Here is a 57,671-nt window from a genome sequence, read left to right as displayed (position 1 = left end):
TTGCATAGGTGAGTCGCGATGGATTTCTACACATCTCAATGAGGAAACCTAAGCTCCGTTTTCCACGTATTCCTCCGCTACAGAACGCTTTTCTGCGGTGTGTCCCCTGACATTCGCTTTTCAGGGCGAGCTATGGGGGCCACTCAAGACGGCTATCTTTTGCCTGGCACCAATGAAAAGGCCCTCAATATTGAGGGCCTTAAATTCAATGCGGATCCGTCACGCGGGCATTTTTTGCAGCTGTCGAACTCGATCATGGACCACAAATTTAATGATTCCTTTGACATCGTTGGTGCAGTTTTCAAAGGCAAGGCGCGATACCACCTGGCGACCCTCCTTCAGAATCAGCGCCCCGATCAACTCGTCGACGAAGGACTGAGTGACATCGTTCCCAGCGAAATCTATGACAACGCTCTCACCACTGCTGAGCGAGCGTTCGATTTCGGTACGGTAGGGGATCGCTGAAGCTCGCATTCCGTACGTTCGGATAGAACTATCCCTACTTAATCGAATTTGAGTTTGCATGTCGTAACCCCTTGTATTGCATAATCCTTTTTTGCAGCCCGAGAGTTTCAGTTGACGCTGAATCTCCCATTTACCGCTCCTTGCATGATCGACTCTAGCCCTCGAGCTATCAAAAAGCCAGAGCTAGCGGAAATTCAGATCTAGGTCGAGATCGTCGTCAACCTGTCCTGCATCGTCCTTCGGCAGCAAGTCACTGATCGAAATGGTGGGCAGCAGCTCACGGGTACAGCTAAACGCGATCGATACACCATTCCACAGCGCATCATGCAGCTCCTGAGACTGCCGACGCTTTGTGTCATGTATGCCATTGCCGCTCACGATGATCAAACCACCGCCCGCCGCGTCTGCAATTTTTGCGGTAGTTGTTAACCCGATACCTTGGTTCTCGCTACCCAGGATCTGGGCCATCGCACCCCGGTTGCAGCTCACTCGCGGTTTGAGTGCCGCCTCGATCGCGTGCAAATGCGTGCGGTCATGAAGCTCAGGGTGATTCCTCAGTGTCGCGAGAAACCCACACCCATTATCGACGATGGCCATGCGTACAAGGTTCAATTTTGGATAAAACTGACAGGTCAGCCAAACGGCGGCGTCACCACGTCCCTCTCTGCGGGCGTGAGTAAGCGAGTTTTCCAATAGCTCCTTGAGCGAATACTCCAGAGGGCCCCGGTAGGAGTCAAACTCATTCCGTCCCGTGTGCTCGTCGACTGGGGCATCCGGGTCCGATTGAGTCAACCTTCCCGTAATAGCTCTAGCGAGGCGAGAGGCTGCAGCCTCTGCTTGATGGTGTTCGCTGATTTTGGTGATTTCCACCAACGAGGTGCTTCGGTCGTTTCGACGTCCTACCCCCGATAGATCTACACCCTCTACATCAATGTCCTTGAAAAAATCCATCCTGGCCAGGTAGGAGGTCAGGTCTCTGCTCAAAAACTGCATCGAAACTCGCTTCTGGACCAACTGGTTTTCAAACAACGCTCGCAGCGTGGCCATCCCTAACGGATCGATATACGAGAGGTTGCTAGCGTCTAAAACGATGTCACCAGGGCAGTTAATGATTTCTGCGCACACAGAAAACAGGTCATGGGGCGATCTTGAGCCAAGCCCCCAAGGAAGAACGATCGCGTTTTCAATATCGATGGCCTGCATGCAATTCCCTGGCAACGGAGCTAACCCTTTCGGATAGATATAGGGCTCGATAGTAGCCCATTGCCTGCCGGGTAAGCACTCACCTATTTTTTGACGAGTAGTGCCGGCATAGAATTGGCGCGCGGCAGTAGCGGCCTGTGGATGGTGGATCGCGCTCGCCTTGGGCTCAACACGCACGAAGAAAACACGGCCAACGCCCTGCCACGGGTCAGCCATTCAAGCAAAGATGGCCAGATCAAAGCCTTGTGCGAGAGCACTGGAGCAGGTTTGTGAGTCCGCCGAGCAGTTTCATCTCCGACGTCTGCTGTGGGCAAAGGCAAAGCTGGAAGGGGAACAGCGAAGAGTGACCCGATCAGCGCTGTACCGCACCGCATGTATCAGGTCTGGGGCTTGAGCTGTTAGATCGCATAAGGCTACCTTGGCCGGCAACTGGAGAACGAACTGCTCCTCGTCTTCCAATGCGTTGGCGTGGAAGTAACTGAGGAAGTACTCGCTTTGACGGAACTGGTCAGAAGCGATCTCCTCCAGGCGTTACAGCCCACTGGGCAGGCCTTCCTGACAGGCCTGGTAGAAGGGGTCGAGCAAGTATAGGCCGTCCAGGCAGGAAAGCATGGACGGCGTTCCCCACCGGGAGCCGGCGTCGTACTCCTCCAGCGGCTTGGGCACTCCCTCGCCGGGGTACAAGGCAGCCAGCGCATTGTCGAAGGGCAACCACTGGTGCAGCAGCAGGATCAGCAACCTCCAGAAATGATCTATGCCATGACGCTACACCACAACAATAATCGACACGCTTACAGGAGCATTGATTGGCGTCACAGCTGTTCAAGGAGATGTTGTCTAGGCTGGACAATACGGCAGCGGCCGATATTTCCCACCCAGCTTGGGAGTTGATCATGATGGAGCCCATCGCCGTGGTACAGATCTGGCAATACCTTTTTGGCGGACTAAAGGCGGTATTGCACTGATCATGCTGGCCATATTTGGCCTGTTTTATGTGGCTCGTGCACTATGGCCACCTGTCACAGGCACTACAGTTATTTAATTTTGTTGCTCTGTCCGCTGACGCAACTCTTCGGGCACAACCATGGCGGGTATTCTCACCAGAAGGGTGAAAACTCGTCCAAACCGGACAACAAAGGGAACTACTTCATGCACACCGAATCGTGCCAGCATGACCATGACCATGACCACTCGCACCCGTATGAGCAACCGGATGGTAGTCAGCGCGATTTGGTATGCGGTATGACGGTGCCACCGGATAGTCGCTACTTCGAGCTATACGAGGGAAGGACATACCGCTTCTGCAGTGAAAAGTGCCTGACGAAATTCCGCGCAGCGCCTGTGCATTATCTTAGCCCTCCCCAGGACCAAGAACACGCGGGCCATCTCCACTCGGCTGCCCCGCAGCCAAGCAACGCGGCGGACGCCGAATACACTTGCCCGATGCATCCCCAAATCCGCCAGCGTGGGCCGGGCAGTTGCCCAATCTGTGGCATGGCCCTAGAGCCGGTAATACCGGAGCTTGAGGAAGACGAGAACCCGGAACTCAAGGACTTCTCCCGCCGCTTCTGGTGGACCTTGCCCCTGACGGTCATCGTGACCGTGTTGGCCATGACTGCCCACCAACTCCAATTGCTGCATGGTGCCACACAGAATTGGGTGGAGTTGATTCTGGCCACTCCCGTGACACTATGGGCTGGCTGGCCGTTTTTCGTGCGTGGGGTCGCATCGATTCGTAATCGCAGCCCGAATATGTGGACCCTGATAGGTTTGGGAACGGCTGCGGCGTACCTATACAGCGTTGCGGCCACAGTGTTCCCGCAGGTTTTCCCGACGACTTTCATGCAGGATGGCCGCATCGGTGTCTACTTCGAAGCGGCTGCAGTCATCATCTCATTAACGTTGCTCGGCCAAATGCTCGAGCTCAAGGCGCGCTCACAAACCTCCGCCGCCATCAAGTCGCTCCTGGGTCTTGCCCCCAAGACGGCCCGTCGCATCGGGGCCGATGGTCAGGAGGAAGATATTCCGCTCACCCACGTGCATACGGGCGACCACCTGCGCGTTCGCCCTGGCGAGAAGGTGCCGGTCGACGGGGTGGTCCTGGAAGGCGAAAGTGCTATCGATGAATCCATGCTGACAGGCGAGCCCGTGCCAGTGATGAAGAAAGCTGGGGATGCACTCATCGGTGCCACGCTGAATACCCACGGCAGCCTTGTGATGGCGGCGCAGAAGGTCGGCGCCGAGACAGTGCTCTCGCAAATCGTGCAGATGGTCGCGCGGGCTCAGCGCTCGAAAGCCCCGATGCAGCGGATGGCGGACACCGTGGCCGGCTATTTCGTCATGGGGGTGATTCTGGTCGCGCTGGTCACGCTCTTCGGCTGGGGGCTTTTCGGACCGGAGCCTGGCTGGGTCTTCGGCCTGATCAATGCGGTCGCGGTCCTGATCATTGCCTGCCCCTGCGCGCTCGGCCTAGCCACTCCCATGTCGATCATGGTCGCTACCGGGAAGGCTGCCAGCAGTGGCGTGCTCTTCCGAGACGCCAGTGCTATCGAGAACCTCTGCAAGATCGACACGCTGATCGTCGACAAGACCGGGACCCTCACCGAGGGCCGGCCAGTGTTTCATAGCGTGGTCGGTACCGGGCAGTTCATGCCACCCGAAGTCTTGCGCCTTGCCGCCAGCCTGGACCAAGGCAGCGAGCATCCGCTGGCACATGCGATTGTCGATCATGCGCGAGCGCATGGACACAGCTTGTCCAAGCCAGAGGCGTTTGAGTCGGGCTCTGGGATCGGTGTACGTGGCCAGGTGAACGGCAAACGGCTGCAGCTTGGCAACACGACCTTGATGGAAGAGGCTGGCCTCGACACCAGTCCGTTGCGAGACCGCGCCGAGCAGCTGCGTCTGGAAGGCATGAGTATCATGTACTTGGCCGTCGATGGCGTGCTCGCTGGCCTGCTAGCGGTGTCCGATCCGGTCAAACCCACCTCCAAGGAGGCGGTAACCCGGCTACAGGCAGAAGATGTGAAGGTCATCATGGCCACCGGCGACGGCCTGACTACGGCACGTGCGGTCGCGAAACAACTCGGCATCGAGGAAGTCCACGGAGAAGTGAAACCCGAGGACAAGGAGCAACTGGTGGCGCTCCTGCAGGGCGATAAGCGCCGGGTTGCCATGGCAGGAGATGGGATCAACGATGCCCCTGCGCTGGCCCGGGCTGATGTCGGGATCGCCATGGGAACTGGCACCGATGTTGCCATGAACAGCTCCCAGTTGACGCTGGTCAAGGGCGACCTGATGGGCATCCTGCGGGCCAGAACACTATCCGTGGCCACGGTGAAGAACATGCGTCAAAACTTGGGCTTCGCATTCTTCTACAACGCTATGGGCATACCGCTGGCGGCAGGTTTGTTCTACCCGCTTACCGGCCATCTATTGTCACCGATGATTGCGGCATTGGCCATGAGCGTAAGTTCGGCTTCCGTGGTATTCAACGCACTGCGGCTGAAGCGCGTAGTCACAGACTGAAATGGGCACACCGCAACCTATGAGAGGAAGTTCCGCCATCAGCGTTTCAACGCCTGATCCATATGACTGACTGTCTAGGGCTTTGGCCTTAGCGGGTATGTCCGCGAGTTCGGCGCCAATCTGGTCCTGATGGAGGACATCGGGCAACTGCGACGTCCGCCATCTTCTGCCAAGATCGTAAGGGACAATTGTGATGCAGCAGGGGCCGCCGCCAGAGGAGTTGGACAAGATTTCAGGGCGAAGATAAATCCTTTGACCGGGCCTTGACCTTGTCATCGTGTCAAGGTTGAAGCTGTAAATGCGGCGAGAAAAGCCGTACCAGCATGAGAGGCCCGCTATGTTCGTTTTGGAAGTTTCCGGTATGGGATGTGGCAGTTGTGTCAACAAGATCACCAAGGCCATCCAGGCTGCCGATGGCGACGCGAAGGTGATCGTTGATCGTGCTGCCGGTACAGTGAGTGTCCAAAGCAACATCGAGGCGGAACGCGTCGGTGCACTGGTCCAGGCGCTTGGTTACCCAACCAAAGTCAGTCGCTAAGTCTCGTTACCGCTCAGATGGCAAGCCGCCGTGCCATGTTTCATGGCGCGGTTTCTTCATATACAGCCTGATGTCGACTGACTCCGGGTCGGGATAGCCAGCAATACTCCCCAAGAAATGGACGGCCTTCGATCACCCAGTGCCGAGTCAAGCTGTGGACGTTGACGCTGATCAAGAAAATGCTTCGCGATTGGTGTTTATCTTGAGTAAATGTATAGGCCAGCCTGGCTCACATACCCCGGCCCCTCGTTGGAGCTCATTCACAATGATGACTGCCAAGCGGTTTAGTTCTATGGCCTTGGGGATATCCCTGCTCATCCCTCTGGGGCTGGTCATGGCAAACCCTACGGGTAACGTCTACACGGCCAATGAACGGTCCGCTTCCATTAGCCAGGTAAATCTTGCGACAGGTGATGTGAGCACGGTCGCCTTGCCGATCGCACCCCACAACCTACAGGTTTCGCCCGACGGCAGCTTGCTTCTGGTTGTTGGAGTGGCTGGACATGCGGGGCATTCGAGCGGTGAAAAGCCCGGTGGGCAGTTGCTGGTGTTCAGTACCAGCGCGCTGGACAGGCCACCGTTCAGCTTCCCGGCAGGCGATCACCCGGCTCATGTGGTCACCGACGTCACCGGGCTGCGAGCTTTTGTGACCGATTCCGCTGCCAACCAGGTGCGAGTATTTGACCTTGAGCAGCGAATCGAGTTGCCCGGTATTCCAACTGGGCGTTATCCCCATGGGCTGCGCTTGAGCCCTGATGGCCGGACACTCTATATCGCGAACATGAAGAGCGACAGCGTATCGCTTATCGATGTCGTCACTCTCAAAGAAACCGCGCAGATTCCCGTGGGCAAAGGCCCTGTCCAGGTCGGCTTTGCCCCTGACGGTCGCCTGGCATTCGTCTCGCTCAGTGCGACAAATCAGCTTGGCATCATCGACACGGCCAGACGCAAGGTGATCAGCAAGGTTGATGTCGGCCGCACGCCAATCCAGATGATGGCCACCGTTGACGGTCGCCAGGTCTATGTCGCGAATCAGGGCAGTGGCCAGAATCCGGACGACCGAGTCTCCATCGTAGATCTCCAGACGCGTAGCAGCCTGGGCACCGTGACCACCGGCAAGGGTGCCCATGGTGTGGCCATCAGCAGCGACGGCGCTTATGTGTTTGTCAGCAATATTGAAGCGGGCACCGTATCTGTCATCGATACGAGCAGCCGAAAGGTCGTTGCTACCCATAAGGTTGGCGCCGGGCCAAACGGGATCAGCTTCGAGCCGCCGAGTGCCCAATAATAGCCCGTCGGTGTACAACCCGAGCACGACGCGAAAAATGAGCATTCACGCCGGCGCAGTAATTTGCTTGTCGTGCCAGGTGAGGCCTAGCGCCCAGACCAAGGCATCCGGCTTTAAAACAGTGCTAAGGAGATGATGATGAACAACGTTCGAAATTTACTGATCGGACTTTGTTTGGCCGCAGCGTCCGTGGGCGCCATGGCGCAAAACACCGATGAACACTCGACACATCACCCGGCCGATGCGCCAAGCGCGGCGGCTACCGAGAAGACGCCTTCTCAGCCAATGGACAAAGGGCAAATGGCGGCGATGGACCAGCAAATGAAGGCCATGCAAGCCATGCACGAAAAGATGGCTGCAGCCAAAACGCCGGAAGCCCGTCAGGCGTTGATGGCCGAGCATATGGCGCTGATGAAAAATGGCATGGCCATGATGAAGTCCATGGAGGGTGGCATGCCTGAAATGGGGGGCATGCATGGCGGCATGGGCGGGGATATGGCCGCCCGCCACCAGATGATGGAAAAGCGCATGGACATGATGGAGTCGATGATGCAGATGATGATGGACCGCATGCCATCTGCTGCATCGAAGTAACCCATCTCCTTTCCCAGGAGTCGCTATGAACCCTCACTTCGATGAAAACGGCTCACCACACAGTTTCTGGCGTTCACGCTATGCAATCGGCCTGGTGGTAATCGGTGGGATCGCCGTCTACTTCCTGCTCACCGAGCACCTTGCCCATGTCGTTGGAGCCCTGCCTTATCTGTTGTTGCTCGCCTGTCCGCTGATGCATGTCTTCATGCATCGAGGACATGGGGGACACCATCACCAGGGCCAGAGCAAACCGGCCCCCTCCGATAAGGCTGATATCCATAAGCCGGGAGATCCATCATGAATCATGGTGAAAGCGCGTATGGCCTCTGGTCGCTGGTTTTCATCAACTCCGCGATCTTCATCATGTTTGCCTTCAGTTTCTTCAAGCCGGCAACGGCGAGAGACTGGAGGAGCTTCGGTGCATTCTCGGCCTTCATCGTTGCCCTGTTTGTGGAAATGTATGGCTTCCCCCTGACGATCTATCTGTTGTCAGGCTGGTTGCAGGCCAGGTTCCCCAACCTCGATCTGCTTTCCCACGAATCCGGCCATCTGTGGTCGACGTTGCTCGGTGACCAGGGCAACCCACACTTCAGTGTTTTGCACATTGCCAGTTACCTATTCCTGGGTTTCGGCTTCTATTTGCTTTCTGCCGCCTGGAACGTGCTATATCACGCGCAACGCCGCCGTTCACTTGCAACGGTCGGGCCCTATGGCTGGATCAGACATCCGCAGTACGTGGCATTTGTGCTGATTCTTCTGGGCTTTCTCCTTCAGTGGCCGACGCTGCTGACGCTGGCAATGTTCCCGGTGTTGCTGGTGATGTACGGGCGTTTGGCGGTTTCCGAAGAGCGGGAAATGCACAAGCAGTTTGGCGCTGCCTACGAAGCTTATACCCGCGTTACGCCTAGGTTCGTTCCGCACCTGCGCGAAAGGTTGGGTGGGGGTCATAGAGGCTGAAGCGTAGGACGAAGGAGCTACATGCCAGGAGGGTTTCAGCGGCAGTGTTTCTAGCGGGAATAGGGTATCCAAAGTCTGTTTGCTCGGATAACACTCTGAGTTGTCGCGGGTTTTCTTGTCGACAAGCTCGGTGGAATCCTTGTTGGCGTTCGGATAACTCAGGCAGTTGGATGACTTTGCGATGCCCTGTCCGCTTTCGACCCATATAGATCGTGATGCACGAAGATCTCTGCTCAAACGTCAGCTACTACTCTGATCTGAATGCATCCCGGCTACAGAGCGCAAAGACCAACTAGCGTCCCGAGGCACAGAGCTGAAGGCGGCGCGGTCAGGAATTGCGGCAGCACTTTTTCCAAAGTTTGGCTAAATGACCCTGCCTATCAGCTCTAATAGGCAGGGTTAGAAGTCAATCCGTCACTGCTTGCGAATGCCTACGATCGTCGCTGTGCCCCCATTCATTCGGAAATCGAAGCTGACCTTGTCGCCTACCTTGAGTCCCTTGAGTTGCTGCTCGGTAGCGCTGAAGCCCATGGTCATTGCCGGCCATTTCAGGGCTGATACTGGTCCATGCGCCAAGGTAACTTTACCTGGTTCCAAAGCTTTGATGGTTCCCTCAGCCGATGCAGTCGGAGCCGCCTGGCTGCCTTGGGTCTCGTTGCCTTCCATGGGCATATTCTTCATATCCGTGCCATACATGTCTTGGGCCTGCACCGCCGCCGCAACGGCGAACACCAGGCCAGCGCTGATCAGTAGCTTCTTCATCGGGTTACTCCTGTTTGGGGGTTATCGTGTACAGCGAGTCCGCGGCGCCTGACGAGCCAGTAAGCCGCAGGGATTACAAATAGTGAGAGCAAAGGCGCGGTGAGCATGCCGCCGACCATGGGTACAGCGATCCGGCTCATGACTTCGCTGCCGGTACCGCTACTCCAGAGGATTGGCATCAAGCCTGCGACGATCACTGCTACGGTCATGGCTTTGGGGCGGATGCGCTGCACGGCCCCTTCGCGGATAGCATCCAGAAGCGCAGGTTGCCCCTGCGTACCGTTGCCGTTTCGTTCAGTCCAGGCATTGTTGAGGTAGATCAGCATGATGACTCCAAACTCTGCTGCGACCCCAGCCAAGGCGATAAAACCGACACCCGTGGCCACCGACAGGTTGTAGCCCATCATGTACAGCAGCCATACGCCGCCGGTTAGCGCAAATGGCAAGGTAGCCATGATCAGCAGCGCTTCACCGAGGCGGCCAAACGTGAGGTAGAGAAGGACGAAAATAATGGCCAGCGTCGCCGGTACTACCCATGCTAAGCGCGCATTGGCGCGCTCCAGGTATTCGAACTGCCCGGAATAGCTCAAGCTTATGCCAGGATCGAGCTTCACCTGCTGATCGACTAGCCGGCGCAGGTCGGCAACGACGGAGGACAGGTCCCGTCTCCGCACGTCGATATACACCCAGCCCGAGGGGCGCGCGTTTTCACTCTTGAGCATGGGTGGACCGTCCGCAATACGCACCCGTGCCACGGTTCCCAGTGTGATTCGCCCCCCTTGGCTGGTGTAAATCGGTAGCTGCCGCAGGGCATCAACAGAGTCACGCCACTCCCGTGGGTACCGAACACTGATGGGATATCGCGCCAGGCCTTCTACGGTTTCGCCGATGTTTTCGCCCCCAACGGCGCCGGCAACAATCGCTTGGACATCAGCAATGTTCAGGCCGTAACGCGCTGCGAATTGGCGGTCGATATCCAGATCGATGTAGCGTCCACCGGTTAATCGCTCGGCGAGGGCGGAAGTCACCCCTGGAACCGTTTTGGCCACCTTCTCGATAGCCAGAGTCACCCGGTCGATCTCATTCAAATTGCTGCCGGCAACCTTTACGCCGATCGGGCTTTTGATACCGGTTGCGAGCATGTCGATACGGTTTCGAATCGGTGGGATCCAGATATTGGTTAGCCCAGGTACCTGCACGGTACGGTCCAGCTCTTCGATCAGCTTCTCAGTGGTCATCCCTGCTCGCCACTGATCCTTCGGTTTAAGTCGGACAGTCGTCTCGAACATCTCCAGCGGGGCCGGGTCGGTCGCTGATTCAGCCCGGCCCGCTTTACCGAAGACACTGGCGACCTCCGGTACCGTTCGGATCAGCCGGTCCGTACGTTGCAAAAGCTCAGAGGCTTTCTGCGCCGAAAGACCTGGCAGGGCAGTCGGCATGTACAGCAAATCGCCTTCATCCAGTGGCGGCAAGAATTCGCCGCCGAGCTGGCTCAGGGGCCAGACACTGCTGAGCAAAATCAACAGTGCACCCGCCAACGTGAGCTTTGGCCGGCGTAGAACGATCTCCAATGCTGGGCGATAGAGCCGTATCAGGGTTCGATTGAGTGGGTTGCGCTCTTCTGCCGGTAAACGACCCCGAATCCAGTACCCCATCAGCACGGGTACCAGGGTAACCGAAAGGCCCGCTGCTGCTGCCATTGCATAAGTCTTGGTGAATGCGAGGGGCGCAAACAGCCTTCCCTCCTGAGCCTGCAAGGTGAATACCGGTATGAAGGACAGCGTAATGATCATGAGGCTGAAGAACAGCGCAGGCCCGACCTCGACTGCTGCCTCAGTCATCACTTTCCAATGATCTTCGCCACGCAACGACTTTCCAGGGTGCCACGTATGCCAAGCCTCAACCCGTTTGTGCGCGTTCTCAATCATCACCACAGCGGCGTCCACCATCGCACCGATTGCAATGGCTATGCCCCCAAGCGACATGATGTTGGCGTTGATGCCCTGGTGGCGCATGACGATCAGGGCAATGAGGACACCAACCGGAAGCGAGACGATGGCGACCAACGATGAGCGCAGATGCCAAAGAAATGCAGCGCACACCAGTGCGACCACGATGAACTCTTCAATCAGCTTCTGGCTCAGATTTTCCACAGCACGATCGATCAACTGGCTACGGTCGTAGGTAGTGACCAGCTCGACCCCGGCAGGCAGGCTTTTTTCCAGCGATTCAAGCTTGGATTTGACGTGAGCGATGGCATCTTTCGCATTCTTGCCACTGCGCAGAATTACTACGCCGCCCACCGCTTCGCCCTGTCCATCAAGCTCGCCGATGCCGCGACGTGCCTCAGGGCCCAGCTGTACAGTGGCTACATCGCCCAGTGTTACGGGTATACCCTTCGCAGCCAGGCGCAGGGGAATGGCTCGGAAATCATCGAGTGACTTCAGATAGCCGGAAGCCCTTACCATGAACTCAGCTTCGCCTTGTTCGAGCACGCCGCCACCGGTTTCCTGATTGGCCTTGGCGATGGCGTCCGAAACCTCAACTTGAGTGATTCCCAAGCTGGCCATGCGCAGCGGATCGAGCACTACCTGGTACTGCTTGACCATCCCGCCTATCGTCGCCACTTCGGCAACGTCCGGAAGAGTTTTCAACTCGAAGCGCAGGAACCAGTCCTGAAGGCTGCGCAGCTGTGCCAGGTCATGGGTACCACTGCGGTCCACCAGCGCATACTGGTAGATCCAGCCTACACCAGTGGCATCGGGTCCGAGCACTGGCTTAGCGGACGCCGGTAATCGAGACTGAACCTGGCTTAGGTATTCGAGCACCCTGGACCGCGCCCAATAGAGATCTGTGCCGTCCTCAAACAACACATATACGAAGCTGTCTCCAAATGCTGAAAAGCCCCGCACTGTCTTGGCTCCGGGTACGGAAAGCATTGTGGTGGTCAGGGGATATGTCACCTGATTTTCCACGATCTGCGGTGCCTGCCCTGGGTAGGAGGTGCGGATAATCACCTGCACATCTGACAGGTCAGGCAACGCGTCGATCGGCAAACTGCGCAGAGAGAAAACGCCCCAAGCTACGGCAAACAGTGTTGCCAGCAGGACCAGGACGCGGTTGCCAACCGACCAACGAATCAGGTTCGCGATCATGGCTGGTTCTCCTGCTGGGTTATTTGCTCGATGACCATGCCTTCATCGCGCTCGCGCACTCCAAACCGGATGCGTTCGCCAACCTTGAGTCCGGCAATCAAGCGGGGATCTGCCACAGGGAAAGTCATCGTCATACCAGGCATGCCCAGCGTCACGAACGGTCCATGAGCGATGGTCAGCTGATTACCTTCTATTTGAACGATGCGCCCATTGGCCTGATGTAGAGCCGGCTGTACAGGTTGCGCAAGTGGAGCATCGCCAGCAGTAACGGCCTCGATACCTTTCAAGCTCGCTTCGGAGTCCAGCAGAAACTGCCCGGACGCCACAACGCGCTGGCCCGCCTGAAGGCCTCGCAGCACGACCACCTGGCCAGCACTTTCCTGGCCGAGCACTACTTCCACCGGCCGGAATCGACCTCCGTCTTCTGACACCATTACGAGATCGCGTTTCCCCGTCCGAATGATCGCCTCGGCTGGCACCAGTAGGCTGTCATCCTGTTGCCCGGACGGATGGAGGGAAACCTGCGCGGTCATGCCTGGGCGCAACCGGCCGCCGGGGTTGGGCAGTTCTATACGAAGCCGCAAGGTGCGGCTTTGCAGATCCGCATCAGCCAGCAATGCGGTCAGCTTGCCGGGAACAGGTTCGCCTGGGAACGCTGCCAGATTCGCCTGCACTGCCTGTCCTTCCTGTAGGCCTTGGGCTTGCGCTTCAGGTACTGCGGCCTCAAGCCAGACGTTCGCGATACCATTGATCTTCGCCAACGTTGCACCCGGTGTCATTGTCATGCCTGGCCGCAATTCCAGAGCCTGAAGGACGCCTGCTGTTGGGGCCAAGAGCGTTACCGAATTCTGGACCCTTCCCGTACGGTCAATCCGGTTGATAAGATCGGCAGGCATACCCGCCAGCAGTAGTCGTTGCCGAGCTGCAGCGCGCAATTCATTGTCCCCAGATCGCTGAAGCGCCAGGTACTCTTCCTGCAAGCCCGCCCATTCAGGCGTCAACACATCTGCCAATGGGGCGCCCTTGGCAACCACGTCGCCTGTAGCGCGGCCATAGGTGCGTTCGACGTAGCCACCGGTACGAGCCTGCAGAACGCTAAAATCCCGCTCATCGAAGGTAAGCACGCCGCTCACCTGGAGGGTTCGAGCAAGCTGCCCTTTCGCTACGGTAGCCAGACGGACCCCCAGGTTTTGTTGGAGCCCCTGTGAAACTTGAACTGCGGGGCTCACCTCAGCAGCGGTGCTTTCCTGGTACTTCGGCACCAGTGGCATGTCCATGAAGGGCGACTTGCCCGGTGCTGGAAAGTGCTGCTGGGGGTACATCGGGTCATACCAATACAGCACCTTCTGTAGCGTTTCAGGGGAGGCAGTGGACACCTGCCCACGCTTTGCTAGCTGATAGCCAACGCCACCGCCGATAGCCAACGCGGCCAATACCACAAGGCTGATAGTTGAATTTCTCATGCGCGCACCTCTCCATACGCGAAGTGCAGCCGTGCAGCTGTCGCGGCCAACTGTCCTTGCAGATCGATGTCTTGCAGTCGTGTTTCAACCCGCTGACGTCGAGCGGTGAGAACCTCACTTAAGGGTGATTTACCGGCTCGATAGTCAGCAAGGGCGAGGCGGACTAGATCCTCCGCTAGCGGTAACAATGTTTCACGGCTGCGCTGCACTGCTCGCTGCAATCGCTGGTAATCCGCAAGATCTGTCTCCAGCTGCGCTTTATGCTCACGCAATGCCGCTTCCTGTTCGTCCTCCAGTTGCCGGACTTGTGCGCGACGTGCCGCGATCATCGGGTCCTGCCGTGAGCCAGCGAACAAGGGCAGTTGGAAACTTACCTGCAGGCTCACCATATTGCTGAATTCAGGCCCGCGCCGCTGGTAATCCACCTGCCACCCCCAGTCCGACTTCTTTTCTGCCAAGGCTTGGTGCACTTGAGCTTGTGCTTCCCGCGTAAGGGCGTTGTAGGTCGCCAATTCTGGATGTGCATGTATAGCGTGTAGATAGTCCGGCGCGCTCACTGGCCAGCGCGGAAATGCTTGAGCTTGCGGATCAGCATCCTCTCCAATCCATCGCTTGAGTGCAGCCCGTGCCTGAGCGGCCTGTGTGAGCAGAACATCTTTTTGCTCATCGAGTTGCGCAGCTTCCTGGTCAGGAGCAAGTGCGTCGGCCGTCGCGCCGGTACCGCCGGCCAGGCGTGCGCGGATTGCTGCGGCCAACAGACGGTTTTCTTTGTAGAAGTCCTCAAACTGCTGCAGTTTCCGTTGAACGGTGTACGCCGCGACCCAAGCTTGGGCTGTGGCAGCACGCACTTTTAAGCGCTCGAACACCGCCTCTGCATCGGCTCGCTCAACGCTCGCTCGTGCCGTCTCAACTCGTGCCTCCCGCTTGTCCCGGTTTGGTACTTCCTGGGAGAGGCCGACAACCTGCATCGTCATGAAATCGCGGTTCATGCTCCAACGATCACTGCCGTCAACAGGAAGGTTCTGCACTCCTAGGTTGAGACGTGGATCAGGCAGCTCGCCTGCTGGGATCACAGCGTGTCGAGCGGCCGTCATTTGCTCTTGCCTGGCCTGGAGGATGGGGGCATTGCGTTCGGCAAGTTGAAGCGCTTCCTCCAGAGACAACGGTGTAGCCTGAGCCGGTAACGTCGACAACAGGCTGATCAGAGCGGCCAGACATGCCATCCCTAATCGGTAACGTGGGGGAGTCATGGAAATGATTCCTCAAAAAATCAGCGCGCAAGCGCATGCCATCATCCGGCTGCAAAACAGGACGATGGGGTGAATTTAAGAGGTAATCAGGCGCGGGGTGGCCGCCAAGGGTCAGGAGGCGCCCTGTTTACGAGGCTCACCGCATAGGTATCTACTGGCCTAGGCGCAGAATAGGTGAGCGTGGGGTTAATTATTTCGACCTGAACTGTGCTCGCGGTTCTACACTCCTGGCCCACTTTGCAGGCTTTGGAGTGGTCGGCAGCTGATCCTGGATCAGTATCCTGGCAACAATCGTGATCCATCCCCGCCATCATCTCCATCCCCATGGTTTGCATGGGGCATGGTTCAATGGCTGAGTCGACTCCCGCCATGCCGTTGAGAGGAAGCGATGCGATTAGAAGCAGGATGGTGAACAGTCGTAGGAGCCGGTTCATGATGGCCGAGTATAGGTTACACGCATGAAATGAGCATTAAGCCGTTTGAGGCTTGGAAGTGGATTGTTTGGCGTGCGGCAGAGCGATGTGAAAACTCGTCACGCCGTCAGCGGAGGTACACCAAATTCGCCCACCATGAGCCTCGATGATCGAACGCGTTATGGCCAGACCCAAGCCGGCGTTGCTTGGGCTTCCTTCCCGCCTTGCAGGGTCAGCGCGATAGAACCGGTCGAAGATTTTGTTGATATGTTCCGGATCAATCGTGGCCCCATTGTTCTGGACGGACAGGTTCACTTGATCAGCCGCCTCGACAATCCGGACGGCGATATCGTGGCCTTCGGGGGTATAGCGCAAAGCGTTGGATAGAATGTTGGAAACCGCCCGGTCAATCATTAGCCGGTCACCACGGATCGTACCTTCGCCTTGAAGGGCAAGCCGAATGCTTCGGTCTTCGGCTGCAAGCTGGTAGTACTCAATCAGTCTGGACACTAGCCCGACCAGATCGATATCAACCTGCTCGGGGATGATCAAGCCGTTATCAGCTTTTGCCAGGAACAGCATGTCATCGATCATGCGCGACATGCGCTTGAGGTCTTCAAGATTGGAGTAGAGGTTGTCTTCGTAGGCATCGAGGTCGCGTTTTTTGGTCAGAACGACTTCGGTATGCGTCAGAAGATTACTTACCGGAGTCCGCAGCTCATGTGCGATGTCGGCTGAGAAGTTTGATAGCCGGACGAACGCGTCTTCCAGGCGTGCAAGCATTCCGTTGAAGGAGAGGATCAGCTCCTGCAATTCAAGCGGCACGGGCTCCAATGGAATTCGCTCGCGAAGGGACCGGGCAGACATGGATGTCGCCACCTTGGTGATCTGCCCAACCGGCCGAAGACCGCTCTTGGCCACGATCCACCCCAATCCTGCACTAACCAGAGCGCTGATGACCAAGCCAATGCCGAACCACCATTGCAGCGTCTTGAAAAAGTGGGCATGGCTGGTGACATCCAGCATCAACATGACTGTTACCGGCGCCTGCGCCTGCGCTATAGCCAGTTGAGAGGTAATCCCCCGGAAGTTCCGCGAGTCGATTTGCCAGTCCCAAACGGCGCCAGAAGAGGCCTGCTTAAAGCGCTCAGGGATGCGGGATGCCTTGGAGTCCGAGAACAGGACAGTACCGTCAGCATCAAGAATCTCCGCAGAAAGGTCCTGATGAGCCCCCAACAAAGCACGCAGTTGAGGCTCCTGATCCTCAAGTTCATCACGTGCTGCTGAAAGTGAAAGGATGTGCCGGGTGGATTCGAGTTTCTCGGCCAGGGCTTGCTCATCCAGCATCTGGAAATGGTGCTGACTGAGCATGTAGAAGCTCACGCCGGCAACGACCAATACGGCGATGACCGCGAACATGAACATGAGGGTAAGGCGTTTAACGAGCGACGATTGGGCGCGCATTACTCGGGAACATCCATCAGATAGCCCATGCCACGAACTGTATGTATGAGCTTGGGGGCGAAATCGTCATCAATCTTGGCCCGCAACCTACGAACAGCAACCTCGATCACGTTAGTGTCGCTGTCGAAGTTCATATCCCACACCTGCGATGCGATCAGGGACTTCGGCAGTACCTCGCCGCGTCGGCGCATGAGTAGTTCCAGTAAGGAGAACTCCTTGGCTGTGAGGTCGATCCGCTTGCCATTTCGGGTGGCCCGGCGCTTAAGCAGGTCTACCTCCAGGTCAGCCATCTTCATAGTGGTCTGAGCATAGCCACTGCTGCCTCTTCGCAGCAAAGTGCGCACACGCGCTAGCAGTTCCGAGAATGCAAAGGGTTTGACCAGGTAATCGTCAGCCCCGAGTTCTAACCCTTTCACGCGATCGTCCACGCCATCACGGGCCGTCAAAAACAAGACTGGGACCTCTTTCCCTGCCGCACGTACCATCCGCAGCACCTCCCAGCCGTCTAGCCCCGGCATCATTACATCAAGAATCAGCAGGTCATACGCCTCGCTCAAAGCGTATTGCAGCGCGTCGGTCCCTGTGACCACACGATCGACGGTAAAGCCTGCCTCCGTCAGCCCTTGCTGCAGGTAGGCCCCGATTTTTGGCTCATCTTCGGCTACGAGTAATTTCATCTGCTGCGCCCCCTTGGATGCCCTTCAGTGTGCAGCAAAAAAGGCACCCAACCAGAAGCTGACGGAAAAGTAATGTCGGGCTCAGCTTGCTGACAGTGCCGGGTAGCTAGCTTGAGCACTGTGAACGGCGCCAATCAGGCGAAACTGACCCTTAGAGGAAACGCAAATGAACATGATCAAAGCGATTGTGATGGTAGTCACCTTCGGCATGGCGAGCCTCGCCCTGGCTGAAGGCGGCGCGGATCGCACCTTCGCCAGGATGGAAGCTGCACGTGCATCTTCCATGCAGGCTTACCAGGTTGCTCAGGAGAAAAAAGCAGAGGCTCCTGTTACCGCCCAAAGCCAAAAGCACCCCGGCCACGAGAGCTGCTGAGCTTAGCTTACAGAAATGTAATCACCCCGGAATCTGAACTATGTCAGCTTTCGGGGTATTGCCTCCCGCAATCCTTGTGCTTTGGCGAAAGTCTACGAGGCTTGGGGGAGCTCAATTGAAACCAGATGGCTGCGGATCCCGCAGTCTGGATATCAGCGATCTACCTGATTGGACGCAACGGCATGCAAAGCAAAACCACGAGACGTTCATTCGTCAAAGGCCTGGCTGCTACCGGACTACTGGGTGGGCTGGGCATGTGGCGCGCGCCGGTCTGGGCCGTAACCAGCCCTGGCCAGCCTAACGTACTGACCGGCACCGATTTTGACCTGTACATCGGGGAGCTCCCGGTGAACATTACCGGGGCAGCTCGAACGGCGATGGCCATCAACGGTTCGCTGCCAGGACCAATACTCCGTTGGCGCGAAGGCGACACGGTCACGCTACGGGTTCGCAACCGCTTGAAGCAGGACACGTCCATCCACTGGCACGGCATCATCCTGCCGGCGAATATGGACGGCGTGCCGGGTCTAAGCTTCCATGGCATCGCTCCCGACGGCATGTACGAGTACAAGTTCAAGGTCCACCAGAACGGCACCTACTGGTACCACAGCCATTCGGGCTTCCAGGAGCAGGTCGGTGTTTACGGTGCGCTGGTGATTGATGCCAAGGATCCAGAGCCTTTCACCTACGATCGTGACTATGTCGTCATGCTGAGTGATTGGACCGACGAAGACCCGGCGCGGGTTATGTCCAAGCTCAAAAAACAGTCGGACTATTACAACTTCCACAAGCGCACCGTTGGCGACTTCGTCGACGACGTGAGCGAGAAAGGTTGGTCTGCTGCTGTGGCCGATCGAAAGATGTGGGCCGAGATGAAGATGAGCCCAACCGATCTCGCTGACGTGAGCGGGCACACCTACACCTACCTCATGAACGGCCAGGCGCCAAATGGGAACTGGACGGGAATCTTCAAGCCAGGGGAGAAAATCCGGCTTCGCTTTATCAATGGCTCGGCGATGACCTATTTCGACGTGCGGATCCCCGGCTTGAAAATGACGGTTGTCGCAGCCGACGGTCAGTACGTTAAGCCAGTGTCGATCGATGAATTCCGGATTGCCGTTGCTGAAACCTACGATGTCATTGTCGAGCCTGAAAACGAGCAGGCTTACACCATCTTTGCTCAATCCATGGATCGCACCGGCTATTCAAGGGGTACCTTGGCTGTCCGTGAGGGCCTGCAGGCACCGGTGCCGGCTGTAGATCCAAGGCCTCTCATCTCCATGAGTGATATGGGGATGGACCACGGCAGCATGGGTGGCATGGATCACGGCAGCATGGCCGGTATGGACCACAGCAAGATGGCTGGCATGGACCACGGCAGCATGGCCGGTATGGACCATAGCAAGATGGCTGGCATGGACCACGGCAGCATGGCCGGTATGGACCATAGCAAGATGGCTGGCATGGACCACGGCAGCATGGCCGGTATGGACCATAGCAAGATGGCTGGCATGGACCACGGCAACATGACCGGTATGGACCAAAGCAATATGGCCGCCAGCGGTGCCATGCAGAACCATCCCGCCTCCGAAACAAACAACCCTCTGGTCGATATGCAGACCATGACCCCTACGCCAAAGCTGAGCGATCCGGGGATCGGGCTTCGCGATAACGGGCGTCGGGTTCTCACGTATTCGGATTTGCGTAGCACCTTCATCGACCCTGACGGCCGGGAACCTGGCCGGACAATCGAACTGCACCTTACCGGGCATATGGAAAAGTTCGCTTGGTCCTTCGATGGGATCAAGTTTTCTGACGCAGAGCCGCTGCGGCTCAAGTACGGCGAGCGCCTGCGTATTACCTTGGTCAACGACACCATGATGACTCACCCCATCCATCTGCACGGCATGTGGAGTGACCTGGAGGATGAGGACGGCAATTTCATGGTGCGAAAACACACGATCGATATGCCGCCTGGCTCGAAACGAAGCTATCGCGTAACCGCAGATGCACTCGGGCGCTGGGCCTATCACTGTCACCTCATGTACCACATGGAGATGGGCATGTTCCGAGAAGTCCGCGTGGACGAATGAACTGGAGATACGAGATGAGCAAACCAATGAAACGAAGCGCCTTTTTCCTCTCTGCCGCGATGGTTGGCCTGCTCGCGGTGTACGCCCCGTCTTCCTGGTCCAGTGACAACCATGATCAGCACTCTCAAAAGTCGTCCAACGCGGCGCAATCGAACGGCTCGAAGAGCAAGCAAGCCCAGGGCATGAACCATGAAGGCATGGATCACGGCTCCATGAAAGGCATGGATCATGGCTCTATGGAGGGCATGGATCATGGTTCCATGGAAGGAATGGATCACAGCAAAATGATGGAATCGCATGGCAGCGACAAAGCTAAGGCAGGGAAAAATGGCCAATAGCGTTGCACGACCATCGCTGCTGGCATTCGCCGTTTCTTTAGGTGTGCTGGGCGTTTCGCCCAGCTTCGCCGCTGAAATGGATCATTCCGGAATGGACCACTCGGCAATGGGCCACGGTGCCATGCAGATGGACCACGCCTCATCACAGGCTGCGATGCCGGGCATGGACCACAGCCAGATGGGCGCGAGCAAGCAACCCACGCAACCTGCACCCGTTGATCACAGCAAAATGGGCCATGGCCAGCCCAAAGCGAAACCCGCCTCGATGGACCACAGCAAGATGGACCATGGAAGCATGAAAGGCATGGATCACGGGTCCATGGAAGGCATGGATCATGGCGCGATGGGTCATTCCACGATGGGAAACGGGAACGCTGATTCGCCGACCCCGACCAGCCGTACGCCAATCCCGGTGCTGACTGATGCCGACCGGCAGGCTGCCTTCCCCCCGCTTGACGGGCACAAAATGGATGACAGCGGGTTCAACAGCTTTTTCTTGCTAGACCAACTGGAATACCAAGATGCCGATGAAGGTAGCACGCTTGCTTGGGATGCATCCGGCTGGGTGGGCGGCGATATCAATAGGCTCTGGATTCGCTCGGAAGGTGAACGAACCAATGGTGTGACTGAAGATGCTGAGCTGCAGCTCCTCTATGGCCGCTCGGTAAGCCCGTGGTGGGATGTTGTCGCCGGCGTCCGGCAGGATTTCAAACCGGAGGATCCGCAGACCTGGGCTGCGTTCGGTATTCAGGGCCTGGCCCTGTATGACTTCGAAGCTGAAGCCACCGCCTTTATCGGCGAGAACGGTCAAACCGCTGCCCGTCTGGAGGGCGAGTACGACATCTTGCTAACCAATCGTTTAATTCTTCAGCCAACCGCTGAGGCCAACTTTTATGGCAAGAACGACCCGGAACGCGGCGTCGGCTCTGGCCTGGCAAACACCGAAGTCGGGCTGCGGTTACGGTACGAGATTGTTCGCCAGTTCGCGCCATACATAGGTGTCACCTGGAGCCGTTCCTACGGCAAAACCGCCGATTTCATTCGGGATGAAGGCGGGGACGTGGACGAAGCTCGTTTTGTGGCCGGTATTCGGATGTGGTTTTGAGAACTCAACATGAAAAAAACAATTACAACGCTGGTGGCGGCAGGTGCTGTTACTAGCGCAGCAGTGCTAGGTGCTGCTTACTTCGGTCTCGTGAACGTTGGTGCGGACGACCCACACTTCCCCGCTGTGCATGCGTTTTTGGCCATGGCGCGGGATCGCTCGATTGAAGTCCGAGCAAGCGACATTGAGGTGCCAAACCTTAAAGATCCTGCTCTCATCCAAGCAGGGGCAGGCAACTACAACGCCATGTGTATCGGTTGCCACCTCGCGCCAGGGGTGGAGAAAACTGAACTCAGCCAAGCCCTATACCCATCCCCACCAAACCTCACCGAGATAGGTGTAAGCGGTGACCCTGCTGCTGCGTTTTGGACCATCAAGCACGGTATCAAAGCGACAGGCATGCCAGCCTGGGGTAAGAGCATGGACGACCAGTACATCTGGGGAATCGTCGCGTTCCTGGACCAGCTACCGCAACTCAATGCTGAGCAGTACCAGATGATGGTCGCTTCCAGTGGTGGTCACCAACATGGCGGTGGCGAAAGCGATATGCATAACCATGAAGGCCAACACGGTGGTGCGAAATCAGGTCATGGAAATCATGATGATTCCGCAGCAAACGGCGTGGCTGAGGAAAGTCATGATCATGGCAGTTCGCATTCGGAGTCTTCATCAGTAGCGGAGCACCACGGTGAACACGAGTCCGGCGAGGCGCACTCGGACCACCACACAGGTTCTACTCCCAAAACCCATGTGCACAAAGACGGGAAGGAGCACACTCATGACAAGTAAGCGCCGCTTCCTCGGTTTAAGTACCGCAGCGTCACTTCTAATCGCCTCAGCCGCCTTTGCTGCGGAGCCCCTGACTATCGATGTGCACCGGGACGCTAATTGCGGTTGCTGTAAGAAATGGATAGCGCACTTGGAGGCAAACGGCTTCAAGGTCGTCGACCACGTTGAAACGGACATGAGGGCGGTGAAGCAAGAGCTAGGAGTAGCTCCGAGGCTGGCTTCGTGTCACACCGCGGTTATCGATGGCAAGTTTGTGGAAGGTCACGTCCCCGCAGCCCAGGTGCAGGAGCTCATAAAGCGCAACGACCTGGCAGGCGTCGCGGTACCTGGCATGCCCGCTGGCTCACCAGGTATGGAGGTTGATGGCATGAAACACGCCTATCAAGTCATCGGCCTCACCAAGAGTGGGGACGATCAAGTAGTTGCCAGTTATCCTGACACGTAATGCAAGATGCCCCGGGGGAAGGGCTTCTGCCGGCCAGCCGACCAGCTGCAGCGCTGGTCGTGGTCAGCTTACTCCAAGACTTACCCTGTCCCTTCGGTCAGTTTTGACCTCTACAGTTAATTCCAGCAGAGCGATATTCGAGGATTTTCAACTCACCTGTTGAGTCCTCGTAATTCATCTGTGTCGGCATCACGTCGCAGCTACCTTTGAGCGAAGTCATACTGATAACTCTCGCCACATCCAGTTTCATTCCGTAGCGATAATGGATCACTTCAGGTGGTTTTTTTCCATTGGCAGCGGCGTAGGCACGCATTGCTTGCTCATTTGCCTGAATCATCTTTCCGTGTAAGCGATCAGATCCTCCTTCAGCTAAAGCGGATGAGGAGGCGATTACGAGCATGAGGGCGGCAATGCTTTTAGCGGTGTTCATTTCTGTTACTCCATGAAGACATGAGTGAAGCTTACCGACTGGGAGCTGTCATCCACGTGATCCAGGAATTACATGTTTGTAAGCAGGCTATCGATAATGATGGCTCTGAATACACGTGAAAGCCGCGTCGTTTCAGGCTGCGACAGTTTTAATTCTCTAGCGAATCAGTCTGAACCGGCGTTTTGGGTGATTGCGACAGTTTTGCGTTTCCTCTCCAAATGGCTGCAGGCCGCGAAAGACGGGACCCTCTAGCGACAGTTTTAATTCTCTAAATCCACCACCCGCAGAAAATTTCGTCACGCCCCAGAATGGGAATTTGCATTCGGGGCGCACCACGATTCATCTCGTGCCAGAAGCCGCCTGCAGTGCAATCAATTGGCGAGCCAAGACTCGACTACCTCAGCGCCATACTCGTTTTTCCAGGCCTTAAGCGTACGCTGATTACCACCCTTGGTCTCAACAACCTCTCCGCTGTGTGGATTCTTGTAGACCTTCACTTCGCGTGGTTTCCGAGAGGTTTTTGGGGCCATATCAGTGGAAGCCACCGCTTGCGGATCGAGGATCAGCACCACTTGGCGCAGGCCGTAGCCATACTCGTTGAGCAAACTGCGCAGCTTCGTTTCAAATTCCATTTCCTGCTTCAGGGCAGAGTCATTTTTCAGCGCTTCCAGCTCCGCCAGTTGGGCTGCGAGCTGTTGTTCGAGCAGGCGGAATTCAGCGAGACGGGACATAAGATTCTCCAAAATGGGTTCGATGATTTTAGCAATCAAGAAAGAAAGCGTGCTAACTATCTTGATCCCACATGCCTGAATCGGCAATCACGAGGCTGAGCGATCGGTGTGGATAAAAACGTGATGGCTTCAGGATCGTCGATCTGGGCGGCTTCACTTGCGAGGTAATCGATCAGCTTTTTGCTTCTTACCCAAACGTACTGCCGGCAAGCCGCGTTTGGAATGGATGGCCCCGCAACGGGGCGAAACCTGGCCTCCCAAAGGTGCTTGAACGCCTCCCTGGTCGACTTCCCCAAATACACCGCAATCTCCGGTCCCAAGATATAGCCACGTCTGAATCTGTCGATGGCTTGAGGCTTAACCATCAATTGCGTACGCCGGCCTCGTTCGACAGCAGTGCTCCATAGCAGACCCAGTCGAACGAACGCGTATGCGCATTGTTCTTTGACGCCTAACAGCGCAGCAGCCTTGACTACCGACAGGCCGGGAAAGACCGGACTCTTGTTCTCAGCTCGGGCTTGTTGCCACGCTGCAAAATCTTGCGGCTTGAGTAACCACGCCCCTACCGCAACCGAGCCATTCTCAGCTGGGCCGTAAGCGCGAAGTTCACCTGCACGTATTGCCTGAACCAACTCGACCAACCCACCCCCCTTGGGCAGAGAATGCTTGGCCAAGTAGTTGATCGACACCAGGCTCTGGTCAGAGCTGGTAGGCAGCTTCTCATCAATCAATTCGTTGATCGAGCGGCAGTCAATCAGCCACCTTTCGCCTGGGCGCGGTTCTCCACCAAAGAACTGGAGGGTACCACCAGCTAGCAGCTGCCTAACCCGATTGCGACAGAGGCTTAGCAAAGTCGAGGTTTCTTTCATATCAGCCACGCCCTGGAGATGCTGCGAGATTGCCTTCAAATGATCCAGGTCCACGACCGTAAAGACTCGATCTTCATGGACCTTCTCCCGATAGGCGATTTGTCCCTCCTGATGAAGGCGTTTTATGACTGATACCCCGAGACCACAAGCTTCAGCAGCAGAATCGAACGACACCCAACGATGTCTCTCAATCGTCTCCTCACTCAAATTGCGATTTCGCTTCGCTAACGGTGCTTCCCACGCATGCTGCAGAAATGATTCGAACTCTCGACGAAGAAAGTCAAAACAAGAGTCATCCAGATCACGGTGGATGTCGTGGTATATCGGGCCGAACGATCTGCTGAGCGTCCAATGTTCGTTATCGGAATGGACTGCCTTGAGGCCACTCAGCAGTTCTCTGAATGCGAGAGGCCAGTTCATGAGAACCACGCCCGCCGCGTTTGCCATAAGCCGCGATATCTCTAGCGAACCCGAATCAGCAACCTTCAGCGGCTGGGTTCTTTCCGTAGGCAAACTTCTGACAGCGAGACGCGATGACAACTCGTGAAACTGTTCGTAGGTGAGGGCCGCCAATCCCGCGTCAGCTGGCAACGAGTCGGCGTAAAACCTATCTTCAAAGCCAGAGGTGAGCCAGGCGGCCGTATCACTCGCCGGCGCGATCTCAAAATTGGTCCCACTCAATGAGGTGCCACACGCTTGGCAACTATTCGCACTCATTGCGCTTGGATCGGTTTCCTTCAGACAGTTGGGGCACCGCCCGTGGAGTTCAGTGCCGTGGACAGAACACGTCGTAACCAGGGTCAAGCCCCAGCTTTCTCTCCAATAACCGGCTTCGCCCAAACAGATCGGACAGTAACGAGCGTGATGAGTCGTCCATAACTTGACCCCCTTGGGCCTTGGATCACGAAACTCAGCAGATACCGCAGGCCAGCTCAGTGGTCCTTCCATCATCTGCAGCCAGTCCGCAACATCGGTCTCGTCGGCTCGTGCAAAGGCGGTGAGCAGTTCCTTTCTGGGTAATCCGTTGGCTTTCGCCAGGCGCTGCAGGTACCCCAAAAGACTTTCGTCTTGGTGTGGTCGTGGGTTGATTAAAAGACCAAACATTCCTACACATCCATGAAATCGAAGACATAAAAATCAGGGGAGTAGAGCCGGGCCGATAAGCCCGGCCCTTGGCCGTCAGGTACTGCTCTCTTCGAACGTCTCAAACGGCTCCCGCTTCCCGAACAGAGGCTGGAAATTGAAGCTCGCACTGAAGGGGTTTCGATCCTCGGTGGCGTAGCTCCAAACCTCGTCTTCAAAAGCCTGGGCCAGCACAGGAAGTTCAATCCCGACAAGGTCCTGGACTTGAACCAGCCAAACAGCCCTGTCCACAATCTTGATGAGGTAGTCGATCAATCCATAGGAAGCCAGGTAGAAGCGTTTAATCATCGCTGGCTCTACAAAACTGATGGTTTGAACAGGCAGTTCGCCCTCGATTGCCTGCAACAACATCACGAAATGAAGAGACGTATTAGCGGAGAAGGTGAAGCGATCGTATGCCACCGTGGCCGAAAACCTGCGTCGCAGTTGCTCGTTTGCTAGCAGGAGATTTTCGGTGCGCTTCAGCCCAATCAGAACAAACGCGATACTGGTTTCATTCATCAGACTCTTGATCCAGTCTGCTGCCTCATACGCACCATTACGACGATAATCGACCAGGTGCTGCGCCTCATCGAGGACCAACATCTCCACGCCAAGGTTCTTCAGCAGCAGGACTACTCGCGCAAATTTAACCTCTGCCGAATGTCCTCGTGCCTCTGCGAAGGGATCCTTCAGCTCTGCCAAAATGGCTGCTGCCAGGTTCTTTTTGGTTGGAGACGAAGGCATCTCGACGAACAGAACTGTCCGCTTCTGTGGGTCATGGCTCTCCAATTCCTCCAATGACCGAATGTACTCCTTGACCAATGTGCTCTTGCCCACTCCGCTTGGACCTTGGATCAGCAACCCTTTACTTGCTCTGGTACGCCGACTATCGCCGTGGATATCGCCTAGTCGCGTCAACGCTCGCTCGACTTGAGGGCTGTGAATAAAACGATCGCGGAGCGTAAAGCTGTATTCACCATGCTCGTAGCATTCGTACAGATTGATGGCGTTCATGGCTTAGAACTCCCAGCAGGGCGACGAACCGAGACCTTGAAGGCTGCTGGCGGAATGTTAGGAATAGAGTCACCGGTCCATTCCACTTCAGCGAGTACCTTGGGTGGAGGCGTGCTTTCGGTCACTCGACCCTCCTTGTCGATTTTCGCTATGGCAGCTGCGCGTCGTTTTCTGAGCGTCTGCGAACGGCGGGCCTCGTCTGCATCTTCCATAATTTCCTGGTAGCACCTGTGCGTAGCCTCGAAGCTAGGCTGCTCATTATATTTTTCTCGCAGCGCTTTCTCGGCAGCCTTCCACACCTCCCTGCTCTTACCGGCCATTCGCTCATCTTTGGCGGGCACTTTGAAGAACAAGTTTCTGAAGCGGTCGTGAACCCAAACGTGCCCGGCTTCGTCTCGATAGCGGACGTTTACCTTTTCTCCGTCTGCCAAACGCATACGGAGCTCAGCAAGTTCCGTAGAGTGGTAGCCCACTTTGGCAACCTCGATGCCGTAATGGTGAACCTTCACCGAGGCCCGCTTGGCCAGAATGCACTCCAACGAGTCCAGGTCGACGGGAAGGCTGATGACATGGTTCGCCTCGCTAGTCCCCCAGACTTGAGCCGGTGTTCTGTTGTCCAGCCCCCGATGAGGAGTCTGGTGGTAACCATCGACGATCCATTTCACTACCACCGCCTCCAATTGAGGGAGCGTGAAACATGCATTCTTCTCCGAGTCGTAATCGCCACGCTGCTGGATATTCGAGAAGGTGGTACCCGGGAGGTTGTGGATAAGCCCCAGGTTCTGTGTGCTGAAAAAGCGTTCGACGGCACCTTTCCTTTGAGGGGCCCTTGAAGCGGGATACATGATCTCGATACCCAACTCGTTGAATCCCATGATGAGATCGCCCGCGTGAAATTCCGCTGCGTTGTCTGGGACTATTCGAGCCGGCAGCCCACGTGCCCACCATTCATTTCTCACTTTCGGAAAGCGCTTCAGCAATTCGGCTTTTGGACGGATTGAGCGTTCGATCACACGAAGCACGGTTTCCGTATTTGGCGCCGACAGGTGGAGCAAATATCCCATCACCATTCGAGAGAAGCGGTCGAGGACGATCGTCAGATAGGGGCGCCCAATGCACAGCCCCGAGGTTTCATCCACAAGCTGGACGTCCAACAAGGTGTGATCAATTTCCCAACGTTCCAAAATCTCATGGACACGTAGGACACCCGCCGCAACACGGTGCTTCTTGTCTGCTGCGTGTTTTCCGAGCCTCTCCTTATCCACAAGGTACGGATCCAGCTTGGCGATGTACCTTCGGACAGTCATTCCGCTTGGGATCTTGAGCTGATCCGAAGGCAAACGACTTTTGTTCCTCTCTTTTATCTGATCCTCGAATTCTGAAACGACCACGCTGACCGCTGGAATCGTATCCTGCAGGTAGGTTTTATTAATCACCCCTTCAAGAATAACTTCGAGCTCTCCCTGTATCGCGGCAGCCCGACCCTTTTTGGCATGCTGAGGGATAAGCTTTACTACGTTCTGGCCAATGTATTTGGCTGCCCAACGTCGAATAGTGGAAACCGAGGGTGCGCACGCATCCCCAATCTTTTTGGCGATATCTCTAAGCTTCTTGATCATGTCTTCGTCACCCGGTAGCTTGTATTTACCGCGCTTAGTTAGGTCGTCCAGATACTTGCGTCGACGCAATGCCTCATCTCCATGTTTTTTGGGGAAGCATGAAATATCTGGAGGGACGTTCCGCACATACGGAACCCTCCCAAGGTATGGCTGATCAGCGGAGATCTCGATCTCGCGCTTCTCGTAGGCCTCATAGAACTCCTTCTCGGATAGCTTCGTGGGCTCACCAAGCTCATCGAAAAAGAGCAGCTTCCGGTCAATAAGCCTCTTCTCAAGCACCATCAGTACGCCACGAACGATGACGACCAATTTCACCCTAAGGGAAAAGGTTTGCATGACGGTGCCCCCCTTGCAGGAAGACCGGGGAGTCAGTGTCAATTGACCTATCAAGGTCAATGCCCACCACCCCAAGGCCTAACAAGCGCCAGGCTTTCCCCTCACCAACCACGTAGAGCAGATCTGCAACGGTCATAGGCGGCCATTCGTTGAAGGTCGCCATTACCTCCTCCAACGCCTGATGCGAAAGCTCTGGACCGCGCCGGTGATACATCAGCCTTCTAAGATTGGTAGCCAGGGGTTCAGCTTCAATTAACTTTTCAGTGATCACCGAAAAGTTACGGGCAGTGGCGTTGAAGTAGCGCTCAGCGGCATCCAGTCGCTGCCTGACGCTGGCAATCTTCAGTCGGTCGTGAGGCTTCACTTCAAACCACCACTCGCGCCCATCCGCGAGGAAAACCTGTACGTCTGGGTAATATTTGAAGTAGCCCTGGAGCGATGGAACACGTTCCTCACTGGGCTGCGGGACGTAGCCGATGACCGCAGGAGACAGCTCAAGAAGCCGAAAAAGAGCGCCTTCGAGCTGGGACTCCCAGGGCACAGGCTTTTTATTTTTGAGCGATGGGAAGTAGCCGCGGTAATGGTTGGACCGCCGCGTGACCACCTTTCGTACTGTCATGAAACACCTCCGAAAATCTCGAAACGAGCGCCGACGCTGCGCCAAAAAATCAAGGCGCAGGGCGGGCGAAGTGAGGCCTTTCGACAGGCAACACTGTGCCGTCGAGTAACCTCGCTAAGGTCGAAAAAATGGGAGAGGATTGACAGTCGCTTCGAAAAAGCAGACATTGCGGGTTCTGAGGACGCAAGTCTGCTTCGCTAAGCGCGGTCAGTCCTCTCGGGATTGATCGCGTTTTTCTACATTTTCAGGTCTCCTTTTCTCTCATTGGTCATGACTCTCATGACTGATCAGAATCTAAAGCAATCGGCTTGCTCTCTTTATTTCTAAACGGCCACTTCGTGATCGCTGGAGCAATTTGGATCAGGTCTGAAGCTCTCGCTTCAAACAGCTGATTTGGCTGAAAATCTTCAGTGCAAAGCGGAAAAGTTGGTCATAGATCTTATTCCAACATCCCTTCGAAATCTACAAAAAATCCAAAATGGCAACTTCCACCAAATTCCATTTCCATACTAAATTGTTCAAATTAATACTTAACACGTACGCTTAATTAACTATTAAGGTGTTCAAATATTAGTTTTAAAGTCCTCTCAATCTCTCTGCTGCTCAGATCCGCCCGCCGACCCTCTCAGCACTTCCAGCGCCCCATCAAATCACTTCCTCAAATCCCCCCATCTGCATCATTTTCCAATGAGCGGAGTAGGGCGCCCCGGCAGGAATTCCAGGCAAAAAAAAGCCCGCGAAGGCGGGCTTGATGGTGACCGACAGGGGCCATGGTTGAAGCCCGGCCGGTCATCTATTTGTGAAAGCGTGCAGCTTTTCTGTGAACCTACACTCGATCAGAAGTCCAGGTTCGAAACCGACAAGGCATTGCTCTCGATGAAGTCACGACGTGGCTCGACCGCATCACCCATCAGGGTGTTGAAGATCTGGTCAGCGGCGATGGCGTCTTCGATGGTGACCTTGAGCATGCGGCGCACAGTCGGGTCCATGGTGGTTTCCCACAACTGATCCGGGTTCATTTCACCCAGACCTTTGTATCGCTGGATGGTGTGGCGCTTGGTGGTCTCGTTCATCAACCAATCCAGGCCTTCCTTGAACTCGACGATCGCCTTACGACGCTCACCACGCTGCACGTACGCGCCTTCGCCCAGCAAGCTGGCGAGTTTGGCGCCGACGTTGACCACGGTGCGATAGTCGTTGCTGCCGAAGAAGTCGCGGTTGAAAGTCACGTAGCTCGCCAGTCCATGGGAGATGATCTCCACTTCAGGCAGCCAGATATTACGTTCTTTATCCTCACGCAGGCTGGTCTTGTAAGCCAAGCCCGACTTCTGGTTGTTGCTCAGACGCTCCTGGAACTTGGCCAACCACGCCTGCATGACGTCGTGATCACCCAGCTGCTCCAAAGTGACTTCCGGCAGATAGATGAAATGCTCGGTCAACTCTTCCGGATACAGACGCGACAGACGCTTGAGGGTCTTCATCACGCTACGGAACTCATTCACCAGGGCTTCCAACTGCACGCCGGAAACAGCAGGGGCCGATTCGTCCAGGTGCAGGCTAGCATCTTCGAGGGCCGACTGAGTCATGTATTCTTCCATGGCCTCGTCGTCCTTGATGTACTGCTCCTGTTTACCTCTCTTCACCTTGTACAGTGGCGGCTGAGCAATATAGATGTAGCCACGCTCGACCAGCTCTGGCAACTGACGGAAGAAGAAGGTCAGCAGCAGGGTACGAATGTGCGAACCGTCGACGTCAGCATCGGTCATGATGATGATGTTGTGATAGCGCAACTTGTCGATGTTGTACTCTTCGCGGCCAATACCACAGCCCAACGCAGTGATCAGCGTGCCCACTTCCTGAGACGAGATCATCTTGTCGAAACGGGCTTTCTCGACGTTCAGGATCTTGCCCTTGAGCGGCAGGATCGCCTGGGTACGACGGTTACGACCTTGCTTGGCCGAGCCACCTGCGGAGTCACCCTCCACCAGGTACAGTTCGGAAAGAGCAGGGTCCTTCTCCTGACAATCCGCCAGTTTGCCTGGCAGGCCGGCGATATCCAGTGCGCCTTTACGGCGGGTCATCTCGCGGGCTTTACGGGCCGCTTCACGGGCGCGGGCAGCGTCAATCATCTTACCGACGACGGCCTTGGCTTCGTTGGGATTCTCCAGCAGGAAGTCTGCGAAGTACTTGTTCATCTCCTGTTCCACGGCAGTTTTCACTTCCGAGGAGACCAACTTGTCCTTGGTCTGGGAGCTGAACTTCGGATCCGGCACCTTCACGGAAATGATCGCGGTCAGGCCTTCACGTGCGTCGTCACCAGTGGTGGCGACCTTGTTCTTCTTGGCCAGACCCTCCTGCTCGATGTAGCTGTTGAGGCTACGTGTCAGTGAGGAACGGAAGCCCACCAGGTGGGTGCCGCCATCACGCTGCGGAATGTTGTTAGTGAAGCACAACAGGTTCTCGTTGAAGCTATCGTTCCACTGCAGGGCGATTTCGACACCGACGCCATCATCACGCTGAACGCTGAAATGAAACACCTGAGAGTTGATCGGCGTTTTATTGGTATTCAGGTATTCGACGAAAGCACGCAGGCCACCTTCGTACTTGAAGAACTCTTCCTTGCCGGAGCGCTCATCTTTCAGCAGGATGCCGACGCCCGAGTTGAGGAACGACAACTCGCGAATACGCTTGGCCAGAATGTCCCAGCTGAAGTGAATGTTCTTGAACGTTTCAGCCGAAGGCTTGAAATGAATATGGGTACCGGTGGTTTCGCTATCACCTACCACGGCCATCGGCGCCTGTGGCACGCCATGAACGTAGGTCTGCTCCCAGATCTTGCCACTGCGGCGAACGGTGAGGACCAGCTTCTCCGAGAGAGCATTGACGACCGAGACACCTACACCGTGCAATCCGCCGGAAACCTTATAGGAGTTGTCATCGAACTTACCGCCGGCGTGCAGTACGGTCATGATGACCTCGGCGGCGGAAACGCCTTCCTCTTTATGCACATCGACAGGGATGCCGCGACCGTTGTCGCGCACACTAATGGATTCGTCCGGGTGGATGATCACCGTGATGTCATCGCAGTGCCCGGCAAGGGCTTCGTCGATCGAGTTGTCGACCACTTCGAAGACCATGTGGTGCAGGCCGCTACCGTCATCGGTGTCGCCAATGTACATGCCGGGACGCTTGCGCACGGCATCCAAACCTTTCAGCACCTTGATGCTGGAGGAATCGTACGTTTGATTTTCGCTCATGCCTTCACTCCCGATGGTCGTGGGTCTGGGTGATACGGCCCTGTTCCACGTGGAACAAAGCAACTGGCGTTTCCGTCTGCCAGCCTTCCCTCAGTAATTCGTGATCCACACAGGTGATGAACACCTGGCAGCGTAATTCTTCTAGCAAGCGACACAGCGCACGGCGATGCTGGTCATCCAATTCGGACGGCAAGTCATCCACCAGATAAATACAGTGACCGCGACGAGCCTGGCTGACGAGGTGGCCTTGGGCAATGCGCAGTGCGCACACCACCAACTTCTGCTGACCACGAGACAAAATGTCAGCTGCGTTATTGGCAGCCAAACGCAGGCGTAGATCAGCACGTTGCGGGCCGGCTTGGGTATGGCCCATCTGCTGATCACGCAGGAGAAAGGAGGCGAGTACTTCGTTGAGTTCCCGGTCCTTGTCCCAGCCTCGGTAGTAGCTAAGGGTCAACCCATCCAGCTCGACCAGTTCGCTCAGGGTTTGCTCGAAGACAGGCTTCAAGGCCTTGATATAGTTGCGACGGTATTCATCTATTTCCGCGCTGGCCAGGCATAATTCCCGGTCCCAGGCGGCTTGCGAAGCTGGGTCAAGTGTACCATGCCGCAACCATGAGTTCCGCTGCCGCAGCGCCTTCTGCAAACGCTGCCATGCGGGCATGAACCGGGGTTCCACGTGGAACACTCCCCAGTCGAGGAACTGCCGGCGAATTTTTGGGGCTCCCTCCAGCAGACGGAAGCTGTCGGGGTTGATCAGCTGAAGCGGCAACAATTCTGCCAACTGCGCCGCACTGCGGGCATTCTGCCCGTCGATACGGATGGTGAACTCCCCCTGACGTTCCCGGGAGACGCCCAAGTTACTGGTTCCACCCTCGATCAGCTGCACTTCGCCGAACACCGTGCAAGCCGGCTGTTCGTACTGGATTACCGGATTCAGACGTGTGCTGCGAAATGAACGGGCTAACCCGAGCAAATGCACAGCTTCTAGCACGCTGGTTTTGCCGCTGCCGTTAGCGCCGTAAAGAATGTTGATGCGGGGGGAGGGAGAGAGAGTCACCGGGTGCAAGTTGCGCACCGCGGTGACCATGATACGTCGAAGAGACATTGTGCCTATTACGGGTTACAGACGCATCGGCATGACAACGTAGGACGAGTCGTCATTGCCAGCCTCCTGCAACAGGGCGCTGCTGTTGGAATCCGACAGAATCAGGCGCACCTGCTCGGTCGTCATCACACCCAGCACGTCCAACAGGTAGCTGACGTTGAAACCGATCTCCAACGAGCTGCCATCGTAATCGACGCTGATTTCTTCTTCTGCCTCTTCCTGCTCGGGGTTGTTGGCCTGAATCTTCAGCTGACCGGCCGCCAGTTGCAGCCGAATACCGCGGTACTTCTCGTTGGACAGAATCGCGGTACGGCTGAATGCCTCACGCAGCGCCTGGCGATCACCCAGCACCAGCTTGTCACCGCCCTTGGGCAGCACGCGCTCGTAGTCGGGGAACTTGCCATCCACCAACTTGGAAGTGAAGGTGAACTCGCCGGTGGTGGCACGAATGTGGTGCTGGCCGAGGACGATGCTGACCATACCTTCGGGGTCGGTGAGCAGGCGAGCCAGTTCCAGGATGCCCTTGCGTGGAACGATGACCTGGTGGCGATCGGATGGGCCGATCTGCGCCTGCATCGAGCACAGTGCTAGACGGTGACCATCGGTAGCCACGGCGCGGAGGGTGTCGGTCGACACTTCCAGCAACATGCCGTTGAGGTAGTAACGGACGTCCTGCTGCGCCATGGCGAAGCTGGTGCGCTCGATCAGGCGACGCAACTTGCTCTGCTCGAGGTTGCAGGTCAGCGAGCCAGGGCCTTCCTCAACGGTGGGGAAGTCGTTGGCCGGCAGGGTCGACAGGGTGAAGCGGCTGCGGCCAGCTTTGACCAGCAGCTTCTGCTCATCGACCTTGATGTCGATCAGCGCATCGCTGGGCAGGCTCTTGCAGATGTCCATCAGCTTACGCGCCGGGACAGTGATCTCGCCCGGCTCGGCCGGCTCTTCCAGTTGTACCCGACCAACCAGCTCGACTTCCAAGTCGGTACCGGTCAACGACAGCTGCTGGCCTTGCACGACCAGCAGTACGTTGGACAGCACCGGCAAGGTCTGACGGCGCTCGACGACACCGGCGACCAGTTGCAGAGGTTTCAACAGGGCTTCGCGTTGAATGGTGAAATGCATGGTCTAGTCCCTTGCCTTCAATAAGCTGCGCCGACGCCCATCAGGTCGTCAGCGTGCGCAGCAGGTTCTTGTAGTCCTCGCGGATGTCCGCGTCGGATTCCTTCAATTCGTTGATCTTGCGGCAGGCGTGCAACACCGTGGTGTGGTCCCGACCACCGAACATGTCGCCGATCTCCGGCAGACTGTGGTTGGTCAGCTCCTTCGACAGTGCCATGGCTACCTGGCGCGGGCGCGCAACAGAGCGTGAACGGCGCTTGGACAATAGATCGGCGATCTTGATCTTGTAGTACTCGGCTACCGTGCGCTGAATGTTATCCACACTCACCAGCTTGTCCTGCAGGGCGAGCAGGTCTTTCAGCGATTCGCGAATCAGCTCGATGGTGATGTCGCGGCCCATGAAGTGGGAGTGTGCAATGACGCGCTTGAGCGCGCCTTCAAGTTCACGCACGTTGGAACGGATACGCTGGGCGATGAAGAACGCGGCATCGTGAGGCAACTCGACCTTGGCCTGGTCGGCTTTCTTCATCAGGATCGCTACGCGGGTTTCCAACTCGGGCGGCTCTACCGCCACGGTAAGGCCCCAGCCGAAACGAGACTTCAGGCGCTCTTCAAGGCCTTCGATCTCCTTCGGATAACGGTCGCTGGTGAGAATCACCTGTTGACCGCCTTCGAGCAGGGCGTTGAAGGTGTGGAAAAACTCCTCCTGCGAACGCTCCTTGCGTGCGAAGAACTGAATGTCATCGATCAGCAATGCGTCCACCGAACGGTAAAAACGCTTGAATTCATTGATGGCATTGAGCTGCAGCGCCTTCACCATATCGGCAACGAACCGCTCGGAATGCAGGTAAACCACCTTGGCATTCGGATTTTTCTTCAAAAGATGGTTGCCGACCGCGTGCATCAAGTGGGTCTTGCCCAGGCCAACGCCGCCATAGAGGAACAGCGGGTTGTAGCCATGCTTGGGATTGTCGGCGACCTGCCAGGCAGCCGCGCGCGCCAGTTGGTTCGACTTACCTTCCACGAAGGTCTCGAAGGTGAAGGTGCGGTTCAGGTAGCTGGTGTGCTTGAGCGCCCCCTCGACCTGCACGGTGCGTTGTTCGGTACGTCCCGTTGCAGACGGCGCAGGAGCGTTGTCGGCCATGGCGTCGAAGCTATCACGAGAAGACGTCTCTGTATCGTCATTGACCGGCGTGGGCTCGGCGACAGGTGCCGCAGCGGGTTCCACAGGCATGGCCACCGCTGCAGCTGGCTTGGCCTGGCTCTGCGCCAGCGAAGCTGCCACTGCGGCGCTGACCGGCGCATTGGGCGCCGCGCGTGGCGCGGAACTGCGACGGCTGCCTATTAATAAGGAAAGGGCAGGCGCCATCCCACTGCCTTGCTCACCCAGCAGCTCGAGCAAACGCCCCAGGTACTTTTCATTGACCCAATCGAGAACGAAACGGTTAGGCGCATAGACGCGCAACTCGTCGCCTTCGGCTTCGACCTGTAGCGGACGGATCCAGGTGTTGAATTGCTGGGCAGGCAGTTCGTCGCGCAGAAGCTCCACGCACTGCTGCCAAAGTTCCACTGACACGGATATCCCCTGAGTTGAAAGCCGGATGAGGCAAAAACAAACCGCCATTGTACCGGTCGAGAGCGCACTTATCCACATGTGGAAACGCTAGGAATCGCGACAAAACAGCCATTTAGCGACCGAAATGTCTTTTCGACTCGGTGAATAAGGTCTGTGGATAACCCACCATGAGGGCTATGCACAACCCTGGTCACCAGCCTGTTGATAACTCGCCTGTGGATAAGCACGCATTCGTTCCACAGGTTCTACCCATGTCCAGCACAAGCGCGGCACCTGTTACCGACAAGGTTTCGATTTTCTGTACAGCCCATGAATAAAGGGCTGCAACTAGTTATCCACAGAAGGTTATCCACTTAAGATCTATAAGTTCTTCAGAAAAGCTTTTTATATGTCTCTTCTTTTTTTAAGTGTTTGTCGATCTGCTTGCCTGCCCCAAGCCGACCGCTGCCTGACATCTCGAGGGTCCACTACTTACCTGTTCAGCAACACCGTCCGGCAAGGAAAGGCTGGTTGGAAATTGACCTATGGGCTTGCTTTCTCTAGAATCGCCGATCTCTTAAAAAGGGGGCCATTCCGGCCCGTAGTCGACAAACCCAGGTAACACGCCATGAAACGTACTTTCCAACCAAGCACCATCAAGCGCGCTCGCACCCACGGCTTCCGTGCCCGTATGGCTACCAAGAACGGCCGTGCTGTTCTGTCGCGTCGTCGTGCCAAAGGCCGTAAGCGTCTGGCCATTTGATTTTTCGGCACAGGTGGTGAGTCAGGACTTCAGTCGGGAAAAGCGACTGCTTACACCCCGGCACTTCAAAGCGGTCTTCGACTCCCCAACCGGCAAGGTTCCAGGGAAAAACCTGCTGATCCTTGCACGCGAGAACGGTCTCGATCATCCACGCCTTGGCCTGGTGATCGGTAAGAAGAGCGTCAAGCTCGCTGTTCAACGCAATCGCCTAAAGCGCCTGATGCGCGATTCCTTTCGTCTGAACCAGCAGATGCTCGCTGGCCTGGACATCGTGATCGTCGCGCGCAAGGGATTGGGTGAGATAGAAAACCCGGAATTGCACCAACACTTTGGCAAGCTCTGGAAACGCCTGGCCCGTAGCCGGCCTAAGCCAGAGGCAAACGCCGATTCCGCAGGGGTAGACAGCCGAAATGCGTAAACTGGCACTCGTTCCGATCCAGTTTTACCGTTATGCCATCAGTCCCCTGATGGCCAGCCACTGTCGTTTCTACCCCAGTTGCTCCTGTTACGCCTATGAAGCCATCGAAAACCATGGCCTCTTGCGTGGTGGGTGGCTAGCCGTTCGTCGCCTGGGGCGTTGTCATCCGTGGAACGACGGCGGTTTCGATCCCGTTCCACCCGCTCCTTCCTCCCGAACTTCTTCGATAGCCGAGTAATCATGGATATTAAACGCACGATCCTGATCGTCGCCCTGGCAATCGTGTCCTACGTCATGGTCCTCAAGTGGAACCAGGACTACGGTCAGGCTGCTCTGCCGACTCAGCATACTGCTGCCAGCACCCAAGCCCCGGCCTTGCCCGATGGCGTGCCGGCCGGTTCCGCCGGCGCCAGCGCCGATGTGCCGAGCGCTAATGCCGAATCCAGCCCTGCGGAACTTGCCCCGGTCGCGACCAGCAAGGACCTGATCCGGGTCAAGACCGATGTCCTGGACCTGGCTATCGATCCGGTCGGTGGTGACATCGTCCAACTGACCCTGCCGAAATACCCACGTCGCCAAGACCATCCGGACATTCCGTTCCAGCTGTTCGACAACGGCGGCGAGCGCGTCTACCTGGCACAAAGCGGCCTGACCGGCGCCAACGGCCCGGACGCCCGTCCTTCCGGTCGCCCCCTGTACGCTGCCGAACAACGCAGCTACCAGCTGGCCGATGGTCAGGAACAACTGGTGGTCGACCTCAAGTTCAGTGACAACGGCGTCAACTACATCAAGCGCTTCAGCTTCAAGCGCGGTGAGTACGACCTCAACGTCACCTACCTGATCGACAACCAGAGCACCCAGACCTGGAACGGCAACATGTTTGCCCAGCTTAAGCGTGACGCCAGCTCCGACCCATCGTCGAGCACTGCCACCGGCACCGCCACCTACTTGGGCGCGGCCATGTGGACAGCGTCTGAGCCGTACAAGAAAGTGTCGATGAAAGACATCGACAAGGGTGGCCTGAAAGAAAGCGTTTCTGGTGGCTGGGTTGCCTGGCTGCAGCACTACTTCGTGACCGCCTGGGTACCTGCCAAGTCGGATACCAACACCGTCCAGACCCGCAAGGACAGCCAAGGCAACTACATCATCGGCTATACCGGCCCGACCATCAGCGTTCCGGCTGGCGGCAAGGTCGAGACCAGCGCGATGCTGTACGCCGGTCCCAAGATCCAGTCCAAGCTCAAGGAACTGTCCCCAGGCCTGGAGCTGACTGTCGACTACGGTTTCCTGTGGTTCATCGCCCAGCCGATCTTCTGGCTGCTGCAACATATCCACAGCCTGTTGGGCAACTGGGGCTGGTCGATCATCGTCCTGACCATGCTCATCAAGGGTCTGTTCTTCCCACTGTCGGCTGCCAGCTACCGTTCGATGGCGCGTATGCGTGCCGTTTCGCCGAAACTTGCTGCACTGAAGGAGCGCTTCGGTGACGATCGCCAGAAGATGTCTCAGGCGATGATGGAGCTGTACAAGAAAGAGAAGATCAACCCGCTGGGTGGCTGCTTGCCGATCCTGGTGCAGATGCCAGTGTTCCTGTCGCTGTACTGGGTACTGCTGGAAAGCGTCGAGATGCGTCAGGCTCCGTGGATGCTGTGGATCACCGACCTGTCGATCAAGGATCCGTTCTTCATCCTGCCGATCATCATGGGCGCGACCATGTTCATCCAGCAGCGTCTGAACCCGACTCCGCCCGATCCGATGCAGGCCAAGGTGATGAAAATGATGCCGATCATCTTCACCTTCTTCTTCCTGTGGTTCCCGGCTGGTCTGGTGCTGTACTGGGTTGTGAACAACTGCCTGTCGATCGCACAGCAGTGGTACATCACCCGCAGCATCGAAGCAGCGAGCAAAAAAGCTGCTGCATAACGGGCTACTACGCTAGCCTGTGAATAAAACGCCCCCTCGGGGGCGTTTTTGCTATCTGTCGTTTTGTCGTAGAGGCTCTCGAGCATGAACACTGTGCGTGAAACCATTGCTGCCATCGCCACCGCCCAGGGCCGCGGCGGGGTCGGTATCGTCAGGCTGTCCGGACCGCTGGCCAGCCAGGCCGGGCAGTTGATCACCGGCCGCACACTGACGCCGCGCCATGCCCACTATGGGCCGTTCCGTGACGAGCAGGGGTTGGTGCTGGATGAAGGCATCGCGCTGTTCTTCCCCGGTCCCAACTCGTTCACCGGTGAGGATGTGCTCGAACTACAGGGCCATGGCGGTCCCGTGGTGCTGGACATGCTGCTACAGCGCTGTGTACAAGTCGGCTGCCGACTGGCGCGCCCAGGCGAATTCAGCGAACGTGCATTTCTCAACGACAAGCTCGACCTGGCTCAGGCCGAAGCGATCGCCGACCTGATCGAAGCCAGTTCCAGCCAGGCTGCCCGCAACGCCTTGCGCTCGCTGCAGGGCGAATTCTCCAAACGTGTGCACAACCTGACCGAGGCGTTGATTGCGCTGCGTATCTACGTGGAAGCAGCGATCGACTTCCCAGAGGAGGAAATCGACTTCCTTGCCGACGGCCACGTGTTGTCGATGCTCGATGCCGTGCGTGCGGAGTTGTCCACAGTCCAGCGTGAGGCCGGGCAGGGCGCCTTGCTGCGTGACGGGATGACCGTGGTGATTGCTGGCCGGCCCAACGCCGGTAAATCGAGCCTGCTGAACCAGCTGGCCGGGCGCGAGGCCGCGATCGTCACCGATATCGCCGGCACCACCCGGGACATTCTTCGCGAACATATCCACATCGACGGCATGCCCCTGCACGTGGTCGATACTGCCGGCTTACGTACCACCGATGATCATGTGGAAAAAATCGGCGTGGAACGTGCGCTCAAAGCCATCGGCGAGGCGGACCGCGTGTTGTTGGTGGTGGACTCGACCGCGCCCGAGGCCGACGATCCCTTCGCGTTGTGGCCGGAATTTCTCGACCAACGGCCAGACGCCGCCAAGGTCACGCTGATTCGCAACAAGGCTGATCTCAGCGGCGAGCGGGTTGCCCTGGAACAATGTGATGACGGCCATGTCACCATCACCTTGAGCGCCAAGGGCGATGATCAAGGTCTCCAGCTACTGCGCGACCACCTCAAAGCTTGCATGGGTTATGAGCAGACCGCAGAAAGCGGTTTCAGCGCCAGACGGCGTCATCTGGATGCGCTGCGCCAAGCCAGCTCGCACCTGGAGCACGGACGCGCCCAACTGACCCTGGCCGGCGCAGGCGAGCTGCTGGCCGAAGATTTGCGGCAAGCGCAGCAGGCATTGGGTGAAATCACCGGCGCGTTCAGCTCCGATGACTTGCTGGGGCGCATCTTCTCGAGTTTCTGCATCGGTAAATAATCCACAGCCACTGGCTGACCAAAGCCGCTCCTTCGGGGGCGGCTTTTTTTTGCCTGTGAATTGTGCAGATGGCGAGGATGAGCGGAAAAATGCTTCAAGGTATTTCATGCACAGGCACGATGACGCCCTCAGGAGGTCTGTGGATAACCGACCTTCAGCTCCGTTGATAACCGGGCTTTTTTGTTGAGGACAATCACGCTTGTGGGTAAACAGGCATTTAATCCACAGGCTGAATGACGTTATCCATAGCCCTCAGGGTCGCTAAGCCACAGGGTTTAGTTTCTCTGTACAGCACGTCGATAAAGGGATGCAGCATCTTATCCACAGAAAAGGCTGTGCATAAGAATAAACATAAAAACAAAGCTTTTATAAATTTCTCTTCTTTGATTTCTGTTGTCTGCCACTCATCCACAGACTGTTCAAATTTTGCTCAGAAGGTTCCTTTGCAGGGGGTTAAGTCCCTATACTTGTCCGCTTATCTTCTCTATTCGCAAAACAGGCACGAGGTGCGTGGTGGATTTCCCTTCCCGTTTTGAAGTGATCGTCATCGGCGGCGGCCATGCCGGTACCGAGGCTGCGCTTGCGTCTGCACGCATGGGTGTGAAAACCCTGCTGCTGACCCACAACGTGGAAACCCTCGGTCACATGAGCTGCAACCCGGCCATCGGTGGCATCGGTAAAAGCCATCTGGTCAAGGAGATCGATGCGCTCGGCGGCGCCATGGCGCTGGCTACCGACAAGAGCGGCATCCAGTTCCGTATCCTGAATAACCGCAAGGGCCCGGCGGTGCGCGCTACTCGCGCCCAGGCCGACCGCGCCATCTACAAATCGGTGGTGCGGGAGATCCTGGAAAACCAACCCAACCTGTGGATATTCCAGCAGTCCTGCGACGACCTGATCGTCGAACAAGACCAGGTCAAAGGTGTGGTCACCCAGATGGGTCTGCGCTTCTTCGCCGAATCCGTGGTCCTCACCACAGGCACCTTCCTCGGTGGTCTTATCCACATCGGGCTACAGAACCATTCCGGTGGCCGCGCCGGCGATCCACCTTCGATCGCCTTGGCTCACCGCATGCGTGAACTGCCGCTGCGCGTCGGTCGCCTGAAAACCGGTACCCCACCGCGGATCGATGGTCGCTCCGTGGACTTCTCGGTCATGACCGAGCAACCCGGCGACACGCCGATCCCAGTGATGTCCTTCATGGGCAACGCGCAGATGCACCCGCGTCAGGTCAGTTGCTGGATTACCCACACCAACGCCCGCACCCACGAGATCATTGCCTCGAACCTCGACCGGTCTCCGATGTACTCTGGTGTGATCGAAGGCGTCGGTCCGCGTTACTGCCCGTCGATCGAAGACAAGATTCATCGCTTCGCCGACAAGGAAAGCCACCAGGTGTTCATCGAGCCGGAAGGCCTGACCACCCACGAGCTGTACCCCAACGGTATTTCCACTTCGCTGCCATTCGATGTGCAGCTGGAGTTGGTGCGCTCGATCCGCGGTATGGAAAACGCCCATATCGTGCGTCCGGGATACGCTATCGAGTACGACTACTTTGACCCGCGTGACCTCAAGTACAGCCTCGAGACCAAGGTCATCGGCGGTCTGTTCTTCGCCGGCCAGATCAACGGCACCACCGGTTACGAAGAAGCCGGCGCTCAGGGCCTGCTGGCCGGGACCAACGCCGCGCTCCGCGCCCAGGGCCGCGAAAGCTGGTGCCCACGTCGCGACGAGGCGTACATCGGCGTATTGGTTGACGACCTGATCACCCTGGGAACTCAAGAGCCGTACCGCATGTTCACTTCGCGCGCCGAGTACCGCTTGATTCTGCGCGAGGACAACACCGATCTCCGCTTGACCGAAAAAGGCCGCGAGCTGGGTTTGATCGACGATGAGCGCTGGGCCGCCTTCTGCGCCAAGCGCGATGGTATCGAGCGTGAGGAACAACGCCTGAAATCCACCTGGGTGCGGCCGAATACCGACCTGGGCCAGGCTATTGTGGATAAGTTCGGCACGCCGCTGAGCCACGAGTACAGTCTGCTCAACCTGCTGGCCCGTCCGGAAATCGACTACGCTGGCCTGATCGAGGCGACGGGGGGTGAGGTGATCGATCCACAGATTGCCGAGCAGGTCGAGATCAAGACCAAGTACGCGGGGTATATCGATCGCCAGCAAGACGAGATCGCCCGGCTGCGTGCCAGCGAAGACACCCGCCTGCCTGTGGATATCGACTACACCACCATTTCCGGCCTGTCCAAGGAGATCCAGGGCAAGCTCGGCCAGACCCGCCCGGAAACCTTGGGCCAGGCTTCGCGCATTCCCGGTGTCACCCCGGCGGCGATTTCCCTGTTGTTGATACATCTGAAAAAACGCGGCGCTGGCCGCGAATTGGAGCAAAGCGCTTGAGTTCCCTGGTCACCCCGCAACACGCTGAAGAGTTGTCCACAGGTGCGCGCCAGCTCGGTGTCGAGCTTGGCGCCGAGCAGCACGAGAAGCTGTTGGGTTACCTGGCCCTGTTGATCAAATGGAACAAAGCCTACAACCTGACCGCCGTGCGCGATCCCGATGAAATGGTGTCCCGCCATCTGCTCGACAGCCTGAGTGTCATGCCGTTTATCCACAGCGAGCGTGAGCGGTGGCTGGATGTCGGCAGTGGCGGTGGTATGCCTGGAATCCCTCTGGCGATCCTGCATCCGCACAGGCAGGTGACGGTGCTCGACGCCAACGGCAAGAAAACCCGCTTCCTGACCCAGGTGAAAATGGAGCTCAAGCTGGACAACCTCACGGTTATCCACAGCCGGGTCGAAGCCTTCCAGCCTGCACAACCGTTCGACGGCATCATCTCCCGCGCCTTCAGCAGCATGGAGAATTTCACCAACTGGACCCGCCATCTGGGCGACACCGGGACGCAATGGCTTGCAATGAAGGGGCTGCATCCTGCCGATGAACTGGTAGCATTGCCCGCAGACTTCACAGTGGAAAGCGAGCAGGCCCTGACCGTTCCGGGTTGCCAGGGCCAGCGCCATCTGCTGATACTGCGCCGCAAGGCTTGACTGGGAACACACGCAACAATGGCTAAGGTATTCGCAATCGCGAACCAGAAAGGTGGTGTGGGCAAGACCACCACCTGTATCAATCTCGCTGCATCGCTGGCTGCGACCAAGCGTCGTGTGCTGCTGATCGACCTCGATCCGCAGGGCAACGCGACCATGGGCAGCGGTGTGGACAAGCACGAGCTCGAGCACTCGGTCTACGACCTGCTCATCGGCGAATGCGATCTCACCCAGGCCATGCATTACTCCGAGCACGGCGGCTACCAACTGCTGCCGGCCAACCGCGACCTGACCGCCGCGGAAGTGGTACTGCTGGAGATGCAGGTCAAGGAGAGCCGCCTGCGCAACGCGCTGGCGCCGATCCGCGAGAACTACGACTTCATCCTGATCGACTGCCCGCCGTCGCTGTCGATGCTGACACTGAACGCATTGGTCGCCTCTGACGGGGTAATTATCCCCATGCAGTGCGAGTACTACGCACTGGAAGGTCTCAGCGACCTTGTGGATAACATCAAGCGGATTGCCGCCCGTCTGAACCCTGAGCTGAAAATCGAAGGCCTGCTGCGGACCATGTACGATCCGCGGTTGAGCCTGAACAACGACGTTTCGGCCCAGCTCAAGGAGCATTTCGGCGAGCAGCTGTACGACACGGTGATCCCGCGCAACATTCGTCTGGCCGAGGCGCCGAGTTTCGGCATGCCTGCACTGGCCTACGACAAGCAATCGCGCGGCGCGCTGGCCTACCTGGCCCTGGCCGGGGAAATGGTCCGCCGGCAACGCCGTCAGTCACGCACTGCACTAACAACTTAAGGAATCCGCATGGCCGTTAAGAAACGGGGACTCGGACGTGGGTTGGATGCACTGCTCAGTGGTCCTTCCGTCAGCGCGCTCGAAGAGCAGGCTGTCAAGATCGACCAGAAAGAACTGCAACACTTGCCCGTCGAGTTGATCCAGCGCGGCAAATACCAGCCGCGCCGCGACATGGACCCGCAGGCGCTGGAAGAACTGGCGCACTCGATTCGCACCCATGGCGTGATGCAGCCGATCGTGGTTCGCCCCATTGGTGACAACCGCTACGAGATCATCGCCGGCGAGCGCCGCTGGCGCGCCACTCAGCAGGCCGGCCTGGATACCGTTCCGGCCATGGTCCGCGAGGTGCCTGACGAAGCCGCCATCGCCATGGCGCTGATCGAGAACATCCAGCGCGAGGACCTCAACCCACTGGAAGAGGCCCTGGCACTGCAGCGCCTGCAGCAGGAATTCGAACTGACCCAGCAACAGGTTGCCGATGCCGTCGGCAAGTCGCGGGTGACCGTGGCCAACTTGCTGCGCCTGATTTCACTGCCCGAGGCGATCAAGACCATGCTCGCCCATGGCGACCTGGAGATGGGCCACGCTCGTGCCTTGCTCGGTCTGGAAGAAGATCGTCAGGAAGAGGGGGCGCGTCATGTTGTCGCACGTGGTCTGACCGTGCGCCAAACTGAGGCACTGGTGCGCCAGTGGCTCAGCGACAAACCTGATCCGGTCGAACCGAGCAAGCCCGATCCGGATATCGCACGCCTTGAACAGCGGCTCGCAGAGCGCCTGGGCTCTGCCGTGCAGATTCGCCACGGCAACAAGGGCAAAGGCCAGTTGGTTATTCGTTATAACTCGCTTGACGAGTTGCAAGGCGTGCTTGCTCACATCCGCTGAAACAATTCCAGTTGTAGCGCGCAGTCGGAAATCACTACCCAATAGTTGAATAGGGGTTAATCCACCCCTATACTCTGCGCGCATTTTGTCGGCACAAATTATGCCAAGTCATAGCTGACTTGTTGGTCGACTTCGAAGGAGCAGTTGTGATGGAAATACGCACGCCAAACCGCTTGCCTTTCCATCGCTGGGCGGTTTTTCCCGTACTGCTGGCCCAATGCATCGTGTTTCTGTCGGCAACCTTGGTGTTGTGGCAGTGGCAAGGGGGAGTCAGTGGTTACTCGGGTCTCTGCGGAGGTCTGATCGCCTGGCTGCCCAACGTGTATTTCGCCTGGAAGGCATTCCGCTTTAGCGGAGCCCGGGCAGCGCAGGCCATCGTCAAGTCGTTTTACGCGGGCGAGGCAGGCAAGATGATTTTGACGGCAGTGCTGTTCGCACTGACCTTTGCAGGAGTGAAGCCATTGGCGCCGTTGGCAGTATTCGGCGTCTTCGTGCTGACCCTTTTGGTCAGCTGGTTCGCGCCCCTGCTGATGAATAAAAGACTTTCGAGACCTTAGGGCGTTTGAGGCAACCATGGCAGCAGAAACCGCTTCGGGCTATATCCAGCACCACTTGCAGAACCTGACCTACGGTCAACTACCAGACGGCAGCTGGGGCTTCGCCCATTCGGCTGCAGAAGCCAAGGCAATGGGCTTCTGGGCGTTCCACCTGGACACCCTGGGTTGGTCCGTCGCGCTGGGTCTGATCTTCCTGTTCATCTTCCGCATGGCGGCCAAGAAGGCGACTTCCGGCCAACCAGGCGGTCTGCAGAACTTCGTGGAAGTCCTGGTGGACTTCGTCAACGGCAGCGTGAAGGACTCCTTCCACGGCCGTAGCCCAGTGATCGCCCCACTGGCACTGACCATCTTCGTCTGGGTGTTCCTGATGAACGCCATCGACCTGGTACCGGTCGACTGGATTCCTCAACTGGCCATCCTGATCTCCGGTGATCCGCACATTCCGTTCCGCGCCGTGTCGACCACCGACCCGAACGCGACCCTGGCCATGGCCTTCTGCGTGTTCGCCCTGATCATCTTCTACAGCATCAAGGTCAAAGGCCTGGGCGGCTTCATCGGTGAGCTGACCCTGCACCCGTTCGGCAGCAAGAACATCTTCGTGCAGATCCTGCTGATCCCGGTGAACTTCCTGCTGGAATTCGTCACCCTGATCGCCAAGCCGATCTCGCTGGCACTGCGTCTGTTCGGCAACATGTACGCCGGCGAACTGGTGTTCATCCTGATCGCCGTGATGTTCGGCGCAGGCATCCTCTGGCTCAGCGGCCTGGGCGTGGTGCTGCAGTGGGCGTGGGCTGTGTTCCACATCCTGATCATCACCCTGCAAGCCTTCATCTTCATGATGCTTACCATCGTCTACCTGTCGATGGCTCACGAAGATAACCATTAAGACCGCCTGGCGTGTCTGAATAGCCTTCCCCGCTCGTTTGGGGGGAAGGCTTTATAAAGTCCGCAAGGGCAGCTGTACCAAACGATTTGTTTTACCGCTTCAAACTAAAAACCTAACCAATACGACGTAAAAGTCGGGAGGAAAGATGGAAACTGTAGTTGGTCTGACCGCTATCGCTGTTGCTCTGCTGATCGGCCTGGGTGCTCTGGGTACCGCCATTGGTTTCGGCCTGCTGGGCGGCAAGTTCCTGGAAGGCGCTGCTCGTCAGCCTGAAATGGTCCCGATGCTGCAGGTCAAAATGTTCATCGTTGCCGGTCTGCTCGACGCCGTAACCATGATCGGTGTTGGTATCGCCCTGTTCTTCACCTTCGCGAACCCCTTCGTAGGTCAGATCGCCGGCTAATCACTCGTTTCCAACGAGTTGATTGATGTGATGGACAAAGACCGAGCGAGGTGTTGGCGTGAACATTAATGCAACCCTGATTGGCCAATCCGTTGCTTTCCTGATTTTTGTACTCTTCTGCATGAAGTACGTATGGCCTCCGGTCATCACTGCTCTGCAAGAGCGCCAAAAGAAGATTGCTGACGGCTTGGACGCTGCCAACCGCGCAGCTCGCGACCTGGAGCTGGCCCAAGAGAAAGCGGGTCAGCAACTGCGTGAAGCTAAAGCACAGGCAGCCGAAATCATTGAGCAAAGCAAGAAACGCGCTGCTCAGCTTGTCGAGGAAGCCCGTGATCAGGCCCGCGTCGAAGCTGACCGTGTGAAGGCTCAGGCTCTGGCCGAGATCGAACAGGAACTGAACAGCGCTAAAGACGCTCTGCGTGCCCAAGTGGGTGCTCTGGCCGTTGGTGGTGCTGAAAAGATCCTTGGCGCCACAATCGATCAAAACGCGCATGCGGAGCTGGTTAACAAACTGGCCGCTGAAATTTAAGCGAGGGCGATCATGGCAGAACTGACCACGTTGGCCCGACCTTACGCTAAGGCTGCCTTTGAGCATGCCCAGGCCCATCAGCAACTGGCCAATTGGTCAGCCATGCTCGGCCTGGCTGCTGCGGTGTCGCAAGACGACACCATGCAGCGCCTGCTCAAGGCCCCGCGACTGACGAGCGCAGAAAAGGCCGCCACGTTCATTGACGTGTGCGGTGACAAGTTCAATGCACAGGCACAGAATTTCATTCATGTTGCCGCGGAAAACGACCGTCTCCTGCTTCTGCCGGAGATTGCCGCCCTGTTCGACCTGTACAAGGCCGAGCAAGAGAAATCCGTGGACGTGGAAGTCACCAGTGCCTTCGCGTTGGACCAAGAACAGCAAGACAAACTCGCCAAGGTTCTCAGTGCACGGTTAGGCCAGGAAGTGCGCCTGCACGCGTCGGAGGATGCCAGCCTGATTGGCGGCGTCGTCATCCGCGCAGGTGACCTGGTAATCGATGGCTCTGTTCGCGGCAAGATCGCGAAACTGGCCGAAGCATTGAAATCTTGAGTTTGAAGGGGCAGCAGAGCAATGCAGCAACTCAATCCTTCCGAAATTAGTGAAATTATCAAGGGCCGCATCGACAACCTCGATGTGAGCTCCCAAGCCCGTAACGAAGGTACCGTTGTTTCGGTATCCGACGGTATCGTGCGAATCCACGGTCTGGCCGACGTCATGTACGGCGAAATGATCGAATTCCCCGGTGGCGTCTACGGCATGGCCCTGAACCTGGAGCAAGACTCCGTAGGTGCAGTGATCCTGGGTGCCTATGACACCCTCGCCGAAGGCATGAGCGCCAAGTGCACCGGCCGCATCCTGGAAGTTCCGGTCGGTAAGGAACTGCTGGGTCGCGTCGTTGACGCACTGGGCAACCCGATCGATGGCAAAGGTCCACTGGGCAACACTCAGACCGACGCGGTCGAGAAAGTCGCTCCGGGCGTGATCTGGCGTAAGTCGGTAGACCAGCCTGTACAGACTGGCTACAAATCCGTCGACGCCATGATTCCTGTCGGCCGTGGCCAGCGCGAGCTGATCATCGGTGACCGTCAGATCGGTAAGACCGCCATGGCCATCGACGCCATCATCAACCAGAAAGACTCCGGTATTTTCTGTGTTTATGTTGCTGTCGGTCAGAAGCGCTCCACCGTCGCCAACATCGTTCGCAAGCTGGAAGAGAACGGCGCCCTGGCCAACACCATCGTGGTCGTTGCCAGTGCTTCGGAATCCGCTGCGCTGCAGTTCCTGGCTCCTTACGCTGGCTGCACCATGGGCGAATTCTTCCGTGACCGCGGTGAAGATGCCCTGATCGTTTACGATGACCTGTCCAAGCAGGCCGTTGCCTACCGTCAGATCTCCCTGCTGCTGCGCCGTCCACCAGGACGTGAAGCGTACCCAGGTGACGTGTTCTATCTCCACTCCCGTCTGCTGGAGCGTGCTTCCCGCGTTTCGGAAGAGTACGTCGAGAAGTTCACCAATGGCGCAGTCACTGGCAAGACCGGTTCCCTGACCGCCCTGCCGATCATCGAAACTCAGGCTGGCGACGTTTCCGCGTTCGTTCCGACCAACGTGATCTCGATCACCGACGGTCAGATCTTCCTGGAATCGGCCATGTTCAACTCGGGCATCCGCCCTGCAGTGAACGCCGGTGTTTCGGTATCCCGTGTAGGTGGTGCCGCTCAGACCAAGATCATCAAGAAGCTGTCCGGTGGTATCCGTACCGCTCTGGCTCAGTACCGTGAACTGGCTGCATTCGCCCAGTTCGCTTCCGATCTGGACGAAGCGACCCGCAAGCAGCTGGAGCATGGTCAGCGCGTAACCGAGCTGATGAAGCAGAAGCAGTACGCGCCGATGTCCATCGCAGACATGGCTCTGTCGCTGTACGCCGCTGAGCGTGGTTTCCTGACTGACGTAGAAGTCTCCAAGGTCGGCAGCTTCGAGCAAGCGCTGATCGCCTTCTTCAACCGTGATCACGCTGAACTGATGGCGAAGATCAACGTGAAGGGTGACTTCAACGACGAAATCGACGCAGGCCTGAAAGCCGGTATCGAGAAGTTCAAGGCCACCCAGACCTGGTAAGCCGCAGCGGGGGCCCTGGCCCCCGCTTGCTAACCTGATAGGTGATACATGGCAGGCGCAAAAGAGATTCGCAGTAAGATTGCGAGCATCAAAAGCACGCAAAAAATTACCAGCGCCATGGAGAAAGTGGCGGTCAGCAAGATGCGCAAGGCACAAATGCGCATGGCTGCTAGCCGTCCTTACGCGGAGCGTATCCGCCAGGTAATCGGTCATCTGGCCAACGCCAACCCGGAATACCGCCACCCGTTCATGATCGAGCGCCCTGTAAAGCGCGCCGGTTATATCGTGGTGAGCAGTGACCGTGGTCTGTGCGGTGGCTTGAACACCAACCTGTTCAAGGCCCTGGTCAAGGACATGAACGTAAACCGCGAACAGGGCGTTGAAATCGACCTGTGCGTGATCGGCAGCAAGGGTGCGGCATTCTTCCGTAACTTTGGCGGCAACGTCGTAGCTGCGATCAGCCACTTGGGCGAAGAGCCATCGATCAACGATCTGATCGGCTCCGTCAAAGTGATGCTGGACGCCTACCTGGACGGCCGCATCGATCGCCTCTCGGTGGTTTCGAACAAGTTCATCAACACCATGACCCAACAACCGACGGTCGAGCAATTGGTACCGTTGGTGGCAACCCCGGATCAGGATCTCAAGCATCACTGGGATTACCTGTACGAACCCGACGCAAAAGAGCTGCTGGACGGCTTGATGGTGCGTTACGTGGAGTCTCAGGTCTACCAGGCGGTGGTCGAGAACAACGCTGCTGAACAAGCGGCCCGGATGATCGCCATGAAGAACGCCACAGACAACGCCGGTGATTTGATCAAAGAGCTGCAATTGATCTACAACAAGGCGCGTCAGGCTGCGATCACCCAGGAGATCTCGGAAATCGTCGGCGGCGCTGCCGCGGTTTAACGGTTCACATATTCAGAGGATCCAGCTATGAGTAGCGGACGTATCGTTCAAATCATCGGCGCCGTCATCGACGTGGAATTCCCACGTGACGTCGTGCCGAGTGTATACAACGCGCTGAAAGTACAAGGCGCGGAAACCACCCTCGAAGTTCAGCAGCAGCTGGGCGACGGCGTGGTTCGTACCATTGCGATGGGCTCCACCGAAGGCTTGAAGCGCGGTCTGGATGTCGTCGACACCGGCGCTGCCATCTCCGTTCCTGTTGGTAAGGCCACTCTGGGCCGCATCATGGACGTTCTGGGCAACCCGATCGACGAAGCCGGCCCGATCGGCGAAGAAGAGCGTCGCGGTATCCACCAGCCAGCGCCTTCGTTCGCTGACCAGGCAGGCGGCAACGACCTGCTGGAAACCGGCATCAAGGTTATCGACCTGGTTTGCCCGTTCGCCAAGGGTGGTAAGGTTGGTCTGTTCGGTGGTGCCGGTGTCGGCAAGACCGTTAACATGATGGAACTGATCCGTAACATCGCCATGGAACACAGCGGTTACTCCGTGTTCGCTGGTGTGGGTGAGCGTACTCGTGAGGGTAACGACTTCTACCACGAGATGAAGGACTCCAACGTTCTCGACAAAGTAGCGCTGGTCTACGGTCAGATGAACGAGCCACCAGGAAACCGTCTGCGCGTAGCGCTGACCGGCCTGACCATGGCCGAGAAGTTCCGTGACGAAGGTAACGACGTTCTGCTGTTCGTCGACAACATCTATCGTTACACCCTGGCCGGTACCGAAGTATCCGCACTGCTGGGCCGTATGCCGTCGGCGGTAGGTTACCAGCCGACCCTGGCTGAAGAGATGGGCGTTCTGCAAGAGCGCATCACCTCCACCAAGGAAGGTTCGATCACCTCCGTTCAGGCCGTATACGTACCTGCGGACGACTTGACCGACCCGTCGCCAGCCACCACCTTCGCCCACTTGGACGCCACCGTCGTTCTGTCCCGTGACATCGCCTCCCTGGGTATCTACCCAGCGGTCGACCCACTGGACTCGACTTCGCGCCAGCTGGACCCGAACGTGATCGGCAACGAGCACTACGAGACCGCTCGTGGCGTTCAGTATGTTCTGCAGCGCTACAAAGAGCTGAAGGACATCATCGCGATCCTGGGTATGGACGAACTGTCCGAAAGCGACAAGCAACTGGTTGCCCGTGCTCGTAAGATCCAGCGCTTCCTGTCGCAGCCGTTCTTCGTGGCCGAAGTCTTCACCGGCTCGCCAGGCAAGTACGTGTCCCTGAAAGACACCATCGCTGGCTTCAGCGGCATCCTCAAAGGTGACTACGACCACCTGCCAGAACAAGCGTTCTACATGGTCGGCAGCATCGACGAAGCGATCGAGAAAGCCAAGAAACTGTAATCCCGGCGCCCCGCAAGGGGCGCTAATCAGGTTGAGGCAAGCAGATGGCTATGACAGTCCATTGCGATATCGTCAGCGCGGAAGGAGAAATCTTCTCCGGTCTGGTCGAGATGGTGGTTGCGCACGGCAACCTGGGCGATCTGGGTATCGCTCCGGGCCACGCGCCGCTGATCACCAATCTGAAACCAGGTCCGATCACGTTGACCAAGCAGGGTGGCGATCGCGAGGTGTTCTACATCTCTGGTGGCTTCCTCGAAGTGCAGCCGAACATGGTCAAGGTACTCGCCGATACCGTGCAACGTGCCGCCGACCTGGACGAAGCCTCCGCTCAGGATGCCGTCAAGGCAGCTGAGAAGGCCCTGCATGAGAAAGGCGCGGATTTCGACTACTCAGCCGCATCCGCACGTCTGGCCGAGGCCGCAGCCCAGCTGCGCACCGTCCAGCAGATCCGCAAGAAGTTCGGCGGCTAACACCGCTGGCTTCATGTAGATTGAGAAAAAGGGTAGCCATCGGCTACCCTTTTTCTTTTTCTGTTCCCCCTCAGTCGGTCGTGTCTGACCGCCCCGGATTGGTAGCCAGTCAATGTCACTCGATATCGTTATCCTCGCCGCCGGCCAAGGTACCCGTATGCGCTCGGCGCTGCCCAAGGTGCTCCACCCGGTCGCCGGCAACTCCATGCTCGGCCATGTTATCCACAGCGCTCGCCAGTTGCAGCCGCAGGGCATTCACGTGGTGATCGGCCACGGCGCCGAGCTGGTGCGTGAGCGCCTGGCCGCCGACGACCTGAACTTCGTCATGCAGGACAAGCAGCTGGGTACCGGCCACGCCGTGGCCCAGGCCCTGCCGGCGATCACTGCCGACACCGTGCTGGTGCTCTACGGCGACGTACCGCTGATCGAGGTGGAAACCCTGCAGCGTCTGTTGGCCAAGGTCAGCGACCAGCAGCTCGGCCTGCTGACCGTGACCTTGCAGGACCCTACCGGCTACGGCCGCATCGTGCGCGACGCCCAAGGTCAGGTGACCGCCATCGTCGAGCACAAGGACGCAACCGACGCGCAGAAGGCGATCAAGGAAGGCAATACCGGCATCCTTGCCTTGCCAGCCGCCCGCCTGGCTGACTGGATGAGCCGTCTGTCCAACGACAATGCCCAAGGCGAGTACTACCTGACCGACGTCATCGCCATGGCCGTGGCCGACGGCCTGGTGGTGGCCACCGAACAGCCCCATGACCCGATGGAAGTGCAGGGCGCCAACGACCGTCGCCAGCTGTCCGAACTCGAGCGCCATTACCAGCTGCGTGAAGCCCGCCGACTGATGGCCCAGGGGGTGACGCTGCGTGATCCGGCACGTTTCGACGTGCGCGGTGAGGTAACGGTTGGGCGTGATGTGCTGATCGACATCAACGTGATTCTCGAAGGCAAGGTCGTCATCGAGGATGACGTGCAGATTGGCCCGAACTGTGTGATCAAGAACAGCACCTTGCGCAAGGGTGTGGTCGTCAAAGCCAACAGCCATCTGGAAGGCGCGGTGATGGGCGAGGGCAGCGATGCCGGCCCGTTCGCTCGCCTGCGCCCGGGCAGTGTGCTGGACGCCAAGGCCCATGTGGGTAACTTCGTCGAGTTGAAGAATGCACACCTGGGCGAAGGCGCCAAGGCCGGCCATCTGACCTACCTGGGTGATGCCGAGGTCGGCGCACGCACCAACATTGGTGCCGGTACCATCACTTGCAACTACGATGGCGCCAACAAGTTCAAGACCGTGATGGGGGAGGACGTGTTCATCGGGTCCAACAATTCGTTGGTGGCGCCTGTGGATATCAAGGATGGCGCGACTACCGCAGCCGGTTCGACCGTTACCCAGACCGTGGAAGCAGGTCAGTTGGCCGTGGCGCGGGCGCGTCAGCGCAACATCGATGGGTGGAAGCGTCCCGAGAAGATCAAGAAGAGCTGAGTTATACACAGCTGCTTCGATCGAAAGCCGACTTATGTGCATAAGTCGGCTTTTTTATTGCTTTACCGCTCCTACAGGGGACGAATTCGTCTTTAAACTTATCCACAGCTTGACGAATCGATGATCTTAGGTTTTGATTGCAACCATTATCTTTCGAATCGAAACTTAAGCGCTCATGTCGAAACGCAATACCCCTCAGCGTCGTCACAATATCCTGGCCTTGCTCAACGAGCAGGGCGAGGTGAGCGTGGACGCCTTGGCACGGCGCTTCGAGACCTCGGAAGTGACCATCCGCAAGGACCTCGCCGCCCTGGAGGCCAACGGCCTGCTGCTGCGTCGCTACGGTGGAGCGGTGCCTGTACCACAGGAGATGCTCGGTGAAACCGCGCAACCGGTATCGGCCTACAAGAAGGCCATCGCCCGCGCTGCGGTCGCACGCATTCGCGAACACGCCCGCATCATCATCGACAGCGGCAGCACCACTGCCGCCATGATCCCGGAGCTAGGGCGCCAACCCGGTTTGGTCGTGATGACCAACTCGTTGAACGTCGCCCGCGCCATCAGCGAACTCGAACACGAGCCGGTGCTGTTGATGACCGGCGGCACCTGGGACCCGCATTCCGAGTCGTTCCAGGGCCAGGTCGCCGAGCAGGTACTACGCTCCTACGATTTCGACCAGCTTTTCATCGGCGCGGATGGGATCGACCTTACCCGTGGCACCACCACCTTCAACGAACTGCTCGGCCTGAGCCGGGTCATGGCCGAAGTCGCCCGTGAAGTGATCGTGATGGTCGAGTCCGATAAGGTCGGGCGAAAGATCCCCAACCTCGAGCTGCCCTGGAGCAGCGTGAGCACCCTGATTACAGACGAACGCCTGCCCGCAGCGGCACGCGAACAGATACAAGCCCGCGGCATCAATCTGATCTGTGCCGCGATCAGCCAGGAGCAATGACTATGTGTGGAATCGTCGGAGCAGTAGCCGAGCGCAACATCACCGCCATCCTGATCGAAGGCCTCAAGCGCCTGGAGTACCGCGGGTACGACAGTGCCGGTCTGGCCGTCTACACCCAGCAAGGCGAGCTCCAGCGTCTGCGTCGCATCGGCAAGGTCGCCGAGCTTGAGGCGGCCAATACCGCCGACCCACTGATCGGCCAGTTGGGCATCGCCCATACCCGCTGGGCCACCCACGGTGCGCCGACCGAAGGCAATGCCCACCCGCATTTCTCCGGCAACGAAGTTGCCGTGGTGCACAACGGCATCATCGAAAACCACGAAGAACTGCGTGAAGAGCTCAAGGACCTGGGCTACGTGTTCGCCTCGCAGACCGACACCGAGGTGATCGTCCACCTGATCCACCACACCCTCAAGTCCATTCCGGACCTTGCCGGCGCGCTCAAGGCGGCAATCAAGCGCCTGCACGGTGCGTACGGCCTGGCGTTGATCAGCGTGAAACAACCCGACCGCCTGGTCGCCGCCCGCAGCGGTAGCCCGCTGGTGATCGGCCTGGGCCATGGCGAGAACTTCCTGGCCTCCGACCAGCTTGCGTTGCGTCAGGTCACCGACCGCTTCATGTACCTGGAGGAGGGTGACATCGCCGAGATTCGCCGCGACCAGGTGACCATCTGGAACCAGGCCGGTGACCCGGTTCAGCGTGAGGTGGTGCAATACCACGAAGGCGCCGAGGCTGCCGACAAAGGTGCCTATCGTCATTTCATGCTCAAGGAGATCCACGAGCAGCCGGCTGTGGTACAGCGGACTCTGGAAGGGCGCCTGGGCAAGGACCACGTGCTGGTGCAGGCCTTCGGTCCACAGGCGGCCGAGCTGTTCGCCAAGGTGCGCAACGTGCAGATCGTCGCCTGCGGCACCAGTTATCACGCCGGTATGGTCGCCCGTTACTGGCTCGAGAGCCTTGCTGGTATTCCTTGCCAAGTCGAAGTCGCCAGCGAGTTCCGCTACCGCAAGGTGGTGGTCCAGCCTGACACCCTGTTCGTCTCGATCTCCCAGTCCGGCGAAACCGCAGACACCCTGGCCGCCCTGCGCAATGCCAAGGAATTGGGCTTCCTCGGCAGCCTGGCGATCTGCAACGTCGGCATCAGCTCGTTGGTGCGTGAGTCTGACCTGACCTTGCTGACCTTGGCCGGTCCGGAAATCGGCGTAGCCTCGACCAAGGCCTTCACTACCCAGTTGGTATCGCTGATGTTGCTGACCCTGGCCCTCGGCCAGGTACGCGGGACCCTCGAGGCCGGGGTGGAAGCCGAGTTGGTCGAGGAGCTGCGTCGCCTGCCGACCCGTCTGGGCGAAGCCCTGGCCATGGACAGCACTGTGGAAAAGACCGCCGAGCTGTTCGCCGACAAGCACCACACCCTGTTCCTCGGCCGAGGCGCGCAGTACCCGGTGGCGATGGAAGGTGCGCTCAAGCTCAAGGAGATCTCCTACATCCATGCCGAAGCCTACCCGGCCGGTGAGCTCAAGCATGGCCCGCTGGCGCTGGTGGACAGCGACATGCCGGTGGTGACCGTGGCGCCGAACAACGAACTACTGGAGAAGCTGAAGTCGAACCTGCAGGAAGTCCGTGCGCGGGGTGGTGAGCTGGTGGTGTTCGCCGATGAACAGGCGGGTATGACCAATGGCGAAGGTACCCATGTGATCAAGGTGCCGCATATCGCCGATGCCCTGGCGCCGATTCTCTACACCATCCCGCTGCAGTTGCTGTCGTATTACGTGGCGGTGTTGAAGGGTACGGATGTGGATCAGCCGCGGAACCTGGCGAAGTCGGTGACGGTGGAGTGAGGCGCTGACGGTCGCGTCGTGGTTGCTCGCATCATCCTTTGAATGCCCCGCAGGCTTACGCCTGCGGGGCATTTTCGTCAAACGGCCTTGGCCTTCATCAGCCCGATCTCAGCATCGTCGAGCAGTGCCTTGGCCAGGGCTGTGAGGT

General features: G+C 57.6%; 52 protein-coding genes and 1 pseudogene. 34 read left to right on the top strand and 19 right to left on the bottom strand.

From position 1 onward, the window contains the following. Positions 1–219 precede the first annotated feature (219 nt). The 3 genes and pseudogenes from KY379_RS27495 to KY379_RS22580 form a co-directional block, all read right to left on the bottom strand. The gene (locus KY379_RS27495; RefSeq protein ID WP_128337688.1) at positions 220–474 is read right to left on the bottom strand and encodes an STAS-like domain-containing protein; all 255 of its coding nucleotides are present in this window, start codon (positions 472–474) and stop codon (positions 220–222) included. Positions 475–648: 174 nt separating this feature from the next. Beyond that, positions 649–1,668, bottom strand: a complete 1,020-nt coding sequence (locus tag KY379_RS22585; protein ID WP_015268415.1) for an ATP-binding protein — start codon at positions 1,666–1,668, stop codon at positions 649–651. Positions 1,669–2,091: 423 nt separating this feature from the next. After that, positions 2,092–2,427, bottom strand: a pseudogene (locus KY379_RS22580) (helix-turn-helix transcriptional regulator); the annotation flags it as partial. 47 nt (positions 2,428–2,474) lie between these two features. Between KY379_RS22580 and KY379_RS22575 the strand changes: the two are divergent. The 7 genes from KY379_RS22575 to KY379_RS22540 all read left to right on the top strand — a co-directional run bounded on the left by KY379_RS22575 (position 2,475) and on the right by KY379_RS22540 (position 8,570). Next, positions 2,475–2,633: a hypothetical protein gene (locus tag KY379_RS22575; RefSeq protein ID WP_011953098.1), complete on the top strand. Its 159-nt coding sequence runs from the start codon at positions 2,475–2,477 to the stop codon at positions 2,631–2,633. A 43-nt stretch (positions 2,634–2,676) separates the two neighbouring features. Beyond that, positions 2,677–5,193 (top strand): heavy metal translocating P-type ATPase, encoded by a 2,517-nt coding sequence (locus KY379_RS22565; RefSeq protein ID WP_012269848.1) that lies wholly within the window; start codon positions 2,677–2,679, stop codon positions 5,191–5,193. Between the two features lie 337 nt (positions 5,194–5,530). Further along, the gene (locus KY379_RS22560) at positions 5,531–5,731 is read left to right on the top strand and encodes a heavy-metal-associated domain-containing protein (RefSeq protein ID WP_004575963.1); all 201 of its coding nucleotides are present in this window, start codon (positions 5,531–5,533) and stop codon (positions 5,729–5,731) included. A 265-nt stretch (positions 5,732–5,996) separates the two neighbouring features. After that, on the top strand, positions 5,997–7,019 hold the full coding sequence (locus tag KY379_RS22555) for a cytochrome D1 domain-containing protein (protein WP_011953096.1): 1,023 nt from the start codon (positions 5,997–5,999) through the stop codon (positions 7,017–7,019). Positions 7,020–7,157: 138 nt separating this feature from the next. Continuing rightward, positions 7,158–7,613, top strand: coding sequence for a hypothetical protein (locus KY379_RS22550; protein WP_011953095.1), 456 nt, complete (start codon positions 7,158–7,160; stop codon positions 7,611–7,613). 25 nt (positions 7,614–7,638) lie between these two features. Beyond that, positions 7,639–7,914, top strand: coding sequence for a DUF2933 domain-containing protein (locus tag KY379_RS22545; protein ID WP_011953094.1), 276 nt, complete (start codon positions 7,639–7,641; stop codon positions 7,912–7,914). Then, a complete protein-coding gene (locus KY379_RS22540) occupies positions 7,911–8,570 on the top strand; it encodes a methyltransferase family protein (protein ID WP_011953093.1) in 660 nt (219 codons plus the stop codon). Before KY379_RS22545 ends, KY379_RS22540 begins: the two co-directional genes overlap by 4 nt. A gap of 414 nt (positions 8,571–8,984) precedes the next feature. On the opposite strand, the gene KY379_RS22530 is transcribed toward KY379_RS22540, so the two are convergent. The 6 genes from KY379_RS22530 to KY379_RS22500 form a co-directional block, all read right to left on the bottom strand. Next, positions 8,985–9,332: a copper-binding protein gene (locus KY379_RS22530; protein WP_011953092.1), complete on the bottom strand. Its 348-nt coding sequence runs from the start codon at positions 9,330–9,332 to the stop codon at positions 8,985–8,987. Beyond that, complete coding sequence (locus tag KY379_RS22525; protein ID WP_011953091.1) at positions 9,329–12,487, bottom strand: efflux RND transporter permease subunit; 3,159 nt, start codon at positions 12,485–12,487, stop codon at positions 9,329–9,331. The genes KY379_RS22530 and KY379_RS22525 overlap by 4 nt, the downstream gene beginning before the upstream one ends. Further along, positions 12,484–13,950 (bottom strand): efflux RND transporter periplasmic adaptor subunit, encoded by a 1,467-nt coding sequence (locus KY379_RS22520; RefSeq protein ID WP_011953090.1) that lies wholly within the window; start codon positions 13,948–13,950, stop codon positions 12,484–12,486. Before KY379_RS22520 ends, KY379_RS22525 begins: the two co-directional genes overlap by 4 nt. Then, a complete protein-coding gene (locus KY379_RS22515; protein ID WP_261242129.1) occupies positions 13,947–15,200 on the bottom strand; it encodes a TolC family protein in 1,254 nt (417 codons plus the stop codon). The genes KY379_RS22520 and KY379_RS22515 overlap by 4 nt, the downstream gene beginning before the upstream one ends. Positions 15,201–15,670: 470 nt before the next feature. Continuing rightward, positions 15,671–17,077 carry a heavy metal sensor histidine kinase gene (locus KY379_RS22505; protein WP_011953087.1) on the bottom strand — a complete coding sequence of 469 codons (1,407 nt, stop codon included), beginning with the start codon at positions 17,075–17,077 and terminating at the stop codon, positions 15,671–15,673. Beyond that, positions 17,077–17,754 (bottom strand): heavy metal response regulator transcription factor, encoded by a 678-nt coding sequence (locus KY379_RS22500; RefSeq protein ID WP_011953086.1) that lies wholly within the window; start codon positions 17,752–17,754, stop codon positions 17,077–17,079. The genes KY379_RS22505 and KY379_RS22500 overlap by 1 nt, the downstream gene beginning before the upstream one ends. Positions 17,755–17,920: 166 nt before the next feature. Between KY379_RS22500 and KY379_RS22495 the strand changes: the two genes are divergently transcribed. From KY379_RS22495 to KY379_RS22470, 6 genes are all read left to right on the top strand, one after another. Next, positions 17,921–18,127, top strand: coding sequence for a co-regulatory protein PtrA N-terminal domain-containing protein (locus KY379_RS22495; protein WP_011953085.1), 207 nt, complete (start codon positions 17,921–17,923; stop codon positions 18,125–18,127). A gap of 182 nt (positions 18,128–18,309) precedes the next feature. Next, positions 18,310–20,220, top strand: a complete 1,911-nt coding sequence (locus tag KY379_RS22490) for a copper resistance system multicopper oxidase (RefSeq protein WP_023377932.1) — start codon at positions 18,310–18,312, stop codon at positions 20,218–20,220. A gap of 14 nt (positions 20,221–20,234) precedes the next feature. Then, on the top strand, positions 20,235–20,558 hold the full coding sequence (locus KY379_RS22485; RefSeq protein WP_012269845.1) for a hypothetical protein: 324 nt from the start codon (positions 20,235–20,237) through the stop codon (positions 20,556–20,558). Next, entirely contained in the window at positions 20,548–21,663 is a 1,116-nt protein-coding gene (locus tag KY379_RS22480) for a copper resistance protein B (RefSeq protein ID WP_011953082.1), read from the top strand. Before KY379_RS22485 ends, KY379_RS22480 begins: the two co-directional genes overlap by 11 nt. A 9-nt stretch (positions 21,664–21,672) precedes the next feature. Beyond that, positions 21,673–22,452 carry a c-type cytochrome gene (locus tag KY379_RS22475; RefSeq protein WP_011953081.1) on the top strand — a complete coding sequence of 260 codons (780 nt, stop codon included), beginning with the start codon at positions 21,673–21,675 and terminating at the stop codon, positions 22,450–22,452. Further along, on the top strand, positions 22,442–22,897 hold the full coding sequence (locus KY379_RS22470) for a DUF411 domain-containing protein (protein ID WP_011953080.1): 456 nt from the start codon (positions 22,442–22,444) through the stop codon (positions 22,895–22,897). The genes KY379_RS22475 and KY379_RS22470 overlap by 11 nt, the downstream gene beginning before the upstream one ends. A 97-nt stretch (positions 22,898–22,994) precedes the next feature. Here the strand turns inward: KY379_RS22470 and KY379_RS22465 are convergent, their stop codons facing one another. The 10 genes from KY379_RS22465 to dnaA form a co-directional block, all read right to left on the bottom strand. Further along, positions 22,995–23,327 (bottom strand): DUF2790 domain-containing protein, encoded by a 333-nt coding sequence (locus tag KY379_RS22465; protein ID WP_011953079.1) that lies wholly within the window; start codon positions 23,325–23,327, stop codon positions 22,995–22,997. A gap of 371 nt (positions 23,328–23,698) precedes the next feature. Continuing rightward, positions 23,699–24,058 carry a histone-like nucleoid-structuring protein, MvaT/MvaU family gene (locus KY379_RS22460; protein WP_010951431.1) on the bottom strand — a complete coding sequence of 120 codons (360 nt, stop codon included), beginning with the start codon at positions 24,056–24,058 and terminating at the stop codon, positions 23,699–23,701. A gap of 56 nt (positions 24,059–24,114) precedes the next feature. Beyond that, the gene (locus KY379_RS22455) at positions 24,115–26,031 is read right to left on the bottom strand and encodes a TniQ family protein (protein ID WP_010951430.1); all 1,917 of its coding nucleotides are present in this window, start codon (positions 26,029–26,031) and stop codon (positions 24,115–24,117) included. Positions 26,032–26,106: 75 nt separating this feature from the next. After that, on the bottom strand, positions 26,107–27,066 hold the full coding sequence (locus tag KY379_RS22450; RefSeq protein ID WP_010951429.1) for a TniB family NTP-binding protein: 960 nt from the start codon (positions 27,064–27,066) through the stop codon (positions 26,107–26,109). Then, positions 27,063–29,021, bottom strand: a complete 1,959-nt coding sequence (locus KY379_RS22445; protein ID WP_011953078.1) for a DDE-type integrase/transposase/recombinase — start codon at positions 29,019–29,021, stop codon at positions 27,063–27,065. Before KY379_RS22445 ends, KY379_RS22450 begins: the two co-directional genes overlap by 4 nt. After that, complete coding sequence (locus KY379_RS22440) at positions 29,002–29,640, bottom strand: TnsA endonuclease N-terminal domain-containing protein (RefSeq protein WP_011953077.1); 639 nt, start codon at positions 29,638–29,640, stop codon at positions 29,002–29,004. Before KY379_RS22440 ends, KY379_RS22445 begins: the two co-directional genes overlap by 20 nt. Before the next feature lie 836 nt (positions 29,641–30,476). Then, positions 30,477–32,897 (bottom strand): DNA topoisomerase (ATP-hydrolyzing) subunit B, encoded by a 2,421-nt coding sequence (gene gyrB, locus KY379_RS22435; RefSeq protein WP_133325664.1) that lies wholly within the window; start codon positions 32,895–32,897, stop codon positions 30,477–30,479. A gap of 4 nt (positions 32,898–32,901) precedes the next feature. Continuing rightward, complete coding sequence (recF, locus tag KY379_RS22430) at positions 32,902–34,005, bottom strand: DNA replication/repair protein RecF (protein ID WP_261241868.1); 1,104 nt, start codon at positions 34,003–34,005, stop codon at positions 32,902–32,904. Positions 34,006–34,020: 15 nt separating this feature from the next. Further along, positions 34,021–35,124, bottom strand: a complete 1,104-nt coding sequence (gene dnaN, locus KY379_RS22425) for a DNA polymerase III subunit beta (RefSeq protein ID WP_261241866.1) — start codon at positions 35,122–35,124, stop codon at positions 34,021–34,023. Positions 35,125–35,164: 40 nt separating this feature from the next. Next, complete coding sequence (gene dnaA / locus KY379_RS22420) at positions 35,165–36,697, bottom strand: chromosomal replication initiator protein DnaA (RefSeq protein WP_133325658.1); 1,533 nt, start codon at positions 36,695–36,697, stop codon at positions 35,165–35,167. Between the two features lie 607 nt (positions 36,698–37,304). Between dnaA and rpmH the strand changes: the two genes are divergently transcribed. From rpmH to glmS, 21 genes are all read left to right on the top strand, one after another. Continuing rightward, positions 37,305–37,439, top strand: a complete 135-nt coding sequence (rpmH, locus tag KY379_RS22415; RefSeq protein ID WP_003253163.1) for a 50S ribosomal protein L34 — start codon at positions 37,305–37,307, stop codon at positions 37,437–37,439. A 13-nt stretch (positions 37,440–37,452) separates the two neighbouring features. Further along, positions 37,453–37,857 carry a ribonuclease P protein component gene (gene rnpA, locus KY379_RS22410; protein WP_133325900.1) on the top strand — a complete coding sequence of 135 codons (405 nt, stop codon included), beginning with the start codon at positions 37,453–37,455 and terminating at the stop codon, positions 37,855–37,857. Further along, positions 37,850–38,095, top strand: a complete 246-nt coding sequence (gene yidD / locus KY379_RS22405) for a membrane protein insertion efficiency factor YidD (protein ID WP_011536514.1) — start codon at positions 37,850–37,852, stop codon at positions 38,093–38,095. The genes rnpA and yidD overlap by 8 nt, the downstream gene beginning before the upstream one ends. Before the next feature lie 2 nt (positions 38,096–38,097). Then, positions 38,098–39,780, top strand: a complete 1,683-nt coding sequence (yidC, locus tag KY379_RS22400) for a membrane protein insertase YidC (protein ID WP_261241862.1) — start codon at positions 38,098–38,100, stop codon at positions 39,778–39,780. Between the two features lie 84 nt (positions 39,781–39,864). Further along, positions 39,865–41,235 (top strand): tRNA uridine-5-carboxymethylaminomethyl(34) synthesis GTPase MnmE, encoded by a 1,371-nt coding sequence (mnmE, locus tag KY379_RS22395; RefSeq protein WP_261241861.1) that lies wholly within the window; start codon positions 39,865–39,867, stop codon positions 41,233–41,235. A 513-nt stretch (positions 41,236–41,748) separates the two neighbouring features. Next, complete coding sequence (mnmG, locus tag KY379_RS22390; RefSeq protein ID WP_261241859.1) at positions 41,749–43,641, top strand: tRNA uridine-5-carboxymethylaminomethyl(34) synthesis enzyme MnmG; 1,893 nt, start codon at positions 41,749–41,751, stop codon at positions 43,639–43,641. Beyond that, positions 43,638–44,288 (top strand): 16S rRNA (guanine(527)-N(7))-methyltransferase RsmG, encoded by a 651-nt coding sequence (gene rsmG / locus KY379_RS22385; RefSeq protein WP_133325650.1) that lies wholly within the window; start codon positions 43,638–43,640, stop codon positions 44,286–44,288. The genes mnmG and rsmG overlap by 4 nt, the downstream gene beginning before the upstream one ends. 18 nt (positions 44,289–44,306) lie before the next feature. Next, complete coding sequence (locus tag KY379_RS22380) at positions 44,307–45,098, top strand: ParA family protein (RefSeq protein ID WP_133325648.1); 792 nt, start codon at positions 44,307–44,309, stop codon at positions 45,096–45,098. A gap of 9 nt (positions 45,099–45,107) precedes the next feature. Further along, the gene (locus tag KY379_RS22375) at positions 45,108–45,980 is read left to right on the top strand and encodes a ParB/RepB/Spo0J family partition protein (protein WP_136917298.1); all 873 of its coding nucleotides are present in this window, start codon (positions 45,108–45,110) and stop codon (positions 45,978–45,980) included. Between the two features lie 149 nt (positions 45,981–46,129). Continuing rightward, positions 46,130–46,537, top strand: a complete 408-nt coding sequence (locus tag KY379_RS22370; RefSeq protein ID WP_133325644.1) for a F0F1 ATP synthase subunit I — start codon at positions 46,130–46,132, stop codon at positions 46,535–46,537. Between the two features lie 16 nt (positions 46,538–46,553). Continuing rightward, positions 46,554–47,423, top strand: a complete 870-nt coding sequence (gene atpB, locus KY379_RS22365) for a F0F1 ATP synthase subunit A (protein ID WP_023383137.1) — start codon at positions 46,554–46,556, stop codon at positions 47,421–47,423. A gap of 145 nt (positions 47,424–47,568) precedes the next feature. Then, positions 47,569–47,826: a F0F1 ATP synthase subunit C gene (gene atpE, locus KY379_RS22360; protein WP_003097235.1), complete on the top strand. Its 258-nt coding sequence runs from the start codon at positions 47,569–47,571 to the stop codon at positions 47,824–47,826. A gap of 58 nt (positions 47,827–47,884) precedes the next feature. Next, the gene (locus KY379_RS22355; RefSeq protein WP_003260032.1) at positions 47,885–48,355 is read left to right on the top strand and encodes a F0F1 ATP synthase subunit B; all 471 of its coding nucleotides are present in this window, start codon (positions 47,885–47,887) and stop codon (positions 48,353–48,355) included. 12 nt (positions 48,356–48,367) lie between these two features. Next, complete coding sequence (locus KY379_RS22350; RefSeq protein WP_133325642.1) at positions 48,368–48,904, top strand: F0F1 ATP synthase subunit delta; 537 nt, start codon at positions 48,368–48,370, stop codon at positions 48,902–48,904. Positions 48,905–48,925: 21 nt separating this feature from the next. Further along, positions 48,926–50,470, top strand: coding sequence for a F0F1 ATP synthase subunit alpha (atpA, locus tag KY379_RS22345; RefSeq protein ID WP_133325640.1), 1,545 nt, complete (start codon positions 48,926–48,928; stop codon positions 50,468–50,470). A 48-nt stretch (positions 50,471–50,518) separates the two neighbouring features. Then, entirely contained in the window at positions 50,519–51,379 is an 861-nt protein-coding gene (gene atpG / locus KY379_RS22340; RefSeq protein ID WP_133325638.1) for a F0F1 ATP synthase subunit gamma, read from the top strand. A 27-nt stretch (positions 51,380–51,406) separates the two neighbouring features. Then, a complete protein-coding gene (gene atpD / locus KY379_RS22335) occupies positions 51,407–52,783 on the top strand; it encodes a F0F1 ATP synthase subunit beta (protein WP_009684662.1) in 1,377 nt (458 codons plus the stop codon). A 44-nt stretch (positions 52,784–52,827) separates the two neighbouring features. Beyond that, positions 52,828–53,253, top strand: a complete 426-nt coding sequence (locus KY379_RS22330; protein WP_043214185.1) for a F0F1 ATP synthase subunit epsilon — start codon at positions 52,828–52,830, stop codon at positions 53,251–53,253. A 112-nt stretch (positions 53,254–53,365) separates the two neighbouring features. Continuing rightward, positions 53,366–54,733, top strand: a complete 1,368-nt coding sequence (gene glmU / locus KY379_RS22325) for a bifunctional UDP-N-acetylglucosamine diphosphorylase/glucosamine-1-phosphate N-acetyltransferase GlmU (RefSeq protein WP_196171437.1) — start codon at positions 53,366–53,368, stop codon at positions 54,731–54,733. A gap of 175 nt (positions 54,734–54,908) precedes the next feature. Further along, positions 54,909–55,685, top strand: a complete 777-nt coding sequence (locus tag KY379_RS22320; protein WP_133325634.1) for a DeoR/GlpR family DNA-binding transcription regulator — start codon at positions 54,909–54,911, stop codon at positions 55,683–55,685. A gap of 2 nt (positions 55,686–55,687) precedes the next feature. After that, on the top strand, positions 55,688–57,523 hold the full coding sequence (glmS, locus tag KY379_RS22315; protein WP_261241845.1) for a glutamine--fructose-6-phosphate transaminase (isomerizing): 1,836 nt from the start codon (positions 55,688–55,690) through the stop codon (positions 57,521–57,523). The last annotated feature ends 148 nt before the right edge of the window (positions 57,524–57,671 follow it).

The organism is Pseudomonas sp. HD6422 (assembly GCF_025377065.1).
Classification (GTDB): Bacteria; Pseudomonadota; Gammaproteobacteria; order Pseudomonadales; family Pseudomonadaceae; genus Aquipseudomonas; species Aquipseudomonas putida_U.
The sequence above is the reverse complement of the archived record's forward strand: the minus strand, read 5'-3'. Positions and strand labels throughout refer to the sequence as shown.

Excerpts from the sequence above, each read along its gene's own strand:
- KY379_RS27495 (WP_128337688.1), bottom strand. The coding sequence starts at position 474 with ATGCGAGCTTCAGCGATCCCCTACCGTACCGAAATCGAACGCTCGCTC.
- KY379_RS22585 (WP_015268415.1), bottom strand. The coding sequence starts at position 1,668 with ATGCAGGCCATCGATATTGAAAACGCGATCGTTCTTCCTTGGGGGCTT.
- KY379_RS22565 (WP_012269848.1), top strand. The coding sequence starts at position 2,677 with ATGGCCACCTGTCACAGGCACTACAGTTATTTAATTTTGTTGCTCTGT.
- KY379_RS22560 (WP_004575963.1), top strand. The coding sequence starts at position 5,531 with ATGTTCGTTTTGGAAGTTTCCGGTATGGGATGTGGCAGTTGTGTCAAC.
- KY379_RS22555 (WP_011953096.1), top strand. The coding sequence starts at position 5,997 with ATGATGACTGCCAAGCGGTTTAGTTCTATGGCCTTGGGGATATCCCTG.
- KY379_RS22550 (WP_011953095.1), top strand. The coding sequence starts at position 7,158 with ATGAACAACGTTCGAAATTTACTGATCGGACTTTGTTTGGCCGCAGCG.
- KY379_RS22545 (WP_011953094.1), top strand. The coding sequence starts at position 7,639 with ATGAACCCTCACTTCGATGAAAACGGCTCACCACACAGTTTCTGGCGT.
- KY379_RS22540 (WP_011953093.1), top strand. The coding sequence starts at position 7,911 with ATGAATCATGGTGAAAGCGCGTATGGCCTCTGGTCGCTGGTTTTCATC.
- KY379_RS22530 (WP_011953092.1), bottom strand. The coding sequence starts at position 9,332 with ATGAAGAAGCTACTGATCAGCGCTGGCCTGGTGTTCGCCGTTGCGGCG.
- KY379_RS22525 (WP_011953091.1), bottom strand. The coding sequence starts at position 12,487 with ATGATCGCGAACCTGATTCGTTGGTCGGTTGGCAACCGCGTCCTGGTC.
- KY379_RS22520 (WP_011953090.1), bottom strand. The coding sequence starts at position 13,950 with ATGAGAAATTCAACTATCAGCCTTGTGGTATTGGCCGCGTTGGCTATC.
- KY379_RS22515 (WP_261242129.1), bottom strand. The coding sequence starts at position 15,200 with ATGACTCCCCCACGTTACCGATTAGGGATGGCATGTCTGGCCGCTCTG.
- KY379_RS22505 (WP_011953087.1), bottom strand. The coding sequence starts at position 17,077 with ATGCGCGCCCAATCGTCGCTCGTTAAACGCCTTACCCTCATGTTCATG.
- KY379_RS22500 (WP_011953086.1), bottom strand. The coding sequence starts at position 17,754 with ATGAAATTACTCGTAGCCGAAGATGAGCCAAAAATCGGGGCCTACCTG.
- KY379_RS22495 (WP_011953085.1), top strand. The coding sequence starts at position 17,921 with ATGAACATGATCAAAGCGATTGTGATGGTAGTCACCTTCGGCATGGCG.
- KY379_RS22490 (WP_023377932.1), top strand. The coding sequence starts at position 18,310 with ATGCAAAGCAAAACCACGAGACGTTCATTCGTCAAAGGCCTGGCTGCT.
- KY379_RS22485 (WP_012269845.1), top strand. The coding sequence starts at position 20,235 with ATGAGCAAACCAATGAAACGAAGCGCCTTTTTCCTCTCTGCCGCGATG.
- KY379_RS22480 (WP_011953082.1), top strand. The coding sequence starts at position 20,548 with ATGGCCAATAGCGTTGCACGACCATCGCTGCTGGCATTCGCCGTTTCT.
- KY379_RS22475 (WP_011953081.1), top strand. The coding sequence starts at position 21,673 with ATGAAAAAAACAATTACAACGCTGGTGGCGGCAGGTGCTGTTACTAGC.
- KY379_RS22470 (WP_011953080.1), top strand. The coding sequence starts at position 22,442 with ATGACAAGTAAGCGCCGCTTCCTCGGTTTAAGTACCGCAGCGTCACTT.
- KY379_RS22465 (WP_011953079.1), bottom strand. The coding sequence starts at position 23,327 with ATGAACACCGCTAAAAGCATTGCCGCCCTCATGCTCGTAATCGCCTCC.
- KY379_RS22460 (WP_010951431.1), bottom strand. The coding sequence starts at position 24,058 with ATGTCCCGTCTCGCTGAATTCCGCCTGCTCGAACAACAGCTCGCAGCC.
- KY379_RS22455 (WP_010951430.1), bottom strand. The coding sequence starts at position 26,031 with ATGTTTGGTCTTTTAATCAACCCACGACCACACCAAGACGAAAGTCTT.
- KY379_RS22450 (WP_010951429.1), bottom strand. The coding sequence starts at position 27,066 with ATGAACGCCATCAATCTGTACGAATGCTACGAGCATGGTGAATACAGC.
- KY379_RS22445 (WP_011953078.1), bottom strand. The coding sequence starts at position 29,021 with ATGCAAACCTTTTCCCTTAGGGTGAAATTGGTCGTCATCGTTCGTGGC.
- KY379_RS22440 (WP_011953077.1), bottom strand. The coding sequence starts at position 29,640 with ATGACAGTACGAAAGGTGGTCACGCGGCGGTCCAACCATTACCGCGGC.
- gyrB (WP_133325664.1), bottom strand. The coding sequence starts at position 32,897 with ATGAGCGAAAATCAAACGTACGATTCCTCCAGCATCAAGGTGCTGAAA.
- recF (WP_261241868.1), bottom strand. The coding sequence starts at position 34,005 with ATGTCTCTTCGACGTATCATGGTCACCGCGGTGCGCAACTTGCACCCG.
- dnaN (WP_261241866.1), bottom strand. The coding sequence starts at position 35,124 with ATGCATTTCACCATTCAACGCGAAGCCCTGTTGAAACCTCTGCAACTG.
- rpmH (WP_003253163.1), top strand. The coding sequence starts at position 37,305 with ATGAAACGTACTTTCCAACCAAGCACCATCAAGCGCGCTCGCACCCAC.
- yidD (WP_011536514.1), top strand. The coding sequence starts at position 37,850 with ATGCGTAAACTGGCACTCGTTCCGATCCAGTTTTACCGTTATGCCATC.
- yidC (WP_261241862.1), top strand. The coding sequence starts at position 38,098 with ATGGATATTAAACGCACGATCCTGATCGTCGCCCTGGCAATCGTGTCC.
- mnmE (WP_261241861.1), top strand. The coding sequence starts at position 39,865 with ATGAACACTGTGCGTGAAACCATTGCTGCCATCGCCACCGCCCAGGGC.
- KY379_RS22380 (WP_133325648.1), top strand. The coding sequence starts at position 44,307 with ATGGCTAAGGTATTCGCAATCGCGAACCAGAAAGGTGGTGTGGGCAAG.
- KY379_RS22375 (WP_136917298.1), top strand. The coding sequence starts at position 45,108 with ATGGCCGTTAAGAAACGGGGACTCGGACGTGGGTTGGATGCACTGCTC.
- KY379_RS22370 (WP_133325644.1), top strand. The coding sequence starts at position 46,130 with ATGGAAATACGCACGCCAAACCGCTTGCCTTTCCATCGCTGGGCGGTT.
- atpB (WP_023383137.1), top strand. The coding sequence starts at position 46,554 with ATGGCAGCAGAAACCGCTTCGGGCTATATCCAGCACCACTTGCAGAAC.
- atpE (WP_003097235.1), top strand. The coding sequence starts at position 47,569 with ATGGAAACTGTAGTTGGTCTGACCGCTATCGCTGTTGCTCTGCTGATC.
- KY379_RS22350 (WP_133325642.1), top strand. The coding sequence starts at position 48,368 with ATGGCAGAACTGACCACGTTGGCCCGACCTTACGCTAAGGCTGCCTTT.
- atpA (WP_133325640.1), top strand. The coding sequence starts at position 48,926 with ATGCAGCAACTCAATCCTTCCGAAATTAGTGAAATTATCAAGGGCCGC.
- atpG (WP_133325638.1), top strand. The coding sequence starts at position 50,519 with ATGGCAGGCGCAAAAGAGATTCGCAGTAAGATTGCGAGCATCAAAAGC.
- atpD (WP_009684662.1), top strand. The coding sequence starts at position 51,407 with ATGAGTAGCGGACGTATCGTTCAAATCATCGGCGCCGTCATCGACGTG.
- KY379_RS22330 (WP_043214185.1), top strand. The coding sequence starts at position 52,828 with ATGGCTATGACAGTCCATTGCGATATCGTCAGCGCGGAAGGAGAAATC.
- glmU (WP_196171437.1), top strand. The coding sequence starts at position 53,366 with ATGTCACTCGATATCGTTATCCTCGCCGCCGGCCAAGGTACCCGTATG.
- KY379_RS22320 (WP_133325634.1), top strand. The coding sequence starts at position 54,909 with ATGTCGAAACGCAATACCCCTCAGCGTCGTCACAATATCCTGGCCTTG.
- glmS (WP_261241845.1), top strand. The coding sequence starts at position 55,688 with ATGTGTGGAATCGTCGGAGCAGTAGCCGAGCGCAACATCACCGCCATC.